Consider the following 57,671-nt stretch of genomic DNA (forward strand, 5'->3'; position numbering starts at 1 on the left):
TCGTGCGCAACCACGGCGGACGGGTGGAGCTGGAGAGCACGCCGGGGCAGGGCACCCGCGTCACCGTGCTGTGGCCGGTGGCCCGCGCTGTCCCAGAGGAACGAAATGCCGAGCGACTTGCCGTCTGACGCGCGCATCCTCGTGGTGGACGACCACGTGGAGATGGGGCGCATGCTCCAGGAGCCCCTGGCCGACGCGGGCTGGACGGTGGACCTGGCCACGGGCGGGCAGGAGGCGCTGACGCTCATCCGCTCGCGCGTGTACGACGCGGTGTTGACCGACCTGCGCATGGAGAAGGTGGACGGCCTGGACGTGCTGGACGCCGCCCGCGCGGTGGACCCGGAGCTGCCCGTGCTCTTGATGACGGCCTTCGGCGGCGTGGAGAGCGCGGTGGAGGCGATGCGCCGGGGCGCGTACCACTACTTCACCAAGCCCTTCCGCCTGGACGAGGTGCGGCTGTACCTGGGCCGTGCGCTGGAGGACCGCCGGCTGCGCGCGGAGCACCGGGCGCTGAAGCAGGCGTCGCAGGAGCGCTCCGGCCTGGGCGCGCTGGTGGGCAAGAGCGCGCCCATGCGAGGGCTGTACGAGCTCATCGACCGGGTGGCGCACGCGGCGGCCCCGGTGCTGCTCCGGGGCGAGAGCGGCAGCGGCAAGGAGCTGGTGGCCCGCGCGCTCCACGTCGAGGGCCCGCGCGCGTCCAACCCCTTCGTCGCCGTCAACTGCACCGCGCTGCCGGGGCCGCTGCTGGAGAGCGAGCTGTTCGGCCACGTGAAGGGCGCCTTCACCGGGGCCACGTCCGTGCGGCGCGGCCTGTTCGTGGAGGCGCACGGCGGCACGCTGTTCCTGGACGAGATTGGCGACATGCCCACGGAGCTCCAGGCGCGGCTCTTGCGCGTGCTGGAGGACGGCGAGGTGCGCGCGGTGGGCTCGGATGCCAGCCGCACCGTGGATGTGCGCGTCATCGCCGCCACGCACCAGGACCTGGAGGCGCGCGTGCGGGAGGGGCGCTTCCGCGCCGACCTCTTCTACCGGCTCAACGTCGTCACGCTGCGGGTGCCTTCGCTGAAGGAGCGCCGGGAGGACATCCCACAGCTCGTGGAGCACTTCACCGCCCGTTCCCGCGCGCGCAACCCGCGCTCCCGCGTGACGTCGCTGGCACCGGAGGTGGTGGCCGCGCTGGGCGCCATGCCCTGGCCGGGCAACGTGCGCGAGTTGGAGAACCTGGTGGAGCGGCTGGTGGTGCTCGTCCCCCGGGAGACGGTGACGCTGGAGGACCTGCGGCCCCACGCGCCAGTGTCGGAGCCGGCGGCGCCGCTCGCCCAGGCTCAAGAGGGCGTGTGGACCCTGCGCAAGCTGGAGGGAGAGTACATCCACTGGATGGTCCAGCACTGCGGTGGGAACAAGACCCGCGCCGCGGAGCTGCTGGGCATCGATGTGTCCACCATCCACCGCCGCGAACGGGAGCGCTGAGCGGACATCCAGGCGGCCGCACGAACGTCCGTGGGAAGGCCTCCGCCGGGTTGCCGCGGGGGCAGGGGGAGACCATGGAATGGGTATGCCCACGCCTCGCCCCGCCGGGACCGAAGTGTCGTGGAAGCTGCTCTTCCTCGCCTTCGCCGCCGTCGTGGGCAGCTTCTTCGCGGCCACTCTGATCGTCCAGCGATCGTCCGTGGTCATCAGCGATCTCTCCAAGGAGATCATCCACAACTCGGCGCCGAGCATCGAGCACCTCGCGCTCGTCCGCAGGGCCGTGCTGGAGGCCGAGCTGGTCCTCGCCCGGTTCATCAACGAGCCGACGCACCGGGGGGCGCTGGACCGGGAGCTGGAGACGGCCTTGTCGGAGGCCAGGGCGGGCATTGACGAGTACCTGGGCCTGACGCCCCTCCCAGGCGAGCAGGCCGTGAGGCAAGACGTGCAGGAGTCGTGGTCGCGCTTCGAAGCCGCGGTCACGAAGGCCCGCGCGGACGCAGCCTCCCTGCCGGAGGGGACGGAGGGGGCGCTGTTCGAACAGGACGTCGAGCCCCCGGGCCGGCACCTCCTCGAGAACATCACGCGCTCCATCGAATGGAACGCGGTCCGGGGACGGGAGCTGGCGGAGCGCATCCGTGAAGCGCGCCGCGAGGCCGTGTGGCTGAGCGCGAGCCTCCACGCGGTGTGCGGCATCCTGGCCGGGGTCGTGGGGTGGTTGCTCTATCGCGAGCTGCAAGGACGCCGCGCGCTCGCGGACGCGCACACGAAGTTCGTCGAAGCGCGAGCGGAGGAGCTGGAGCAGTTCGCGGGCCGCGTCGCGCACGACATCCGCAACCCGCTGTCCTCGGCCCGGATGGCCGCGGAGCTCGGCTTGCGCAAGGCCCCGGAGGAGTCCTCTCGCGCGCCCTTCAGACGCATCATCCGGAGCCTCTCGCGGGCGGATGCCATCACCGGAGCGCTCCTGGATTTCGCCCGCTCCGGAGCCCGGCCGGATCCCGGTGCCCGGGCCGAACCCCGGGCCATCATCACCGACCTGCTGGGCGGCTTCGCGGCGGAGACGGAGCAGGCCGGCATCGAGCTGCGTCACGAGCCCGTTCCGCCGGTCCTGGTGGCTTGCAGCACCGGCGTCTACCTGAGCCTGCTCGGCAACCTGATCCGCAACGCCATCAAGTACATGGGCGACGCGACGACCCGGCGGGTCACCCTCCGCGTGGAGGACGCGGGGGCCTTCATTCGCACCAGCGTCAGCGACACGGGGCCGGGCATCACGCCGGAGCTCCTGCCCTCCCTGTTCGAGCCCTACTTTCGCGTCAAGGGGAGCAGCGCCATCGCCGAAGGGCTCGGGCTGGGGCTCGCGACCGTCAAGAAGCTGGTGGAGGGGCACGGGGGGCGGGTGGGTGTCACGTCCACGCGCGGGAAGGGGAGCACGTTCTGGTTCGAGCTGCCGCATGCGGGCGCTTCCTCCTGGGACGTCCCCCCGCCGCCATACGACGTCCAGGCCCCAGCCCCCTGAGCCAGGCCCGCGTGGCAATGCGCCACGGGGGGCTGGCGGATTGCCACGGTCCACGGGTGATCACTCGGCGGCCCCGGGGGACGGTGGTTCCGGCATGTAGCTTGCTGTGACGTGGGACCGTGGTGTCCCTGCGCACAACCCGGGCCTTGCTGCTCGGTGCGGATGAGTCCCTGGCCTCGCTGCTGGCGGACGTGCTGGGCGACCTGGGCATCGCGCTGTTCCTGGACGCGGGGGACGCGGCCCGGCCGGACCTGGTGCTGGCGCACGTGGAGCGCGGGGAGGCCATCCTCCCGGTGCTGACGCATGCGCGGGACTGCGCCGCCACCGCGCCCGTCGTCGTCCTCCTGCCCTTCGCGGACGAGCGCCTGGTGTCCCACGCCCTGTGTCAGGGGGCCCGGGCATGTTTCGCGCTGGGCCGCCCGCTCGATGAGCTTCGCGCCCTCCTGCGCTCGCACTTTCCTCTGTTGGAGACCACCCATGGGTGAACCGATGGCCGTCGTCACCGTGCTGCGCCCCGTTGTCCCCCTGCGTGAAGTGGAGCGCCGCCCGGTGGCCGCGCCGGAGCCGGTGTCGGATGTGGGGGAGACCTCCCTCTTCCAGGCCGGTCAGGTCCGCGTCACCGCCGAGCGGCTCGTCGTGGGCGGCCAGAGCTGGGCGCTGCGCGACGTGCTCCAGGTGGAGACGGCGCGACGCACCCCGAAGGTGTGGCCCTACCTGCTCGCGGTGGGGCTGGCCGGCGCGCTGGGGCTGCCGCTCTTGTCCTGGCTGTCCGTCAGCGTGTCGGCCCTGAAGGGCGCGTACGAGGCGGGGCTCGTCGTCACCGCCCTGGGCCTCTTCGCGTCCATGGCCGCGCTGCTCGTGGTGGAGGACACCCACTACCTGGTGCTGGGGCTGCCGGGCGGCTCGCGCCGCGTCTTCGGCAGCCACGACGCCCAGCTCATCGCGCGGCTTGCGGGGACGGTGCGGGCCGCGTGTCAGCGGCCGTGAGCTGCTCGCGCACCTGAGAGACGATCTCGAAGGAGCGCAGCCTCGCCGCGTGGTCGTAGATCTGCGCGGTCACCATCAGCTCGTCGGCCCCGGTCTGCTCCAGGAGCGACTGGAGGCCTTCGCGCACGCTGTCCGGCGAGCCCACCACGGTGCACGCCAGCATGTGTTCGATCTCCGCCAGATCCATCTCGTTGAGCTGACCATCCAGGCTGTCCACCGGCGGCAGGAGCGGGCCCGGCCGGCCCCGGCGCAGGTTGAGGAAGGCCTGGAGCAGCGACGTGAAGAGGCGCTGGCCCTCCTTGTCCGTGTCCGCGGCGAAGACGTTCACGCCAATCATCGCGTACGGCTTCTGGAGCACGTCCGACGGCCGGAACTGCGTGCGGTACAGGTGCAGCGCGCTCATCATCTGCGCGGGCGCGAAGTGCGACGCGAACGCGAAGGGCAGCCCCAGGGCCGCGGCCAGCTGCGCGCTGAAGGTGCTGGAGCCCAGCAGCCACAGCGGCACGTGCAGGCCCGCGCCCGGCACCGCGCGCACGACCTGCGTCGGCGTGGCCTCCTTGAAGTAGTTCTGCAGCTCCACCACGTCCTGCGGGAAGCTGTCCGCGCCGCCCAGTCCCCGGCGCAGGGCGGCGGAGGTGCGCTGATCCGTCCCCGGCGCGCGGCCCAGGCCCAGGTCGATGCGGCCGGGGTAGAGCGTCTCCAGCGTGCCGAACTGCTCCGCGATGATGAGCGGCGCGTGGTTGGGCAGCATGACGCCGCCCGCGCCCACGCGAATCGTCTTCGTGCCCCCCGCCACGTACCCGATGACCACCGACGTGGCCGCGCTGGCGATGCCCGTCATGTTGTGGTGCTCGGCCAGCCAGAAGCGCTTGTAGCCCAGGGCCTCCGCGTGGCGGGCCAGGTCCAGGCTGTTGCGGAGGGCCAGGCTGGCATCACCCCCGGAGATGACGGGGGACAGGTCGAGGACGGAGAAGGGGATCATCGGGGGGACCCTCGCGCCACGGGGGGCGGAAAAGCCCTTCGATAGCCAGGGCCCTCGGGGTTTTCACGCCATTGAGACCCCCCAGGCCCTCCAGCCTCCCAGTCGGAGGCCATCCCACCCATCAGCCCGGCTTTCAGTCGTGCGGGGGGGCGGCCTTGCGCTCCGCCTTCGCCCGGACCAGCGCGGCGTGCGCCCGGTCCAGGGTGCCGTGAGGATCCTCCTCGCCCCGGACCGTCACGGCGATGGACACGCACGCGGGCTGGCCGGGGACGTCGTGGAGCTGCTGGCGCGCGGCCTCCGCGCTCACGGCGTCCGCTCCGGGCAGCGCGAGCAGGAGGGTGTCCCCCGTCCAGCGCACCACGAAGCCCGGGGGAGGACAGAGGCCCTCCGCGTGCCGGGCCAGCTCGCGCAGCGCCACGTCCCCGGCGTCGTAGCCGCGCGTGCGGTTGACGGTGCCCAGGTCCACCAGGTCCACCAGGAGCAGGCTGAGGGGCAGGCCCTCCCGGCGGCAGCGGCCAATCTCCTTGGCCAGCCGCTCCTCGCCCAGGCGCCGGGTGTCCAGCCCCGTGAGCGCGTCCTGCCGTAACAGCCGTTCGCGTGTGCCCTTCAGGTCCGCGCCGATGCCCAGGTCCATCAGCGACAGGAGCTGCGCGATGCCCCCGGGCACCAGGAAGGGCCGCGCCACCCAGCGCACCACGCGCGGACGGGGCCGCTCCAGCGACAGCGTCAGGTGCAGCCCGCGCGAGCTCTCCGCCGCCAGGTCCAGTTGCCGCAGCGTGCCGCCGGGGTCCGCGGTCAGGCTGGCGATGTGCTGGCACAGCGAATCGAAGGCCATGCCCGAAAGCCGCTCCTCCGGCAGCCCCAGCAGCTCCGCCAGGGCCGTGTTGGCGGCGAAGGGCTTGCGGCCCGGCGCCACCACCAGCACGGGCACCTCCAGGGCGCTCATCGCCTCGCGCACCAGCGCCAGCGCCGCCGCCTCGGTGAGCACCGGCTCCGCCGCCCCCTGGGGACGCGGGAGGGCGGAGCGGGCCCGTCCCTGCGCCGCGGTGTGCTCCAGGTTCTCCGCCACGCGGCCCGCCAGCTCCCGGAGCGCCGCGAGGTCCTCCGGGCCCAGCATCAGCGGGCGCGTGTCGATGACGCACAGTGAGCCCAGCACCTCTCCCGTGGAGGTGATGAGCGGCGCGCCCGCGTAGCTGCCGACGATGCCGTCGCGCACCAGCGGGTTGTCGCGGAACACCGGGTGGCGCGTGGCGTCCGGCACCACCAGGGCCTCGCGGCCCTGCACCACGTGGTGGCAGAAGGCCCAGTCGCGCGGCGTGCCCCGGTCCTTCGCGAGCGCCGCGGGCAGCCCCACGTGCGCCTTGAACCACTGCTTCTCCCCCAGCACCAGCGTCAGCAGCGCGACGGGCACGCCAAAGGCCTGCGCCACCTCCGCCACCAGGTCCTGGAGCTCCTTGTCGGGAAGGGTTGGATCCACCAGCTTCAGATCGTCGATGCGCGCGAGCCGCCGCTTCTCCTCGTCCGCGTCGACCTCCAGCTGGCCATGGCCCGCGAGCTGACCCGCGAGCGCGCGCCGTAGGCCGTCGCGCATCGCCTCCGGCCCCGCGCGCCGGCTGAGCAGCGCGTGGATGCCCAGCGCGTCCTTGAGCTGCCAGGCGCGCACGCGCAGCTCGTCGAACGCCGTCACCACCATCACCGCCGTGTGACGCGCATCCGAGCGGCCCCGCAGCCACGCCAGCAGCGCGAACCCGTCCAGCCGGGGCAGCGCCAGGTCCGTCACCAGCAGCGTGGGCGAGCCGCGCAGGCGCACCAGCTCCTGGGCCTCCGCGCCATCGCGCGCCACCACGCCCTCCAGCCCTTCTTGTTGCGCGAGCGCGAGCAGGCTCGCGGCACGGTGGCGATCCGGTTCGGCGATGAGGGCGTAGCGGGGCATGTCGTTCCGCTCATGCTGCCACGCGCGTCGCCGTTGCGTACCCGGCCCTTTGTCCAGGCCAGGGCCGCTCGTCCATGGGCCGACGGTGCGAGTCACCCTCGTGGATTTCCACGAGCGCCCGCGTCAGGACCGGGGACCACCCGGCAGCGAACGGGACGCCCCTGGGTCCGCCGCGCCCGGGGGCGCTTCTGCATCGCGCGCTTCGGACGGCGAAGGGGCCGTCTCCCGGGGGAACCGGCCGAACAGTCGCTTGAGGGCGCCGCTCTGCCGCTGGAGGTCCTCGGTGCGCGCCACGGCCTCCGCCAGCGTCACCAGCGCCACGCCCACGACGGCGGGCAGGAGCGGCACCACCCAGCCCGGGTCCGCCAGGAGCCAGCCCACGAACACCGTGTGCGCGACGATGAGCAGCGCGGCCTGGGCCACCACCGCGCCCAGGCTCCTCGCGCGGCCCCTGCGCCACAGGAGCAGGCCCAGCACCAGCGCCGTCTCCACCAGGCCCAGGAGCTCCGCCGGCCACGTGGCCCGCAGCACCCGGCCGGTGCGCAGGTTGTCCATCGCGAAGGCGTGGATCTCCACGCCCGGCACCGCGAGCTGGCCGGGCAGGGTGCTCTGGCCGTGCAGCCCCGTGGCGGTGACGCCCACGAACACCGTCTTCTCCCGGAGCGCCAGGTCCAGCCCCACCGAGGACGGCCCCGCGGCCAGCACGTCCGCCAGGCTCAAGCGCGGCAGCCAGTCCGGCGCGGGCAGCCGCATCAGGGGCGCGCCGTCGTCGGTGGACGCCACGCGCAACAGCGCCTCCGAGCGCTCCGGCCACAGGCGCAGCGCCGTCGCCAGCGCGAGCGAGGGCCACGCCTTGCCGCCCACCCGCATGGCATAGGGATAGCGCCGGATGACACCGTCCGGGTCCGGCAGCACGTTCAGCGTCCCGCTGCTCCAGGCCGCCAGCCGCAGCGGGGCCAGGTTCGTGGACAGGCCCTTCGCACCCAGCCGCAGCCGGTCCGCGTCCAGGGGCACCGGCGTCAGCGGATCTCCCTGCACGGGCACGCCGCCGGTGTCCTCCTCCAGCGCCATGCTGCCCAGGATGACGGTGCCCACCCCGGAGAAGGCCTCCGTGAGCCGCGCGTCTCCGTCCTGCGCGTACAGCCGCGCCTCCAGGTCGCGGGCCAGCGAGGCGCCCGCGGGCGTGTCCGCGAGCCCCGTGGTGCGCAGGCGCTCCAGCACGTCCTCGCCCAGCTCCAGCGCGTCGCGGGGCTCCGGCGCGTCGAAGAGGACGTCCACCACCACCGCGTTGGGACGGGAGGCCGCCAGCGCCTGGAAGGCCTTCGCCCAGGTGGCGCGCGACAGCGGCCAGCGCTCGCCCAGCGCCGCGAGCGCGCGGTCATCCACCTCCACCAGCACCAGGTCCGCGGTGGGAGGCAGCGACGGCAAGAGCCGGCTCACCGCGAAGTCATACAGGGCCCGCTCACCCGGGCCCGGCGCGCCGCCCGTCACCGCCGTGCCCACCGCGAGCAGCAGGCCCACGCCCACGCCCAGCCATCGCGGCAGGGCGGGGGAGGACAGCCACGTGGACCTGGGACCGCGAGCAGGCAGCGTCATCTCATCCGGCGATGTCGAAGCTGAAGATCTTCGACGGGTAGCCTACGAAGCCGTCGGCATCCACCGCCAGCACCCGCCAGAACCACTTGCCCGCGCCCGGCGCCGCCGCGTCCACCGTGGGGTTGGCCGACTCCTGGACCTTCACGTCGCCCGCGAAGTCCGCCGTCGTCCCCAGCTCCACCCGGTACACCTTCGCGCCCGGCACTGCCTTCCAGACGAGCGAGGGCGCCTTCGGGTATGTGCCACCCCGGGGCCGCTCCAGCACCGGCGCCGCCAGGAGCGCGCGGGGCGCTTCCGGGGCCTGTCCCGCCCGGACCCGAGAACCGAAGCCCGCGTCCACGTCCACGGAGCCTGCCTCCGCGCCCAGGGCCACCTTGCCCTCCAGCGTCTCCAGGCGGCTGGTGCCGTCCTCCTGCTGGGACACGCGGAAGCGCGTGCCGCGCACGCCCGCCACCGCGCCGCGCGTGCGCACCTCGAAGGTGGAGCCCGTGCCGCCCGGCGCCGCCTGCGTCTCCACCGTGCCCTTCACCAGGTCCAACAGCACCTTGCGCTGGCGCTCGGCGGTGAGCTCCAGCGTGCCCAGGCGCACGGCGCTCCGGGGGGACAGGAACAGGCTGCTGCCGTCCGCCAGCGCCAGCTCCGCCCGGCCGGTGTCGTCCGTCGCCACGAGCTCGCCCGCGTACAGCGAATCCCCCGCGAGGCGCGCCGTGGGCTGGCCCCCGCCGGTGCTCACCGTCACCTGTCCGCTGGCCGTGCGCAGCCGGGCCACCGCGACCTGCATGGGGCGCTCCACGTACGCAAGCTGGAGGCGGCCCGGGGTGTTGGCGTCGGCGGGAGGCGCCACGAAGGACACGCGCGTGCGGGGGATGCCGGCGTTCACCAGCACCTCCGCCGCGGCCTTCGCCACCGCCAGGCCCTGGCCGTCCAGCCGCTCCGCGTCCGGCAGCTTCGCGGCCACGGTGAGGCTGCGGATGGCGGGGCGCGCCTTCACGGCCTCCGCCACCTCGCGCAGGCAGGCCTCCGTCTTGGGCCCCTTCGCCTCCAGGGGCTGGCCCGTCGTGAGCCGCCCGTTGTCGAACGTCAGCCCGCCGCAAGCACTGTCCGCCTCCGCCGCGAACCCCGCGACAGGCGAGGCCGACAGCAGCAGCGACAGCATCAGGGGGGCGCCCGCCTTCCTCACGGCGACACTCCTTCCGCCTGGCCGGCGGTCTTCAGGACGTTGAACTCCACGCGACGGTTGTTCTCCCGGCCCTTCGCCGTGTCGTTGGTGTCCACCGGCTTCGTCTCACCATAGCCCACCGGCTCCAGGCGCTTCGCGTCGATGCCCGCCTTCTTCAGCCAGGCGACCACGGTGTTCGCGCGCCGCTGCGACAGGTCCAGGTTCTTCGCGTCATCGCCCTGGCTGTCCGTGTGTCCCTCCACCCGCACCAACTCCAGCTCCGGATGGGCACGCAGGATGGAGGCCACCTGCGCCAGCAGCGGGAACGACTTGTCCAGGATGACGTCCTTGCCGGTGGCGAAATACACCTTGTCCAGGATGACGATGCGCGAACCCTCCAGGCGCACCTTCGACGCGCCCTTGTCCGGGCACCCGTCCTCGTCCTTCACCCCGTTGATGACCTCCGCCTCCAGCGGGCACTGGTCCGCCGTGTCGGGGATGCCGTCCCTGTCGTTGTCCGGATCCGGGCAGCCGTCCTCGTCCTCGAAGCCGTCCTTGTCCTCGGCGGCCGTGGGGCAGCGGTCCTCCGCGTCCGGGATGCCGTCGCCGTCCGAGTCCGCGGGAGCGGGCGGCAGGGCGAGCGCGGCCGGGGGCGAGGCGCCTTCCGAGTCCGGCCGCGACTCCGGCTTCGCTTCGGGCACCGTGTCCGGGCAGCCGTCGTCGTCGCGGTAGCCGTTCACCGTCTCCGGCTCGGTGGGGCAGGTGTCATTCACGTCGGGGATGCCGTCGTTGTCGTCATCCGGATCCAGGCAGCCGTCGTCGTCCTGGAAGCCGTCGAAGTCCTCGGGGCCCAGCGCGCAGGCGGGGGCCCGCGCGGCGGCGACCGGGGCCGGAGCACCGCCCGGCGTATAGGCCAGCCCCGCGAGCACGCGGAAGGCGGGCGTGCCATAGCCGCGCGTGAGGCCCGGTCCGGCGCCCACGTGCGCGGCGAAGCCCTGGGCGAAGCGGTACTTCACCGCGCCCAGCAGCTCCAGGGGGAACTCCTCCTTGTCGGACTCCGACAAGCCCACCGCGCCCGCGATCGTGGCCTGCGCGGACAGCGCCTGGGTGATGGGCACCTCCGCGCCCACGCCGAACGCGAGCTCGTTGCCCACGCGCAGGTTGCGCAGGTCCTGCGCCTTGCGGAGGTTCACGCCCACGTTGGCGAGCAGCCGCAGCGACGGCGTGGCCCACTCACCGGCCACGCGCGGCTGGAAGGTGAGCCCCTCCGCGCCCAGGAAGTGGTCCCCACCGCCAGTGGGCAGGGTGAAGGGCGCGACCACCGCCAGGGTCAGCGCGCCCTTGTTCAAGAGCGCCAGCTTGGGCACCACGCGCAGGTCACCCAGGCCCGCCGTGCCCACGCCGTCCACGAACTGCTCCGACACTGCTCCCGCGGGCTGCGACCCGGTGACCGTCAGCGGCAGCACCAGGCCCACCTCCAACCGGTCGAAGAGGGACACCGCGCCCATCAGGTCGAGCGACACCTGCCGCTCCACGATGCGGTAGACGAACGTGTCCTCGCGCGGGTCGTAGAAGTTGAGCGGCTGGTGCGCGTAGTTGAGGGACGCGCCCACGTTCCACGTCAGGTGCGGCGCGACGCGGGCGCTGTTGAGCCCGAGCACGTCGTACGCGCCCGGCCCCGGCTTGTACTGCTGCACGTCGATGGCCTGCGACACCGAGGCCTGGGCCTGGGCATTCGACGCGACGCCCAGCGACAGGCCCGCCGCCACCGTCACCGCCAGCCCCCGGCCCGTCGCACCGAACCGGCGGCGACGGCCGAGGAACGGCACGGACAGCAGCCCCAGCGCCAGCGGGAGCAGGCCCCCGGCACCGCCCGTCGAGCAGCCGCGGCCCAGCACCTGGAAGTCATCGTCGGCGTCGAGCGGATTGGTGCCGCCCTTCACCTCGATGCCGTCGGACACGCCACCGCCGTCGGTATCCGCCTTGTTGGGGTCGGACTCATTGGCGTCGCGGATGCCGTTGGCATTGGTGTCCTCCTCGCCGTCCGACAGCCCGTCGCCATCCGTGTCACTGGCCAACGGGTGGGTGGGGTTCTGCCCGTGCACCTCGATGCCATCCAGCAGGCCATCGCTGTCCGTGTCGGCCTTGCGCCGGTCGGTCTCCGTGTCCTGGGTGATGCCGTCGTGGTTCACGTCTTCCTCACCATCCGTCAGGCCGTCGTTGTCGCTGTCGGTGTCGAGCGCGTCGATCTTCCCGTCGCCATCGGTGTCGACCAGACCATCGATGCCGTCCGGAAGGCCGTCGCCGTCGCTGTCCGGGTTGAAGGGGTCGAGGCCCAGCTCCAGCTCGGTGGCGTTGTCCACGCCGTCACCATCCGCGTCCACGTCGTCGGCGGCATTGAGCGGATTGGTCTCACCCGGGTCCACCTTGCCGTTGTGGTTCTTGTCCTCGAAGCCATCCCAGACGCCGCCGTTGTCGGTGTCGACGTTGAGCGGGTCGGTGGTGGTGGCGGGGTCGGCATCCGCGACGAAGAGGGCCGGGTCGGTGCCGGTGCCCTGGGGCGCGGTGAGGCCCAGCTCCACGCCGTCGGAGAGGCCGTCGGAATCGGAGTCTGCGAGGGTCGGGTCGGTCTCCGTGTCCTGGGTGATGCCGTCGTGGTTGGCGTCTTCGTTGCCATCGAGCACGCCGTCGTCATCGGAGTCGTCATCCAGCGGATCGGTGCGGCCGGAGTGGACCTCGACGCCGTCGGAGAGTCCGTCGCCATCGGTGTCTGCGTTGCGCGGGTCGGTGCCGTACTGGGCCTCTTCCGCGTCGGAGAGGCCGTCATTGTCGGCGTCGTGGGTCGCGGTCCAGGACCAGGTGGCGGGCGATTCATCCACGTTGCCCGCCGCGTCCGTGGCGCGCACGGCGAGGGTATGGGCACCCGCCGTCACGGTGAAGATGGTGGGGTCGGCGCAGGACGAGAACGGGCCGTCATCCAGGCTGCACGCGTAGGTGACGCCCGTCTCGTTGGAGTCCAGGTCGAACGTGGCCGGGTTCGGCGCGTTGTCCGCGACCGGGCCCGAGCGGATGAAGGTGTCCGGCGCGGTGGTGTCCACGGTCCACGTGAAGGTGGCGGGCGTGGGGTCCACGTTGCCGGCCGCGTCCACCGCGCGCACCTGCACGGTGTACGTGCCGTCCGCCAGGTCCGTCCGCGCCTGGGGGCTGGTGCACGGAACGAAGGTCCCCGTGTCGAAGCGGCACTCGAAGGTCGCGGTGGAGTCGTTTGACGTGAACTCGAAGGACGCATCGCGGTTCGACGTGACGGCCGGCACGGACGCGGTGAGGGACGTGTCCGGCGCCACAAGGTCCACGCTGAAGGCGGCGCTCGTGGACGGGCTGACGTTGCCGGCCGCGTCCACGGCGATGACGCTGACGGTGTGCGCGCCGGTGTCCAGCACCGGGCCCGTGGTGAAGGTCCACGCGCCAGTGTCGGAGGCCACGGCCGCGCCCACGAAGACGCCGTCCACCGTCACGCGCACGGTGGCGCCGGCCTCAGCGGTGCCGGCGTAGGACACCGCGCCCGTGTTGAAGAGCGCGCCGTTCGCGGGCGAGGTGATGGCCGGAGCCTCGGGGAGGCTCAGGTCCACCGTCCACGTGTACTCGGCCGGCGTCGGGTCGGCGTTGCCCGCCGCGTCCACGGCGCGCACGGCGAGGGTGTGCTCGCCCTCGGAGAGGTTATCGATGGTGAAGGGGGTGTCGCAGGCGTTGAACTCCAGGGAGTCCACGCTGCACTCGTAGGTGATGCCGCCGCCGGTGGAACTGAACTCGAACGTGGCGCTGGCGCTGTTCGAGGGCTGGGCGGGGCCCGACTCGATGGTGGTGTCCGGCGCGTCGGTGTCGATGATGAAGCTGAGCGACACGGGCTCGGTGGTGTTGCCCGCGGCGTCCGTGGCGGTGGCGCTCAGCGTGTGCGTGCCGTCCGCGAGCGTGGCCTGCACGGGGTAGCTCCACTGCCCCTGGCTGTTGACGAGGACAGGGCCCAGCGGCGCGCCGTTGTCGAGCACCAGGTACACGGTGCTGTTCGGCTCGGCGGTGCCGGTGATGACGGGCGAGGCGGAGGTGAGCACCTCGCCGCTCGTGGGCTGGAGGACGATGGGCGCGTCGGGAGGCGTGAGGTCCACGGCCCAGGTGTAGCTGGCGGGCGTGGGGTCCACGTTGCCGGCCGAGTCGACGGCGGCGACGGTGAACGTGTGCGAGCCCTCATCCAGGCCGGTCGCCGTGTACGGCGAGGCGCACGCCACGCTGGTCGTATCCAGGGTGCAGACGAAGCCGGCGACGTCCGCGTCCGTGCCACGGAAGGTGAACGTGGCGGACGGGCTGTTGCTCGCGACCGGGGGCTGCGAGGTGATGACGGTGTCGGACGACTCCGAGTCGACGATGAACGTCAGCTGGGACGCGTCACTGACATTGCCCGCCGAGTCCGTCGCGGTGGCGGTGACCGTGACAGGGCCCTGGGGCAGGTCGGTGGCGGGCGTGAAGCTCCAGTGACCGGTGCCATCCACGGTCAGCGGACCGTAGGAGGTACCGCCGATGACGAGCGTCACCTGCGAGCCGAGGTCGGCGGTGCCGGTGAGGGTCGGCAGCGCGGTGGTGACCGTCGCGTTCGGGGCCGGCGAGGTGAAGACCGGCGCGTCCGGCGCGGTGGTATCCACGCTGAAGGTGGAGGTGGCGACGGGGCTGTTGTTGCCCGCGCCATCCTGGGCGACGGCCGTGACGGTGTGGCCGCCGTCCGCGAGCGCGGGGCCGGGCGAGACGCTCCATTCACCGGAGTTGTTGGCGGTGACGGTGCCCAGCGGAGTGCCATCCACCGTCACCGTGACGCGGCTGCCGGGCTCGGCCGTGCCGCTGTAGGTGGTGGGGGCCGCGGGCAGCACCGAGCCATTCGCGGGCGTGGCGATGACCGGCGCGTCGGGCACGGTGGCGTCGACGGTGAAGGACACGGTGCGAGCGGGGCTGGTGTTGCCCACCGCGTCGCGGGCCGTGACGGAAATGGTGTGCGGGCCGTCCGTGAGCGTGGAGGACGTGCAGGACCAGGCGCCGTCGGAGTCGGCCGTCGTGGTGCAGAGCACGGTGGTGCCTTCGCGCACGGTCACGGTGCTGTTGGCCTCGGCCGTGCCCGTGATGACGGGCGTCGACGTGGCGACCTGCTGGCCGGACGTGGGTGCCGTGACGACCGGAATCGCCGGGGCGGTGGTGTCCACGCTGAAGGGAACGGCCGTGCTGGCAGGGCTCGTGTTGCCCGCCGCGTCCCGAGCGGTCGCGGTGATGGTGTGCGGGCCGTCGGAGAGCGTGGAGGACGTGCAGGACCAGGCGCCGGAGGCGTTGGTCGTCGCGGTGCAGAGGATCGTGGTGCCCTCGCGAACCGTGACGGTGCTGTTGGCCTCCGCCGTTCCGCTGAGCACCGGCGTCTGCGTGGCCACCGCCTGGTTGGCCGTGGGCGCCGTGATGGCCGGCGCGACGGGATCGATGGAGTCGACCGTGAAGGGAACGGACGTGCTCGCAGGACCCGTGTTGCCAGCCGCATCCCGCGCCATGGCGGAAATGGTGTGCGGGCCTTCCGCGAGCGTCGACGAGGTGCACGACCACGCGCCGGAGGCATTGGCCGTCGCGGTGCAGAGGATGGTGGTGCCCTCACGCACGGTCACGGTGCTGTTGGCTTCCGCCGTGCCGGAGAGGACCGGCGTCTGGGTCGCCACGACCTGACCGGACGTGGGCGACGCGATGACGGGCGCCACCGGAGCGATGGAGTCCACGGAGAAGGGAACGGCCGTGCTCGCCGGGCCGGTGTTGCCAGCGGCATCGCGCGCGGTGGCGGTGATGCTGTGCGAGCCTTCCGAGAGCGTGGCGGACGTGCACGACCACGCGCCGGACGCATTGGCAGTGGTGGTGCAGAGAATCGTCGTGCCCTCGCGCACGGTGACGGTGCTGTTCGCTTCCGCCGTGCCACTGAGGACCGGCGTCTGCGTCGTCACGGTCTGACCCGACGTGGGCGCTGTGACGACCGGAGCGACCGGAGCCACCGTGTCCACGGTGAACGGCACGGCCGTGCTGGCCGGACCGGTGTTGCCCGCCGCATCCCGCGCCGTGGCGGTGATGGTGTGCGCCCCCTGCGCTAGCGTGGAGGACGTGCAGGACCAGGCGCCGGAGGCGTTGGTCGTCGCGGTGCAGAGGATCGTCGTGCCCTCGCGAACGGTGACGGTGCTGTTGGCCTCCGCCGTACCGGAGAGGACCGGCGTCTGCGTACCCACCGACTGGTTGGCCGTGGGCGACGCGATGACCGGAGCCACGGGAGCGACCGTGTCCACGGTGAAGGGAACGGCGGTGCTGGCCGGGCCGGTGTTGCCCGCCGCGTCGCGCGCGGTGGCGGTAACGGTGTGCGAGCCCTCCGAGAGCGTGGAGGAAGTGCAGGACCAGACACCAGACGCATTGGTGGTCGCGGTGCAAAGGACAGTGGTGCCCTCACGAACCGTGACGGTGCTGTTCGCCTCGGCGGTGCCGGAGAGAACCGGCGTCTGCGTGGTCAGCGTCTGCCCGGAGGTCGGAGCCGTGACGATCGGCGCCGCCGGGGCAGTGGCATCCACGGAGAAGGGAACGGCGGTGCTGGCCGGGCCGGTGTTGCCTGCCGCATCGCGCGCTGTGGCGGTGATGGTGTGCGAGCCGTCCGCGAGCGTCGACGAGGTGCAGGACCACGCGCCGGAGGCATTGGCCGTCGTGGTGCAGAGGATGGTGGTGCCCTCGCGAACAGTGACGGTGCTGTTTGCTTCGGCGGTACCGGAGAGGACCGGCGTCCGGGTCGCGACGAGCTGATTGGCCGTGGGCGCTGCGATGACCGGCGCCACTGGAGCCACGGTGTCCACCGAGAAGGGGACACTGGTGCTGGCCGGGCTCACGTTGCCCGCCGCGTCCTGCGCGGTCGCGGCAATCGTGTGAGAGCCCTGCGCGAGCGTCGACGAGGTGCAGGACCACGCGCCGGACGCATTGGCCGCAGCGGTGCAGAGCACCGTGGTGCCCTCGCGAACGGTGACGGTGCTGTTGGCCTCGGCGGTGCCGGAGAGGACGGGCGTCTGCGTGGCCACCGTCTGGCCCGCAGTCGGAGCGGCGATGATCGGAGCCACCGGCGCGGTGCTGTCCACCGTGAAGAGAACGGCGGTGCTGGCCGGACCGGTGTTGCCCGCCGCATCGCGCGCCGTGGCGGTGACGGTGTGCGCACCGTCGGTCAGCGTGGAGGACGTGCAGGACCAGGCGCCGGAGGCATTCGCGGTGGCGGTGCAAAGGACGGTGGTGCCCTCGCGAACCGTCACGGTGCTGTTGGCCTCCGCCGTACCGGAGAGGACCGGCGTCTTCGTGGCGACCAACTGATTCGCCGTGGGCGCAGTGATGGCGGGCGCCGCCGGAGCGGTCGTGTCCACGGAGAAGGGAACGGCCGTGCTGGCCGGGCCGGTGTTGCCTGCCGCGTCCTGAGCCGTGGCCGTGATGCTGTGCGGGCCTTCCGCGAGCGTGGAGGAAGTGCAGGACCACGCACCGGAGGCGTTGGTCGTCGTGGTGCACAGGACGGTGGTGCCCTCGCGCACCGTCACGGTGCTGTTGGCCTCCGCCGTACCGGAGAGCGTCGGCGTCTTCGATGCGACCAGTTGATTGGCGGTGGGCGCCGTGATGACCGGAGCGGCCGGGGCCACGGAGTCGACGGTGAAGGGGACCGAGGTGCTGGCCGGGCCAGTGTTGCCCGCGGCATCCCGCGCCGTGGCGGTGACGCTGTGCGCACCTTCCGAGAGCGTGGAGGACGTGCACGACCAGACGCCAGACGCATTGGCCGTCGCGGTGCAGAGCACGGTGGTGCCCTCACGAACGGTCACGGTGCTGTTGGCCTCGGCGGTACCGGAGAGGACCGGCGTCGACGTGGCCACCGTCTGGTTGGCCGTGGGCGCCGTCACGACCGGAGCGGCCGGAGCCACGGAGTCCACCGAGAAGGGGACGGCCGTGCTCGCCGGGCCGGTGTTGCCCGCCGCATCGCGCGCCGTGGCGGTGATGGTGTGAGCCCCTTCCGCGAGCGTGGAGGACGTGCAGGACCACGCGCCCGAGGAGTTGGCCGTCGTGGTGCAGAGGATCGTGGTGCCCTCGCGCACGGTGACGGTGCTGTTGGCTTCCGCTGTGCCGCTGAGCACCGGGGTCTTCGTCGTCACGGCCTGGTTGGCCGTGGGCGCGGTGACGACCGGCGCGGCCGGAGCCACGGTGTCCACGCTGAAGGTGGTCGTGCTAGCGGGGCCCGTGTTGCCCGCCGCGTCGGTGGCGGTGACGGTCGCCGTTTGGGTCCCCTGGGGCAGCGTCGTCGTCGACACGCACGACCAGGCGCCGGAGGCATTGGCCGTCGCGGTGCAGACCGTGACGCCACCCACCACCACGGACACCATGCTCCCGGCCTCCGCGAAGCCGCTGAAGGTGGGCGTCGTGCTGCTCACCGCCGCGCCATTCGCGGGCGCGACGATGACCGGCGCCGTCGGAGCCGTCACGTCCACCACGAACGTGCGCCCGGCGGACGCGGGACCGGTGTTGCCCACGGCGTCCCGCGCCGTCGCTGTCACGGTGTGCGAGCCGGACCCCAACGTCACGCTGGACGCGCAGCTCCAGGCGCCCGTCACGGCGTTGGCCGTCGTGGTGCAGAGGACCGTCGTGCCCTCGCGCACCGTGACGGTGCTGCCGGCCTCCGCCGTGCCGGTGAACGTCGGCGTCGCCGTGTTGAGCTGCGCATTCTGGGCGGGCGTGGAGATGACCGGAGCCACCGGCGCCGTCGTGTCCACGTTGAACCCCACGGACGTCGTGGGGCTGAGGTTGCCGTTGGCATCCGCCGCCTGCGCGGTCACCGTGTGCGCGCCGTCCGGGAGCTGCACGGCCGAGGTGCAGCTCCAGTTGCCGGACGCGTTCGCCGTCGCCGTGCACAGCACCGTCGTGCCCTCGCGCACCGTGACGGTGCTGCCGGCCTCCGCGGTACCGCTGAAGGTGGGCGTGCGCGTCGCGAGCGTGGAGCCCACGGTGGGCGCCGTCACCGCGGGCGCGGCCGGCCCACCCACCGGCGTCGTCGTGGGGCCGGTCCCCACCGGCGGCGAGGACGGGAACGTCGTCTCCGGCGCTCCCTGCTGCCCGGTGCTGCGCACGATGGCCTGGTTGTCGATGCTCCCCGAGGCCCCCACGTTGATGGTCACCCGGAACACGACGGTCGTGCTCTCGTTGATGTTGATGACGCCGCCCTGCGTGGCGTTGGCGCCCGTGCCCAGGCGCACCGTGAGCCGGCGGTTCGCCGGGTCGTAGTCGCCCTGGTCGTCACCCGTCGCGTCCGTCTTCGCGCCCGCGTTGGCGCCCGTGGTCACCCGCAGCGAGCCCGGCACGTAGGTGACGTTCGAGGGCAGGTTGTCCGTGAGCACCGTGAGGATGCCGGAGTCATCACCCGTGTTCGTCGTCTGCACCGTGTACTCCAGCACGTCGCCGCCGCGCAGGCTGCCGTCCGGACGCGGGGACACCGCCGCCACGCTCTTCACCGTCTGGATGAAGTCCGGCTTCTGCGTGGAGATGGACGTGATGAACGCGCCCAGCAGGTAGACGTCCTGCGTGGAGCTGGCGGACACCGTCGCGGACGTCTGGCCCGCGGAGATTCGCGACGTGATGTCCACGACGTCCATGTCCAGGCCCTCGATGGTGCCGGGCGTGCCGGTGAAGCGAGGCAGGTCCCCTTCGTTGCTCTGCGCCACGCCCAGCCTGCTGCGCGTGCCATTGAAGAAGTTGTTCGCCGGGTTCTGCGCGTCGGACAGGGCCGCGCCGTTGAAGTTCAACGCGTCGCCCGTGATCGAGGCCTCACCCTCGTAGGCGATGACGCCCAGCTTCGCGCTGTAGCCGGAGGCCGGCACCAGGAAGCCGGACAGGGTGGCCGTCGCGGGAGCCCCGCTGGCCACTGGATCCAGGCCGTCGAAGAGCGTGAGGTTGCGCAGGGGCTCGCTGGCCAGCCGGTAGAAGACGACCATCGACCAGCCGGAGTAGGGGAGGGTGTCGTTGACGTTGCGGAAGTCCAGCGCGTCCGCGCCGGCGAGCAGGTACGTGCCCGGGCCGCGCTGCTGCACCAGCGCCGTCACGTCCGCCGTGGACTGGTAGGCGTAGTTGCTGCCGGCTGCGTAGCCCTTGCTGGAGTCCGCGGTGATGGGCGTGGCGAACGCCCCCGCGCCCACCCGCGACAGCGTCACGGACGTCCCCGGCTGCATGGTGCCCGTACGGCTCTGGACCGAGCGCACCGCGCCCCAGTACAGCCGCGCATACGTCACCACCGCCCCCGCGGGCAGCGTCAGCACCGCCTGGCTCCTCGAGTCCGCCGGCGTCACCGACGTGTCCGCGAACGCCGTGAGGCCGTCGGTGGTCCAGTGCACGTCGGACGCCTGATCACTGGTGTTGCTGCCGCAGGCCCCCACCGTCCCGGTCAACGGCGCCGGGGTACCGGGGCGGCACTCCTGGGACAACGTGTTGCCGAACAGGATGAAGTCGCCCCGTTGATCCACCTGGTAGCGCAGCGCCGGAGCGGCGGAGGCCATCTGGGGAAGGAGTGCCAGGAGCACCAGGCACGACAACATCCAGACACGCGAGAGGGGGGCGGCGACCCGGTCGGAGCGGAGGGGGAGGTCGTTGGAAGTGGGGTCCATGGAGGTCCGTCGGTGCGGCGGCGGAGAGGGGGGCGGGGGTGTACGGGAACCCGCTCCCGCCGTGTGTCCAGGCGCTTGCGCGGGCAGGTTCATGTGCCGGGGGAGCACCGAGCCGGGGAGCGTCAGGCGTGCTGTCGCGTCATCGGCGTCGGGCGGGGGCGTAGGCACGGGCCAGCGCAAAAGCAAGGCCAGGGCCAGCCCTCGTGGAAGCGGCGCCGCTGAATTCTTTCGCGCAGTTGGAATAAGTGACGCGCCCGCACGGAGCGCGTTGTCCAGCTTGCGGATCCACTTTCCAGAATCCGGATCCGCTCCCACGCGAGTCTCGATGCGTCACTCCGGGCCGCGCGAGCGGATGCGAAGGACTCGCACTGCGGCGACGCCGCGAAGGCACCCGGACGCGGAGTGGATTGATGTAGAGGATCTGTGCTGGCGCTCGCGCGTCTTGCTAGCGCGGAGCTTCAAGCAATTGCGACACGTGCTCCGCCAGGTCCGGCAGCGGCTGGGGCTTGCTCAGCACCAGGTCCACGCCCAGTGCCTGCGCGCGCGTCCCCAGCTCCGGCGTCGCGAACGCCGTCAGCAGCACCATGCGCGTGGCGGGGGAGGACTCACGCAGCCGCTCCGCGATGATGAGCCCTTCCTCGGACTGCGTTCCGCTCAGGCGCAGGTCGCTGATGACCAGGTCGTACCGGCCGCGCTTCACGCGCTCCAGGGCCTCGTCCAGGTCCGTGGCCGAGTCGACCTCGTACCCGGCGCTGGAGAAGAAGCGGCCCAGGACCCAGCACAGGACCGTTTCATCATCGACGATCAGCAGGTTCCGGGGCACACGAGGAGGCATGAGCAAGGGAGGGGCCAGGGTCCCCGGGAATAAAGCGGTGAAGTCTTTACAGCCACTTGGCCCGGCGGAAACACGTCCGCCGCGCGCGTTTGTCCAGGTTGCGGATCCATTTTCCGGAATCCGGACTGAAACAGACAAGGGCGGCAGCCCGGTTTTTCAGCGCATGGGGATGGGCTGGGGCTGGTCCTCGTTGGCCGCCGCAGGGATGAGCGCGGACAGGTGGAGGATGAGCACCGGCATCAGTTGCGGCTTGGGCAGCAGCTTGGTGATGCCGCTGGTCCACGCCGAGTGCCGGACCTCGTCCAGTGGCAGCGCCGTCATCAGCAGGATGGGGACGCGCGAGTCGTGCAGGCGCAGGTCGCGAGCGAAGCGCAGACCTTCCTCCATGCCGGGCCGGCCGAAAGGATGGTCGATGAGGACCGCGTCGAACAGGTTCGTGTCCAGCAGGCCTCGCGCCTGGGAATCCGTGCGAGCGGTGAGGACGGTGAAGCCCGCGGCCGTCAGGTGACGCGCCGTTGCCCCACGAACCGGGGGCTTCGAATCGAGGAGGAGGATTTTACCGTGCATGCACAACAACAGTGCAGCGGTTGTGCCACGCGGGGTGTCATCCACCCATTCCAATCATTGCAAGGGATTGGAAGAGCAGGGGCGTGCGCGGACGGAACTGTTTTCCAGTTCCTGGACCGGTCTCCGGATTCTGGAATCAATAGGACGAACGTCCCGGTGGGAGCCGAACGATGCCCGAGCCCGTGAAGGATGAATCGCTGCAGCTCCTGCTCGCGCGCGCTGACGACCGCCGGCCCGTGCTGGAGGAGGGCCTGCCAGCGGACACCACCCGGGATGCACCCAGGCCCGCGCCGCTTCCTCGCCGCGCCGAGGGCATGACGCTGGAGCGCCCCGACGCGAACCCGAATGATCTGCCCGCGCAGCGCTGGGGTGTCATCGCGCCCCTGGGCACGACGGGCGACGCCATGCTCCGCGCCATCGAGCCGCTCATCCAGCACCGCGAGCAGGAGCAGGGCGCTCCCGTGATGCGCTACCGCGTGCCTCCGGGCATGGACGCGAGCGCGGCGGTGCGCTGGAAGGAGACGGTGCACCGGGCCGAGGACGTCCCCGAGGAGGACCGTCCCAGGTACCTGCTGCTGCTCGGGGACCTGCCCGACGTGTCCATCGAGTTGCAGCACGTGCTCGCGCATGGCGCGTTCGTGGGACGGCTTCACGTGGGGCTGACCGACGGTCAGCCGGACCTCGCGGGCTACACATCCTACGCAGAGAAGGTGATCGCGGCGGAGAAGCGGGGCGCGCCTCCGGAGTCCCCCGACATGCTCCTGTACACGGCGCGGGATGGGACGACGGCCACGACCTCGGGACACCAACTGCTGGTGGAGCCATGCCGGCAGGTGATGGAGACGCGTTGGAGGCAGAAGCGGCCCGCGTTGAAGGTCCACGAGATTCCCTATGACTACGCGGACGCGGAGGGGCTCCTGGAGGCCGCGGCCGGTGCGCGCTCGGCCGTGATGCTCACGGTGGCGCATGGGTTGGGGCGGCCCTCGAAGGGCTGGGCTTCTCCCGAGGAGCAGCGGGCCATGCAGGGCGCGCTGACGCTGGGCGGAGGTCCACCGCTCACGGGCGCACTGCTGCGGGACACGCCCTTCTTGCCCGGAGGCATGTGGTTCAGCGTGGCGTGCTTCGGCGCCGCGACCCCGCCGGACAGCGCGTTCCACGCATGGCTCGCGCAGATCGCCGCGGCGGGCGGGTTCGCGGGCCGCCCGGACTCCGTGCTGCACAGCCTGCCCAGGGCAGGGGAGCGCCCCTTCGTGGCGGCGCTGCCTCAAGCCCTGCTGGCGAACCCGCGCGGCCCGCTGGGCATCATCGGCCACAGCGACCTGGCGTGGACGCTCGGGTTCCTGGACTCGGAGGACATGACGCGCAGCCGCGCCTCTCGCATCCTCTCCGCGCTTCAGATCCTGTCCAACGGCAGCCGCGCGGGCGTCGCCATGGACGCGCTGATGAGCGCGTACCGGAGCGTCAACGACGCGCTGCTGGCGGGCTACCGGGCGCGGCAGGACGCGCAGGTGTATGGCGTTCCGGATCCGGTCGACCCGAAGCGGCAGGGTCATCAGTGGATGCAGCGCAATGACTTGCGCGGCTATGTGCTGCTCGGAGACCCCGCCGCAAGGCTCTCAGGGCAGCAGCTTTAGCGTCGGTGGCGGCGTCACGAGCGGATCCCGTCCCTGGACCCGCTCACATTCCGCATAGCCACCGCGCGCCTGCTCCTCGCTTTCGTCCAGGTAGCTGCGACGGACGTCCGGAGGAAGGCAGTCCTTGTTGATGGCCCGAAGCCGCCGCTGGAGCTCCGAAACATCCAGGGGCCAGAGCTGTGCCTGGCCATCGGTGCACACCGTCAGCACCTGGTGCCCGTCCGGACTGAACTCGGCGGAGGCGACTTCCGACTCACAGCTCTGGATGACCAGGGGCATGCCCGTTCCATTCGCCCTCCACACCCGCGCGGACTTGTCCTCCGAAGCCGTCACCACCCATTGACCATCCGGGCTGAAGCGGGCGGAGGCGACGCGGTCCAGGTGTCCCTTGAGCACGATGGGAGTGCCTGTCCCATCCGCCCTCCACACCCGCGCGGTCTTGTCCTGGGACGCCGTCACCACCCACTGGCCATCCGGGCTGAAGCTCGCGGTGTAGACGTCACCCCCATGTCCCTTGAGCACGACGGGAGTTCCCGTCCCGTCCGCCTTCCACACCCGTGCCGTCCTGTCCTGGGCCGCCGTCACCACCCACTGGCCGTCGGGGCTGAACTCGGCGGAGGCCACGTCACCCCCATGCCCCAGGAGCACCACGGGCGTGCCCGTGCCATCCGCCCTCAGCACCTTCGGGGTTCGGCCCGACGCGGTCACGACCCACTGACCGTCGCGGCTGAACCGGGCGGCGCGCGCTTCGTCGTACCCCAGCACCCGCGGTGTCCCGCTCCCGTCCGCCTTCCATATGCGGGGCGCGGTGCCGAACCAGAACGTCGTCAACACCCACTGACCATCCGGACTGAACTCCGCTGATCCAATGGGCCTGGGCGGCTCACCGTTCATCACCACCGGAGCACCTGTCCCATCCGCCCGCCACACCCGCGTACTTCCGTCCTTGGCGGCCATCACCACGTGGAGTCCATCCGGGCTGAACGCGGCCGACGAGACGGAGCTCGTGCCTCCATCGAGCACCACGGGGGCTCCCGTCCCGTCAGCGGGCCAGATGCGGGCCGCTGCGTCGCTGCCCGCCGTGACGACCCACTGTCCATCCGGGCTGAACTGAGCGGACCAGACCCCCTCTCCTGGCCTCTGGAACACCACCGGAAGCTCCGGCTCGCCCGCCTTCCAGACCCGGAGGGTTCCATCCCTGGACGTGGTGAGGATCCGCTGCCCGTCCGGACTGAATCGCGCGTCCGAGAGCCAGTCCTGGTGCCCCTTGAGCACCCGGGGAGGGGCCATTCCATCCGCCCGCCACACCCGGGCGGTCCTGTCGAAGGACGCGGTCACCACCCACTGGCCATCCGGGCTGAAGCCGGCGGAGGAGATGGGGTCCTCATGCCCTCCGAGCACGACGGGCAGGCCCGTTCCGTCCGCCTTCCAGAGCCGCGCGGTCTTGTCCTCGGACGCCGTCACCACCCACAGGCCATCCGGGCTGAACTCGGCGGAGTACACGCTCCCCTCATGTCCCTTGAGGACCACGGGCGAGCCCTTCCCATCCGCCTTCCAGATCCGCGCGGTCTTGTCCTCGGACGCCGTCACCACCCACAGGCCATCCGGGCTGAACTCGGCGGAGGAGACGGGCTTCGTGTGCCCCTTGAGCACCACGGGTGAGCCCTTCCCATCCGCCCTCCACACCCGCGCCGTCCCGTCGAACGACGTGCTCACCACGCGCCGCCCCTCCGGGCTGAAGCGCGCGGACAAAACGGAGGCCTCGTGCCCGGCCAGCATCACGGGCTTGCCCGTTCCATCCGCCCGCCGCACCTGCACGCTCATGTCCGCCGAAGCCGTCACCAGCCACTGGCCGTCCGGACTGAACCTCGCGGAGTGGACGGTGTCCTCGTACCCCTGGAGCACCACGGGCGTGCCCGTTCCATCCGCCCGCCACACCCGGACGGTGGCGTCCTGGGAGGCAGTGACGATCCATTGCCCATCCGGGCTGAAGTCGATGGAGCCGACCCGGCCCGCATGGCCCGTCAACACCACGGGGGTGCCTCTGCCGTCCACGCGCCATACCCACGCGGTTCCCTCCCGGGAGGCCGCCGCCACGTGCTGGCCGTCCGGGCTGAAGGCCGCGACGTGCAGTGGACTCGTTCCCTGGAAGGTCACCTCCGGGATGGGCTCCTTCAGGAAGTCATGGGCCAGCTGCGTCCACCACCGCGCCTGCTCGGGTTCAGGCACTTCGAGCAGCAGCTTCGTGGCCATCGCGGTGTAGCCGCGGCCTTGCAGGTCGCGAGCCCCCGTCATCAACGCCAATCCCCGCGCGTCTCGCGCCTGCTTGTCGGCTTCCTGCTTCGCGAGCTCCGCGTCCTTCTTCGCCCCTTCCGCCTGGGTTCGCTCCGTCAAGGCCCAGATGAGCAGCAGGGTCATCAGCACCGCCACGCCCGCGGCCGCCGAGGCCAGGATGAGGAGCTTGCGCCGCGCGGCCGCTTCACGCCGGTGGCGTCGCTGCTCTGACTCACGCTCGATGCGCTGCTGCTTGAGCTCGAACACCTTGCGCGCGAGCCAGTCGTGTCCCAGCTCGAAGTACCGGCTGCCCTGGTGCTGCTCCGCGTGCAGCACCGCCGCCGCTTCCAGGTGCGTCAGCACCTCGTCCGCGTGCTCGGGTGGCAGCTCGGCGCGGGCCTCCTGTTCCGTCAGCAGGGTCCGGCTGCCGTCGCTCGCGATGAGGTGTTGCTCCAGCAACCGGCGCGCCGCCCGCTTCTTGTCGGAGCCGAGCGTGTCCAGCGTCGCCTCCAGGTAGCGGTGCACCATCGGCTCCGCGGCGACAGGCTCCACGGCCTGGCCTCGCGCCCGCTCGTCCCACAGGGCACGGCAGACGATCTGCGCGAACGCGGCCTGCACCTCGGCGTCATCGTCCTGCTCGCTCTGGCCCGCCATGCGCACCTGCCGCATCAGCGTGCGCACCTCCTGCTCGGACCAGGGCTGCGAGGGCAGGCCCTTCTCGGTGGCCAGCCGGCACGACACCTTCACCATCTCGCCCACGGTGAGCGGCCCCAGCCGGAAGCCCTGCTCCAGCAGCTCGCGCCGGCCCCGTACGCGGTCGCGGAAGCGCCCCAGGTAGTCCTCGCGCATCGCCAGCACGAGCTGCAGCCCGCGCACCGGCTTGCGTGCCAGCGCGTCCAGCCCCTTCAACAGCGCGCCGGTCGCCTCCACGTCGCGCCCCGGAAGGAAGAGCTGCTCCAACTGATCCAGGTAGATCAGCACCGGCCGGTCCGAGCGCTGCGATGCGAGCTCCAGCGCCGCGTCCAGCGCCTCCACCGTCCCCGCCTGCTCCGGCGGAGGCCCCAGCTCCAGCTCCGTGTGCATCGTGCGCACGAGCCGCGCCAGCGGAGCCTCCCCCGCGAGCCACCCATCGATGCGCACCGTGCGGAACTCGTGCGCCTCCTCCAGCAGCGGAATCACGCCGGCCTGCATCACCGACGACTTCCCCGCGCCCGAAGGCCCGAAGAGCGTGAGGCACGGGTGCGCGAGGATGCGGTTCACCAGCCGCTGGGTCACCGTCTCGCGGCCGAAGAAGCGCTCACGGTCCGCCGCGCGGTAGGGCTGCGGCCCGAGGAAGGGATTCACCAGGCCGTTCATCGCGAACCTCCCGGCGTCCCCGTGCCCAGCGTCTCGGCCACCGCGCCTGCTTCCGCCTGCACCACCTGGATGCCCGCGCCCGCGGGAAGGCCCCGGCCAGACTTCCACGACTCCGCCTCATGCACCCCGGGCTCCAGCAGCACCAGGCTCTTGCGTGGCAGCGGACGTCGTCCGAACAGCCGAGACAGCAACATGCGGTGGTGCCATGCGAGCAATGACAATCCCACGAGCAGCGCGGGCCGGCTGTCCAGCGTCCCCAGGATGGCGTCCGCCAGGTCCGGCGGCAGGACGGACTCCAGGTCGCGCACGCCGTGCAGGTAGTCGTCCTCCGTGAGCAGCGGTGTTTCGAAGACGCGGTCGGGCAGATAGCCCCGGTACAACCGCACGAGCGCCACGTCGCGCGATGGGTCGAAGTCCAGGGGCAGCGCGTCGAGCGGCTCCCAGCCCTGTCCCGGCAATCGCCGTCGGATCAGCGCGGAGCCCTCGTCGGGCGACGACGGCTGGATGACATACAGCGGCAGCTCCGGCCGGTGCAGCGCGAGCGCCTGCTCCAGCACGGGCATGCGCAAGAGCGTGATGTGCACGCCGGGCCTCAGCCTCCGCGCCAGCGCCTCCACCAGCGGCAGCGTGGGCGCCGCGTCCCGGAACACCTCCTGGAAGTGCGAGTCCAGTGTCTTGGGCCCGAAGCGCAGCGTGAACCGCTGCGCCAACGCGCTCATCGGCAGTGCTTCCGGAACGGCCCAGGGCGTGCCCCGCATCCGGCCATGCAGCAGCTCCCGCAGGTCCTCGTCCGTGGTGCCCCCGTGGTCGCCCAGCACCAACGAGAAGGGACGCGAGACCAGGTCCAGGAGCCCGCGCAGCGACGGGTCCTCGCCGCGCACCGGCTCGGTCCGCACGGGGGCTCGGGGCGTGGTGTTCGCCCGGGCGGGCCGGAAGGAGAAGAGGGTGGTGTCACTGCCCCGCAGGTACAGCACGGGGGAGAAGGCCTCGGCGCTCTCGCCGAACTCCGTCAGCACCGTGCTGCGCGCGTCGTGGAGGCAGCGGGCCACGTCGCCCCGGTGCCGCGTGTCCCCCACCAACGAGCGGTAGAAGGCCCGCGAGCACGCGCGCGCCACGTCTGTCTTCACCGGCCACAGGTGCGCCACCACCGCGTCCGCGCCGCCCTGCGCGAGCAGCTCCGCCGCGCTCGTCAGCGCCCCCGGCTGAGCGCCCTGACAGGCTTCGAGCACCACCAATCGCAGGTCACCCCGGAAGGCTCCCGTCAGCTCCTTCGCGAGCAGCTCCACGGAGAGCCCCGCGGACGCACCGTCCGCATCCGTGAGTTGCAGGACCGGGGCGCCCCGCGAGTCCACGCCGCCATGACCGATGAAGTGCAGGATGTGCGGCGCGGGCTCCGAGCGGAGCCTGTCGATGACGTAGTCGCGCCGCGAGCGGGGCCCCACGAGCGGCTCCATCCACTCCAGCGCCCCGGAGTCGATGGCCGGCTGGAGCATGGCGCGCAAACGGGCCGGTGCCTCTTCGTCCAGCGGGGAGACGACGAGCAGCCGCACGGCCCCGGTGACCTCGCGAGGAAGCCAGGGCTTCGTGGACTGCACTCCGCGCACGATGCACAGCTCCGGCGAGATGCCGAGGAAGTCGAGCGGCCCGGACGGTCCGCAGAGCGCCTCCCAGGGAAGCGCCTGGAGCTCGCGGTCCCGAGGCAAGAGCCGCAGCAGCAGCGGCTTCTGGCTCCCGGTGTTGCGCGACACACCGCGCAGCTCGAGCAGCACCTCCTGGAGTCCCTCGCGGAAGAGCGCGGAGTGCAGCGCCCGCGCCTGCTCGGGAGACTCCAGCGGCACCCCGCGCACGGCCGCGTCCCGCACCCACTCACCGAAGCGGCGGAGGGCCTCGCGCGAGTGCGCGGGGCCCAACCTGTGCGGCGCGGGCTGCTGGCCGCCGCTGCCCCGCGCCGTGGCGCTGACCTCATCGCCAGCCAGCGCGAGGTCGACCTCCAGCCAGTATCCGGGCGCCGCCGTTCCGCTCGTACTCATGAGCGCCCAAGCCTACCCCGTCCTCATGTCACCCGGAGCAGGCGGCCGTCTCAATAGAACGTGCGTCCGAGCAGCGAGGCCTCGGTGACAGCCGTCTCGCCATACACGGAGATGTACCAGGTCCCCTGGCTCGGGTAGTACAGGGAGCAATACTCCAGGTTGCTGTCCGTGGCGCCGGAGCGGCAGTCGTACTTCGTCAGCGTGGGCGCTCCGCTGTAGCGCACGTAGAGCGTGCCATTGCCGGTGCCCTTCGCGAGCGTCACGGTGAACGCGGGAATGCCCGAAGGCAGGCTCAGGGAGTAGTGCTTCCAGCCGCCCTGGGTGGCATTCACGTGCTGAAGCGTCGCCCGCGGCGCGGTGTTCAGCCGCGGGGTCATGTAGTCGATGAACCCCTTGAGGTAATCAGCCCGCTCGAAGATGTTCGGCGCCGAGCAGCCCAGGTTGTAGCTGGCGATACCCACCAGCTTCTTCCCGGAGGGGCCGTCCACCACCAGCGGGCCTCCCACGTCTCCCGTGCAGAAGGCGTTGCCCTGCGCCGAGCCATCCGCGCCCAACTGGTCGGTGGTGAGGGGTTGCCCCAGCGCCAGCGAGGCATCCGCGTTGGACATCAGCGGCACACTCATCTTCTGCAATGCGTCTGGGATTGCACCGCCCGGGGTCGTCTGCCCCCAGCCCGCGAGCGTGGCGATGACACCCGGGGCGGTGTAGCCAGCGGAGACATCCGCCGCCGTCGCCACCGGCAGGGCCGCCACCGTGGTGCCATTGAGCGTCAGCGGGGTCATCAACCGCAGGAGCGCCGCGTCCTTGCCCTGCGCCGCATCCCACGAGCCAGGGAAGGAAATGATGTCCAGCAGCGTGCTCACCTGTCCCGTGCTGTTCATCGACGACAGGCTGGTGCCGCCCGCCACGACACGCAGGGTGCTGGGATGTGGAGGCATCACGGTGCCGGTCCCCAGCACGCACTGGCGCGAGGTGAGGATCCAATGGGTGTTGATGATGGTGCCGCCACACAGGTGGTTCCCGGCCATGTCCTGGAGGGACACCATCCAGGGGAACTCACCGGCGGCGGCGGGCGTGGCCCCCAGGAGAGGCCGAGCAGTCTCCGCCACGGCGGGCGGAGCGCTATCGGCTTCGGGGCCACAGCCAGCGCCCAGGGACAGGAAGCCCAGCGCGACGGTGGCACGCAGGGCAGGGGACCACGGGAAGGACGAGCGGGGAGCGATCATGCGGCCACTCTAGAGTTCGTCCTTCGGATGCGAGCAGGCTTGTTTCACGACCTGAACTGGAAGTGTGGCTGTCATGGACGCGAAGGCACATCGCTGGCTCATCAATGAGTTGGACAAGTGGCGGGTCCCCATCGACCTGGAAGCGCTCCGCAAGGGCGGCCCCAAGGTGTTCGACGCGCTGGTGGAGATCCTCGAACAGGGTCGGCTCTCCGCACGGCAGCGAGCGAACGCGCTCCGGGCGCTGAGCGAGCTGAGCATGCTCCGGAGCGCCTTCCTGGAGCGGAGCACGGTCCTGGCGCGGCTCGCGAAGAGCCTCGTCGTCGGCGACGAGCAGGAGCTGCGCGAGGCGGCGGCGCGGGTGCTGGTGCGCCAGTTCTCGATGCAGGAGTACCACGCGGACCTGCGGCTGCTGTTGAGCGCCGAGGAGCTGAAGTCGCTGCTGGAGCGCGCCGAGGCGTTGGGGTTGAGCGACGAGGTCCGCGATGGCGTCTGGCATTGCTTCCATCGCGAAACCGCGCGCTGGCGCTTCCACATCCGGTCCGCAGGGAAAGCGGATGGGACGAGCCTCGAGGAGATCCGCCGGGCGGCCTTCGAGCCCGTGTTCGCGTCATTCCGTTCGCTCCTGGGCGATGAGATCTACGAGCTCGCGCAGGCGAAGCAGGACGCAGTCCAGGCCGACATGCTTCGGGGGCTCATCGCTCCGGACTCGGGCTGGGACGTGTTCGTGGCCGTGGTCGAGAGGCACGTGGTCGGCTTCGTCGCGGTGAAGGTCGATCCGGAGACGTTCATCGGTGAGATCGGCCTGAACGCGGTCCACCCCGAACACGCCGGACACGGGATCGGGACGAGGCTCTACGAATTCGCGCTCGGCCACATGAAGCGCGAGGGCGCCAGGGTCGCCACCGTGGCGACCGGGGGGGATGCGAGCCACGCAGCGGCGCGGCGCGCCTTCGAGAAGGCCGGCTTCCATGCCGCCATCCCCAGTGTGTGGCTCTGTCGTCTGCTGTAGCCCGACCTCCACGGGGCTGGCGCCGGATATATCAGTCTGATATATCCGGGTGGAGGAGGCAGTCATGGCGAGGGAGAGCACCTGTCGGTTCGCCATCCTGGGGATGCTGTGCCGGGAGCCGATGAGTGGGTACGACCTGCGAAGCGCCATCGAGCGGACGGTGGGGCACTTCTGGCAGGAGAGCTACGGCAACCTGTACCCGACGCTGGAGCGGATGGCGGAGGAGCGGCTCGTCGAGCTCGAACCCGAGGAGCGCTCACCGGGCGGGCGGGTCCGGAAGGTGTACCGGGTGACGTCAGCGGGGCGGGCGGCGCTCGCGGAATGGCTGCGGCGGCCGGTGCTCCCCCACGTGGAGCGCAACGAGCTGTTGCTCAAGCTCTTCTTCGGGGCGCAGGTGGGGCCCGCGGACTCCCTGGCGCAGGTGGAGCGCAGCCGCGCCGAGGCGGAGGGGCTGTTGGCGGCGCTGCGCCTCATCGACGAGGAGGTCAGCCCTGCCCGGAAGGACGACCCGGAGTTCGCCTACCAGCACCTGTCGATTCGCGCGGGGTTGCTCGGGCTGGAAGCGCACCTGCGCTGGTGTGACGAGGCACGCGAGGCGCTTGAGCGGCTGAAGCCGGCGACGGGTTCGACGAAGAAGGGCGGAGGGCGATGAGCGCTCCCGCGGACGAAGGAGCGGGGCGTCTGCCCACGCTCATGCCGTGGCTCGCCCTGGTCGCCGGGGCCGCGCTGGTGCTGTTGCTCAACACGGAGTGGGCGGTGCTGCCCGGCTGGTTGATGGGCGCCCTGTTCCTCTTCTTCTCCCGGCGGCAGCGTCCCACGGTGGGCTTCGTGGCGCTGCTGGTGGCCAACACCGTCGCCGCTGGCGTGGCGAACCTGGGGGTGTTCCCGGGTTCCGCCGCGAGCGCCTTCGGCATGGCCCTGGGAGGCGCGCTGGTCGTCGCGGGGCTGTACCTGGCGGACCGGCTCATCGTGGGGCCGCGCGGCTCCTTCGCGGGGACGCTCTTCCTGCCGGCGGCGACGACGGGGCTGGAGCTCTTCAGCAGCATGGGCAACCCGTTCGGCACGTGGGGCGTGCTGGCCTACACCCAGGCCAAGGTGCCGGTGCTGGTGCAGTGGGTGTCGGTGACGGGGTTGTGGGGCCTGACGTTCGTCCTGGTGTGGTTCGCCACCGTGGCCAACTGGGCGTTCGAGCACCGGGACACGGGGCGCCGCGTCCTGCCCGGGGTGGCGGTGTACGCGGCGGTCATGGCCGCCATCCTCGGCTTCGGAGCGCTGCGGCTCGCGGGGGCGGGGAGCGTGGGCAGGCCCGTCCAGGTGGCGGGCATCACGGTGGCGGGGAAACTGGCCACGGGCCGCGAGGCGGGGCTGTCCCGGCTCATGAAGGGCGAGGTCTTCGCCGATGAGGACTGGCGCGCCTTCGCCGGGGCCTCGCGCGTGGTGAACGAGGAGCTGCTGCGCCTGTCGGAGCAGGAGGCCGCGAAGGGAGCGAAGCTCCTCCTCTGGTCCGAGGGCAACGCGGTGGTGCTGGCCGGAGAGCTGGAGGCGCTCATCGCGCGGGGGAGCACGCTGGCGCGCGAGCGGAGCGTCTGGCTCGGCATGTCGGTGGCGAGCCTCACGCCCGAGGCGGAGCGGATGCTGCGCAACGAGCTCATCCTGGTGGGACCGGATGGCGCGGTGGCGTGGCGCTATGTGAAGTCCCGGCCGGTGCCGGGATGGGAGGCGGAGCACTCCATTCCGGGCAGCGCGGAGCCGGCGGTGAGCCAGGTCCCCGGCGTGGGCGTCCTGGGCGGCGCCATCTGCTTCGACGGAGACTTCCCGGCGGTGTTCGCCAGCGCCTCGGAGCGAGGGCTCGAACTGCTCCTGCTGCCATCGAGCGATTGGAAGGGCATCAGCCCGCTGCACACGAGGCAGGCGGTGTTCCGCGCGGTGGAGCAGGGCTTCAGCATGGTGCGGCAGGTGAACCAGGGGCTCTCCGTGGCGGTGGATGGCTACGGGCGCGTGTATGGCGAGCTGGATCACTTCACGACGGAGGAGCGCGTGCTGCGCGCGGAGCTGCCAGTGGGCCGGGTGCCCACGCTCTACGCACACATCGGTGACTCGGTGGGGCTGCTCTCCGGTCTGGTCGCGCTGGGCTGGGTGCTCCAGGCCTCCATCCGAGGGCTCGTCGCGCGGCGGCCGAATCTCATCTCAACGTGGTTGAACTCTCAGAAAGGATGAATTCACGGTTATTTCTGCATTGTTTTCCTCCTCGTCTGCTCATTCAAACCAAGCCGGACAGTCCGGCCCAATGCCTATCCACCCTGTCCACTCAACGTCTCACACCGATCCCATGAACCGTACCTTCCTTGCCGCAACGCTCGCGCTGCTCCCCCTGATGTTCGCCTGCCAGCCGGAAATCGACGCCCAGAGCCCGGAGGCGTCCAGCGCGCTGGAGCAGAAGAGCGGCACTCCCGTCGACACCCGCAGCGACGCGCTGGCCGGGACGCCCTTCGTCACCCTGGAGGCGATCGAAACCGCGCGGTATGAAGACACCTATTATGTCCACGTGGAGACGGCCTACTACGCCACCTTCTGGGCCGACCGCGCTCGCAGCATTCCGGTCAATCTGAGCTCAGCCATCCAGCTGAACTACCGCTCCACGTTCTACAACTACAAGTACAATCAATCGATGGTCTCCAACCTCAGCACCACGCTGCAGGCTGGCGGTCACAGCTATTACATCGGGAGTGGCATCTATGAGTGCGACTACGATGCGAATGGCAACATCGATCACCGCTGCGATGAGACCTATCTGACCCTCCGGACTGGCGTCGGGTATGACACGAGCTGGTAAGCGCTGACGTAGCCAGCGTTTGACTTCACGGTCACGCGCGGCGAGGCGGGCCATCCAATGACCGCCTCGTCCCGCGTGCGAAGTGGTTGCGCGAAAAGCACGACCGTTCTATGAAGGGGGCATGCGCAAGGGCGAGCTCACCCATCAGACCATCCTGGAGACGGCCGTCCGGCTGGCGAGCCGGGTGGGGCTGCAGGGGCTGAGCATCGGAGGGCTGGCGGAGGAGCTGAACCTCTCCAAGAGCGGCCTGTTCGCGCACTTCAAGTCCAAGACGGAGCTGCAGGTGCAGGTCCTGGAGGCGGCCACCGTCGTCTTCACGGAGCGCGTCATCCGCCCGGCGCTGGGCAGGGCTCGCGGCGAGCCCCGGGTGCGGGCGCTCTTCGACGGCTGGCTCACGTGGGACCGGGACAAGCTGCTCGAGGGCGGCTGCATCTTCGTGGCGGCGGCGGCGGAGCTGGACGACGCGCCCGGCCCCGCGAGGGACACGCTGGTCCAGGGGCAGCGGGACTGGCTGGACTGTCTGGCCCAGGCCGCCCGCATCGCCGTGGCGGAAGGGCACTTCCGCGAGGCGCTGGACGTGGAGCAGTTCGCCCATGATCAGTACGCGGTGATGCTGGGCTTCCACCACGCGAAGCGGTTGATGCGGGACCCCCAGGCCGAGGCGCGAGCCCGCCGGGCCTTCGACGCGCTCGTCACCGCCGCGCGCACCCCCACTTCCTGACCTTGTCGTTGCCGTGTCCTTCGAGGAGGACCTCATCATGGCTGAAAATAGCACGAACGTTCGGACGAAGATGGCGCTGTGGGGTGTGCGGGCGGCGGCGCGGAGTCTGGAGGCGGTGGCGCCCGGGCTGGCGGCGGCGTGGTCGGAGCGGCTGTTCCTGACGCCCCAGCGGCCGCGGCGCTCGCGCACGGCGGAGGCGGTGCTGGCGCGGGGCCAGCCCCGGGTGTTGAAGGTGGAGGGCGAGGAGGTGGCGGTGTGGAGCTGGGGCGAGGGCCCTCGGGTGCTGCTCGTGCACGGGTGGAGCGGTTACGGCGGGCAGCTCACGGCCTTCGTGCAGCCGCTGGTGGACGCGGGTTTCTCGGTGGTGACGTACGACGCGCCGGGGCACGGGGCGTCCTCCGGGCGCACCAGCTCGCTGCCGGAGCTGGCGGGAATGGTGGCGGCGGTGGGGCAGGCGACGGGCGGGCCCTACGCGGTGGTGGCGCACTCGTTCGGCGCGGCGGCCACGGCGGTGGCGCTGCGGGACGGGATGAAGGTGGAGCGCGCGGTCTTCATCTCGCCGCCCGCGGATCCGCTGGCGGGCATCCGGGGCTTCGCGCACACGATGGGCCTGTCGGAGGCCCTGTGGCGGCGGATGGCGGCGCGAATCGAGGCGCGCTTCGACATGCGGCTGGCGGACCTGGCGCTGCCTGCGTTCGCGCCAGCGTTGGACGTGCCGCTGCGCATCTTCCACGACGTGGGAGACCGCGAGGTGCCGCTGGCGGCAGGCGAAGCGGTGGCGCGCGCGTGGCCGGGCGCGAAGCTCACGCGCACGGAAGGACTGGGGCACTTCCGCATCCTCTATGCGCCGGAGGTGCTCGTGCCCGCGGTGGACTTCCTGGCGGAAGGACGGCCGAGCAATGCGTGGCCCGGGCCGGAGCTGCTGGCATCCGCGCGAGGGATGAGCCTTCGTGCGAGCGAGGTCAGCCCTCCGCGAAGGTGAGCGACCCTGGCGGTCGCATGGACCTCCTGGCGATGCATGTCCGCCAGGAGGTCGCCTGCCGTGCGGCTCAGCGGCAGGGGTTCAGCGAGGGCCTTGGCGTCAAGGCATGTCCTTGGGGCTCCCGCTACAAGCGGCCGTCACACACGCCATATGGGACGCACCAGTGATAGCCCTGGTCGTAGCAATTGTTTCCGCAGTAGCCGCAGTTGTAGGGGTCCGTATACACGTCCGTGCAAACCCCGTCGCACATGGTGAGCCCGGAGCCGCAGGTGATCTGGACGCACGCTCCGTTGCTGCACGTCTGTCCACTGCCACAGGTCGTGACGTTGACGGTGACGGTGCCGGAACAGCCGCTACCGCTGCAGAGGCCACTGGTGGTCTTCTGCACGGTGTTGCCGTTGCAGGAGTAGGTGTCCACGGGGGAGCACGTCGTGACGTTGACGGTGCTGCTGCCAGAGCAGCCGCTGCCGCTGCACAGGCCGCTGGTGGTTCTCCGGACGGTATTGCCGCTGCAGGAGTAGCTGTCCACGGGAGAGCACGTCGTGACGTTGACGGTGCTGGTGCCAGAGCAGCCGCTGCCGCTGCAGAGGCCACTGGTGGTCTTCTGCACGGTGTTGCCGTTGCAGGAGTAGCTGTCCGTGGGGGAGCAGGTCGTGACGGTGGTGGTGCTGCTGCCAGAACAGCCGCTACCGCTGCAGAGGCCGCTGGTGGTCTTCCGGACGGTGTTGCCGCTGCACGAGTAGCTGTCCGTGGGGGAGCAGGTCGTGACGGTGGTGGTGCTGCTGCCCGAGCAGCCGCTGCCGCTGCACAGGCCGCTGGTGGTCTTCCGGACGGTGTTGCCACTGCAAGAGTAGCTGTCCGTGGGTGAGCAGGTCGCGACAGTGGTGGTGGTGCTGCCAGAGCAGCCGCCGCCGCTGCAGAAGCCGCTGGTGGTCTTCCGGACGTTGTTGCCGCTGCAGGAGTAGCTGTCCGAAGAGGAGCACGTCTGGATGAGCTGCTCGCTGGACGTGCAGGCGCCATTGCTGCATCCACCGTAGACGGTCTGGTAGGCGCCATTGCCGCTGCAGTAGGCACCACTGGTGCCGGTCTGACAGGTTTGGACGAGGGTGTCGGTGGAGTTACAGGCGCCGCCGCTGCAAGTTCCGGTGCCGGTGCTCCTCCGGACGTCGTTTCCGCTGCAGTAGGTGGTGCTCGCGGTGGAGCAGCTCATGGCTGTGCCGCCGCACGTGCCGGCGCTGTTGCACACGTCTCCCGTCGTGCATGCGTTGCCGTCACTGCAGGCGCTGCCGGCGGGCTTCAGGGGGTTGGAGCAGGTGCCGTTGGCCGGATTGCAGGTGCCGGCGGTGTGGCACTGATCTGAGGCGGTGCAGACGACCGGGCTGGAGCCGGTGCACGTGCCGCTCTGGCAGGTGTCGCTCTGGGTGCAGGCGTTGCCGTCGTTGCAGGCGGCGCCGTTGGTCTTGGGCGTGTAGACGCAGGTGCCGTTGGAGTCCGTGCCGATCGGGTTGTAGCACTGGGTGTCGGGCGGCGTGTTGCACACCGTCCCGGCGCACGTTCCTGCGCTGTTGCAGACGTCGCCACGGGTGGTGGAATTGCCATCATTGCAGGCGGTGCCAGCGGCCTTGGGCGTGTAGACGCAGGTGCCGTTGGAGTCCGTGCCTGTCGGGTTGTAGCACTGGGTGTTGGGCGGGGTGCTGCAAGCCGTCCCGCCGCACGTCCCGGTGCTGCTGCAAACGTCTCCGGCGGTGCTGGCGTTGCCGTCATTGCAGGTGCTGCCGGCGGGCTTCAGGGGGTTGGAGCAGGTGCCATTGCTCGGATTGCAGGTGCCGGCGGTGTGGCACTGGTCCGAGGCGGTGCAGACGACCGGGCTGGAGCCGGAGCAGGTGCCACTCTGGCAGGTGTCGCTCTGGGTGCAGGCGTTGCTGTCGTTGCAGGCGGTGCCATTGGCCTTGGGCGTATAGACGCAGGTGCCATTGGAGTCCGTGCCGATCGGGTTGTAGCACTGGGTGTCGGGCGGGGTGTTGCACACCGTCCCGGCACATGTCCCGGCGCTGTTGCAGACATCGCCGCGAGTGGTGGAATTGCCATCGTTGCAGGCGGTGCCATTGGCCTTGGGCGTGTAGACGCAGGTGCCGTTGGAGTCCGTGCCTGTCGGGTTGTAGCACTGGGTGTTGGGCGGGGTGTTGCAGGCCGTTCCGGCGCACGTCCCGGTGCTGTTGCAGACGTCGCCGAGGGTGTTGGCATTGCCGTCGTTGCAAGGAGTGCCCGCGGCCTTGGGAGCATAGCTGCACGTCCCGCCATTGCAGGTGCCCGCCGCCTGGTAGCACTGGCCGGGAGGAGTGGTGCAGCTCACCGGCGTGCCCGCGCATCCACCAGCCCCGTTGCACGTCTCACTCAGCGTGCACGCATCGCCGTCATCGCACTGGGTCCCCGCCGCCTTGTAGGCATAGGAGCAGGAGCCGTCGGAGCAGGTGCCCGCGCTCTGGTAGCACTGTCCGGGAGGCGCCTCGCAGGCGATGGCAGTGCCGGAGCAGGTGCCCGTGCTGCTACAGACATCATTCCCCGTGCAGGCATTGCCGTCGTTACAGCTGACGCCCGCCGGAAGAAGCGGGTAGGTACAGGTGCCGCCGTTGGAGCAGACGCCCGCCGAGGAGTGACACTGGCTCGGAGCGGTGTTGCAGACGACCGTCTCACAGGTGCCGAGAAGCTCCGCGGTGTTGAGCTTCACGGTCTGGCCCGAGACAACGCTCTCCCCGCCCATCACGAGGACCTTGGAGGTGGCGCTCAACAGGACCGCGGCGTGGAGCCGGCGGGGAGCGCGCAGCGAGACACTGGCGGACCAGGTATTCGTCGCCGGGTCGTAGAGCTCCGTCGTGTCCAGCGGAGAAGACGTCTCGCCGCCTGCGACGAGCACCATGCCGGAGGGCATCAGCGTCGCGGTGTGGAGCGTCCGGGGCGTGGCCATCTGCGCGGTGGTCCAGGTGTTCGTCGCCGGGTCATAGACTTCGGACGTATTGAGGGGGCCCGTTTCATTCCTGCCGCCCGCGACGAGCACCTTGCCGGAGGGCAGCAGCGTCGCCGTGTGGTCATAGCGGTGCGTGGCCATGGGGGCGACGGGGGTCCAGCCCGATTGGGGATTGCTCGGGTCGTACACCTCCGCCGTTGCGAAGATGCGCCAGCCCCGTCCACCGACGACGAGGAGCTTTCCGGAGGGCAGCAGCGTCGCGGTGTGCCGCCTGCGCTCGTCGTTCAGCGAAGAGGGAAGAACGGACCAGCCCCCTGCCGGGTCATACACATCCACCCGGGCGAAAGAGCCACTGTTGTCGCCGCCACCCACGACGAGCACCTTGCCGGAGGGCAGCCGCGTCGCCGTGCTGTAGGCGCGAGCCATGGAGGTGGCGCCCGCCTGCGTCCAGAGGCCTGTCTGCGGCGAATACAGCAGCGCTGACGTGGTGTAACCCGACCCGGCTTGAACCTCCCCGCCGACGACGAGCACCTCACCCGAGGACAGCAGGGTGGCGGTGTGCCCCTCGCGTCCAAAGGGCATGGTCCCCGTGGAGAGCCACGTGCCCGAGGCCGGGTCATAGAGCTCCGCGGAGGCCTGGAATTCATTGGCCCAGCCGCCCACGACGAGCACCTTGCCGGAATCGAGCACGGTGGCCGTGGGGAGCCTGCGGGCCAGGCTCATCGAGCCTGTTTCCTGCCATCCCGTGGTGAGGGTCGCCCGAGACTTCGCGGTAGCGGCCGGAGCGGGGCTCGCGGGCTTTGAGTTGCAACTCAAACTACCCAGCGCGAGCGCGCTGAGCAGGAGAAGGGAGAGTCTGGCTTTGTGCATGAGGCGCGTCTTAAAGCCTGGAAAGCGTCCAATAGGCAACAGTGTCCACGCTTTTTGACGCTCCCGCGCTCTGGCCGCCCTGCTTCCACGGATTGGGGAAGCAGGGCGGGTGACCCCGACAGGAATTGCGCCTGTCCTCACGTCATGATGCAGAGCGAGGCCCTACAAACAATTGGTTGACGTGTAACAGCAGCTTCCCTCCATGCAGATATTGTACTTGGGGCCAGTACACGCATTCCCACAGGAGCCACAGTTGTTGGAGTCGTAATCGAGAACCGTGCACGTGGTGCCGCACAGCGTCCAACCCGGATACGAGGGGAGTGAGCAGTCCTGCGTCTCCGTGGTCGTGGTCGCCCCGCACGTCCCGCTTGCGCAACTGTAGCTGTAGGTCGTCACCGTCCTTTCTTGGAACCCCTGCCCGCAGGGGGTGGCGCGGGTGCACGCGCCCCACGCGCCGTAGCTTGTCGGCTGGCACGGTTGAGGACCGGGAGGCGTCCGCGTACACGTCTGTGATTCCGCGCTGTTGGAGATTGGCGTGCACTGTCCTGTCGCGCAGTCGTAGGTGTATTGCGTCACCTGGCGAGACTGCGTGCCTGTCGCGTCACATGCATCGCTGAACCCAGTACAGGCACTCCAGCCCCCATAGCTCGGGGGGCAGGGCCGAGGACCGGGAGGCGTCCGCGTACACGTCTGCGTCTCCGTGTCGCTGCTCGCGACGTCGCACGAACCACTGCCGCACTCGTAATCCGTCACGGTCCTCGACTGGGACCCCGACGCGTCGCAGAAGTCGCTGAAGCCTCCGCAGCTTCCCCATCCCCCGGTACTCGTACCGCAAGACACTCCGTCCCTGTTACGGGTACACGTCTGCGACTCCGTGCCGGTGGAGGAACGGCACGTCCCGCTGGAGCAGCTATACGAGGTCACCGAGCGTGACTGCGTCCCTGTTTCGTCGCAGGTGCCGCTGTAGCCACTGCAAGTGCCCCAGCCTCCGTAGCTGGGGGTGCCGCAGTTGTTGCCGTCCGTGTTGCGCGTGCAGGACTGTGTCTCGGTGCTCGTGGACGACACGCACTGCCCGGTCGCGCAGCTGTAGCTGGAGGTCGTTACCGTCCGCGACTGCGTCCCCGTCTGCGCGCAGGCATCGCTGAAGCTGCACGCGCCCCACGCCCCGTAGCTGGGCGCCGCGCAGCTCGTGTTGGGCGCCGCTCGCGTACATGCCTGCGTCTCCGTGTTGGTGCTCGACGCGTTGCATGTCCCGGTGCCACACGTCGACGCCGTCACCGTCCTCGACTGCGTCCCCGTCGTGTCGCAGAAGTCATCAAAGCCCCCGCAGCTTCCCCAACCCCCGTAGCTCGTGCCGCAAGCCGTGCCACCCGTGCTGCGCGTGCACGCCTGGGACTCCGTGCCGGTGGAGGAGCCGCACGTCCCAGTGCTGGTGCAGGCATACGCCGTCACCGTGCGCGACTGGCTCCCCGTCTCATCGCACGTGTCACTGAATCCATCGCAGCTCCCCCAATTTCCATTCGTGGAGGCAGCGCACGTGCTGCCCACGGCCTTGTTGCTCCAACCGCTCGTCGTGACGCCCGGGTTGCACTCCTGGCATGCCACGCTCGGGTTGGTGGCTCCCGCCGCGTAGTACGTCCCTCCAATCCAGCACCCGCTCAGACACTGGCCCGCCGGGCTGCATACCTGTCCGGCGCCGCATGCCGTCCCAGCCGCCTTCACCGGGTAGGTGCAGGCCCCATTGGCGTACGTGCCCGGGGAGTCATGGCAAGCGCTCGGCGGCGTCGTGCATGCCGGGACTCCCGCGCATGCCCCCGCTCCATTGCACACGTCGTTGATGGTGCCCGCGTTGCCATCATTGCAGGTGGCACCCGCGGCCTTCGGCGCATAGGTGCATGCCCCACCGTTGCAGGTGCCCGCCGCCTGGTAGCACTGGCCGGGAGGAGTGGTGCAGCTCACCGGCGTGCCCGCGCATCCGCCAGCCCCATTGCACGTCTCGCTCAGCGTGCACGCATCGCCGTCATCGCACTGGGTCCCGGCGGCCTTGTAGGCATAGGAGCAGGAGCCGTCGGAGCAGGAGCCCGCGCTCTGATAGCACTGCCCGGGAGGAGCCTCGCAGGCGACGGCGGTGCCGGAGCAGGTGCCCGTGCTGCTACAGACGTCGTTCCCCGTGCAGGCATTGCCGTCGTTACAGCTGACGCCCGCCGGGAGAAGCGGGTAGGTACAGGTGCCGCCGTTGGAGCAGACGCCCGCCGAGGAGTGACACTGGCTCGGGGCGGTGTTGCAGGTGACCGTCTCGCAGGTGCCGAGCAGCTCCGCGGTGTTGAGCCGCGCGGTCTGGCCCGAGACCACATGCTCACCCCCCAGCACGAGGACCTTGGAGGTGGCGTTCAGCAGGACCGCCGCGTGGTACCTGCGCGGAGTCCGCAGGGTGATGCTGGCGGACCAGGTGTTCGTCGCCGGGTCGTAGAGCTCCGTCGTGTCCAGCGGAGAAGACGTCTCGCCGCCCGCGACGAGCACCATGCCAGAGGGCATCAGCGTCGCGGTGTGGAGCGTCCGGGGCGTGGCCATCTGCGCGACGGTCCAGGTGTTCGTCGCCGGGTCATAGACTTCGGACGTATTGAGGGGGCCCGTTTCATTCCTGCCGCCCGCGACGAGCACCTTGCCGGAGGGCAGCAGCGTCGCCGTGTGGTCATAGCGGTGCGTGGCCATGGGGGCGACGGGGGTCCAGCCCGATTGGGGATTGCTCGGGTCGTACACCTCCGCCGTTGCGAAGATGCGCCAGCCCCGTCCACCGACGACGAGGAGCTTGCCGGAGGGCAGCAGCGTCGCGGTGTGGCGCCTGCGCTCGTCGTTCAGCGAGGAGGGCAGAACGGACCAGCCCGCTGCCGGGTCATACACATCCACCCGGGCGAAAGAGCCACTGTTGTCGCCGCCACCCACGACGAGCACCTTGCCGGAGGGCAGCCGCGTCGCCGTGCTGTAGGCGCGAGCCATGGAGGTGGCGCCCGCCTGAGTCCAGAGGCCCGTCTGCGGCGAATACAGCAGCGCCGACGTGGTGTAACCCGACCCGGCTTGAATCTCCCCGCCCACGACGAGCACCTCACCCGAGGGCAGCAGGGTGGCGGTGTGTCCCTCGCGTCCAAAGGGCATGGCTCCCGTGGAGAGCCACGTGCCGGAGCCCGGGTCATAGAGCTCCGCGGAGGCCTGGAATTCGTTGGCCCAGCCGCCCACGACGAGCACCTTGCCGGAGTCGAGCACGGTGGCCGTGGGGAGCCTGCGGGCCAGGCCCATCGAGCCTGTCTCCTGCCATCCCGTGGTGAGGGCCGCCCGGGACTTCGCGGTGGCGGCCGGCGCGGGACTCGCGGGCTTTGAGTTGCAACTCAAACTACCCAGCGCGAGCGCGCTGAACAGGAGAAGGGAGAGTCTGGCTTTGTGCATGAGACGCTTTAGAGCCTGGAATGTGTCGAACAAGCAACGGGCCTCTGCTTTTGACGCACAAGGCAAGCACCGGTGAGAGGGTGCTGAACCAGAGGGAGTAATTGCGACCCCACCTCGAAGGCCCAACGACAGGCATGAGCCTCGAGCAATCCCCGCACGGGATGGCCGCGGTTGTAAACGCGACAAGTCAGTTTTTCTGTGAATGCATGAGCAATGATGATTCAAAAGGGACCCAGTCGCTGCGCTTCCGTTCCGGCACGGCTCTTGTTCCTGGAGTCCCCCTCGCGATGATCGATGCAGTCCTCGTGGACGCGTCGACATCGTTGATGTCGGCGGCACCGCTGCCCAGGTCGCTCATCGCGGTCCGCGAGAACGCCTAGCAGCGAGCGCTGGGCCCCGGGCACAGCTCCTCGGCGAGCGCCGTCAGCACGCGGGCGCCGGTGCGGTCCGTGAAGCGCTCCCGGGCGAAGCGCAGGGCCTCGGTGGCCAGCCGTTGCCGCTCCTCGGGGGCGTCCAGGATGGAGCGCAGGGTGCGCCGCCATTCCTCCACGTCTCCCATCTCCACGAACCAGCCATTCTCTCCGTGGCGGATGTAGTCCTCGGTCCCGATGCACCGCGTTGCCACTACGGGAACTCCCAGCGCCATGGCCTGAATCAAGGTCATCTGGCCGCTCGCCGTCTCCCGGTTGTTCACGGGGATGGCCACCAGCTCCGCCTCCGCGATGATCCGCAGGTAGTCCTGCTGGGGGATGCTGGTGAGGACCTTGACGTTCGAAGGCATGGGCCCGGGCGGGAGCGCATGGGGGTGCGCGACGATGACGAGCTGCATGGACAGCCCTTCCATGGCCCGCAGGAGGGTGCCGTAGTCGCGGCCCGACGAGCCCAGCGCGGCGATGTAGCGCGGTGCCAGCCCGAAGTCCGCGCGCGCCCCTCGGAACTCCTCCGCCTTCAGCTCCGCGCCGGTCAGGTGCGTGAACTGGAAGCGGGACTTGGGCAGGGCGAAGACGCGCGCATACACCGAGCGCTCGTGCCGCGTGTAGACGAGGCACCGGTCAATGCCCCGGTACGCGAGCCGCGACAACCACTTGCGGAGCCCCCGGTACTCATGGCCGCAGTTGAAGTACCAGACGACGTGCGGAGTGCGCACGAAGGTCAGCAGGTTCACGAGCCCCACGGTGAAGGCCACCTGGGGGAAGGCCGTGACGATGAGCTGCGGTGGATGCCGGGCCAACTGGCGCCGGGCCTTCAGCGCCAGGCGGAAGAGCTGCCACCACTTCTTCCCGGGCGTGCGCTTCTGGGTCGAGTCGACACGTTCCTCCAGGCCCACGTAGGAGCACTCGAAGCGCTCTGGCGGGAGGAACTCGCCCAGCCACCGCCGGTCCTCGCGCAGAAACCAGGCAACGAAGAGGACCCGCACCTTCGCCGGGTGCTTCGTGCCGTCGTGGAAATGATTCATACGGGCGGGGAGAGCACGAACCGCGCCGCCGCCGCGAGCACGCAGCCGGGCCGCGAGCGTGTCCCGGCTGTCTCAAGTTGAGATGAAAAGGCGTCTCGAAAGCAGAAGCGCAGGCACCGGGCGGCGGCTTCCAGGGCGGCATGGTGCTTGCCTGGGCCATCCGCAAGCCCATGACGCCTTGTGATCTCTGTGGTGGTACCGACTCCCAGTTGCTGGGTATCAGTTACAACGTCGCGCAGCGCGCGGATGGCCATCCGTACGAGCTGCGGCAGTGCCGGGATTGCGATTGCATCTTCACCGACACGAGCCGGGTGAGCGCCACCACGGACTACTACACGGACGACTATTACAGCTTCCGTTCCTATGACACCCGGCCAGACCGGCACGGGCAGGCGCGCGCCGAGCGGCCCGAGAAGGTCCTCGACGTCGGGTGTGGCTCCGGCGAGTGGCTCTTCCACCAGCAGCTCCAGGGACACGAGGCGTGGGGGCTGGACGCGGATGCGCGAGCGGTGGAGGCGGCCAGGGCCCACGGCCTGCGCGCCGTGCGGGAGTTCCATGAGCTGCCGGATGGCTACTTCGACCGGGTCCGGCTCTCCCACGTGCTGGAGCACGCGCCGTCTCCCACCCAGATGATGCGGGAGGTGTGCCGCAAGCTCGCGCCCGGCGGCAGGATGGAACTGCTCGTGCCCAACGCGGACGGGGCGAAGTTTCGCGAACTCATGCCGGTGAGTCGCGTCACCGACGTCCCTCGCCACCTGTATTTCTTCTCGGAGGCCACGATGCGGCGGCTGCTCCAGAAGACAGGCTTCGACATCGAGTCCATCACCCCCGTCAACGTGGACTGGACCGTCAACCTCCGGGAGCTGGTCGGAGACACCCGGCGTCTGCTGATGCACCGGGACAAGGCGGGGGAGCCGCTCCCTCGGACCCTGGCGCTGCTGGGAAGGATCGTGAAGGTCCACCTGAGCCCCACCGCGAGGACGGGGCAGCGCAAGGACTGGCTCTGCGCTTTCGCACGTCCGGCTCGGGCTTGAGGGGAAGGAGACGCCAATGAATTCCGAGGGAGCGAAGAGACTCCTCCGCGGCGTGGTGCCCGAGGGCCTGTACCGGTGGCTGTCCCAGCACCCACGGCGGATCTCCAGGGGATGGGTGCGTTGGGGCAGCCTGGGCCGCACGACGCCCATCAGCGCGCACTGGGGGCACGATCGCGGACAGCCCGTTGATCGCTACTACATCGAGCGTTTCCTCGCGAAGCACGCGGCGGACATCCAGGGCCGCGTCCTGGAGGTCGGCGACGCCCGGTATACACGGCAGTTCGGCGCCAGCCGCGTCACCCGGTCCGACATCCTCCACGCGCTCCCTGGGAACCCGGCCGCCACCTTCGTGGGCGACATCGCCCAGGTCCCCGGCATCCCGGATGACGCGTTCACCTGCATCGTCTTCACCCAGGTGCTGCAATACGTCTTCGACGTCCGGGCCGCCGTGCGTCAGATGCACCGCATCCTCGAACCGGGCGGCGTCGCGCTCGTGACGGTCCCCGGCATCATCAAGGTCGACCGGGGCGCCATGGAGCGCTGGCCGGACTGCTGGCGGTTCACCTCCCAGTCCGTCCACCGGCTCTTCGAGGAGTCCTTCGGCACCGGCAACGTGCGGGTGGAGTCCTTCGGGAACGTTCGCGCCGCCGTCGCGGCCCTGCATGGCCTGGCCCGGGAGGACCTGCGGGCCGCGGACCTGGATCTTCATGATCCGCACTACGAGGTCGCCATCGGCGTGCGCGCCGTGAAGTCACGCTGAAGCGGCATGCATGCTGCACCAGGGGGCGCGATGACGCACGCGCGGTCGCCCCTGAGGATGATGGTGGATCTGCTCTCGACGTGCGCCCGGCATGTCACGCAGATCGCGGCGGGGCTGGTGACGGTCGCGCTCGTGGTTCGCATGCTGGGCCCGGAGAGCCTCGGAGCCTGGACCGTCCTGGGCACCACGGGCTTCCTGCTCGGGTTGTCGGACCTGGGCCTCGGCGTCGTCGTGCAGCGCACGGCGGCCCGGCCGGATGACGACGCCACCCGTCAGATCCTCCGCCTCACGGTCCTGGTGGTGACCGTCGTCTGTCCTTGCCTGGGCGCGGGTGCCTACGCGTTCCTCCTCCATCTCCCATCCGCGACCGAGGCGCTCCGCGCGGACGTCGCCCGCGCCGCGCTTCCGATGCTCGCCGCCGGGTGGGTGGGCTCGCTCTCTTCTCCCTTCCGCTCGTTCCTGCTGATGCGCGGGGCCTTCACCGCGCTCGCCTGGGCTCGAGCCCTCGCGGCCGCCTTCCAGGTCGGGCTGACCGTGGCGCTCCTGAGCACCTCGCGCTCGTTGTTCGGTCCGGCGATGGCGGTGCTGGTGGGGGCCGCCACGGAGCTCCTGATCCTCGCGGTGGCCTCCAGGCGCGTGGACCCGCGGGTGGATTTCCGGCCGGGCTGGCCCGCGGACAAGGCCCGGGTGCGCGACGCCTTCCGGGAGGGAGCGGGGGCCCTGGCCATGAACATCGGGGTCGCCGCCGCCGTGCGCGCGGACGTCTTCATCCTGACCACCGCTGCCTCGCTGAGCATGGTGGGCGCGTACCAGGTGGCCTCCCGGGCCGTGGAGCAGATCCTCTCCACCGGGAAGCTGCTGAGCGGATGGCTGCTCCACCGGCTGGGGAACCCCGAGCACCGCGCGGATGCGCTGCGGCTGGGGACCGCCGCGATGGGCGCGCTGGTGTCGAGCGGCGTCATCGCGCTGGCCTTCGACGGCACCGCGCTGTTGGAGGCCTGGGTGGGGGGACTCGCGCATGAGCGGGTCACCGCGCTCGCGGTGGGCCTGCTGGGGATGGCGGCCATCATCGCGGCCTCCGAGGAGGCCGCGTCCGTGACCCTGACCGTGAGCGGCGCGACGCCGTGGGACGTGGCCAACCCCGTGATGCTCGGCCACGCGCTGAACGTCGCCGTGTCCGTCCTCGGAGTGGGGTACGCCGGTGTCTGGGCGGTGGCCGGGGGCACGGTCTTCGGGAACGCGCTCATCGCGGTGATGGTGTGGCGCAAGCTCGGCGCACTGCTCCAGTGGCGCTTCCAGGACGTGCTCCGGGCGCTGGCGCCAACGGGAGCCGCGGTGTTCGTGGCCCTCGCCGTGGGCTGGGGCCTCGCGCCGCTCGCCGCGCGGGGCCCGGTGGCGAGCGCGCTCACCTGTTCGCTGGTCACGCTGCTGGGAACCGGCACGGCGCTCCTGCTCTGGTGGCGGGGGAAGGCCTCCCCCGCGCTCAGCGCCGCCGCTGCATGAGGATGCGGAGCATGAAGAGCAGGTTGCCGAAGAGGTAGCGGCGGGCCATCCGCCGGGGCTCCTGCAGGAGGCGGTAGAGCCACTCCAGGCCCATCTCTCGCCAGGCGATGGGCGCGCGCGGCATCCGGCCCGAGTAGAAGTCGAACAGCCCGCCCACGGTGAGGACGACGGCGTGCGCGGCCCCGGAGAGGTACTCACGCGCCCACAGCTCCTGCAGCGGGCTGCCCATTCCCACCAGCACCAGGCAGCGCCCCAGCCGGGAGATGGAGTCCGCCAGGGCGCGGGACTCGGCTTCGGGGAGGAAGCCGTGCGAGACGATGGGCAGCGCGAGGCCGGGATGGGCCTCCCGCAGCTTCTCCGCGCAGGCGTCCGCCACGCCGGGCGCGGACCCCACCAGCACCAGGGGCCACCCGCGTGCCCGCGACTCCCTGCACAGCACCGGGAGCAGGTCCGTGCCGTTGAGGTTGTGGCGCATGGCCACCCCGAGCACCGCCGCGCCCAACCGGATGCCGATGCCGTCCGGCAGGACGAGGTCCGCCTCGGCCAGCACCTCGGAGAGCGCCTTGTCGCGGGCCGCCAGGTTCAGCGCGTGCGGGTGCACGAAGGGCACCAGCTTCGCCCGGCCACCTTCCGCGGGCGTGAAGATCCGCTCCACCGCTTCCTCGATGGTGAGGTTGTCCACGTGCGCGGAGACGATCCACGGGCGCATCCTGGGCTCGGCGCCTCCTGGCGGCGCCAGGGCGCGGGCCACCGACGCGCGCAGCATCACGCCGAAGTCCCTCGCGGGCGTGCGGACCGCGAGGTAGCGCGCCTCATCCGCGGGGAGGTCTCCGTAGGGCACGCCCATCAGCCAGCGCGCTTCCACCGGCGAGAGGTAGCCGCGCGGCAGCGCCTCGTTGAAGCGCGCGCCGACCAGCGGGGCCCGCCCGCGCAGGACATCGCGCAGCAGGGCACGGGGCAGGGGCGTCTTCATCGCGCGCCTCCCACGGAGCGGCACAGGGCCAGCAGGTCATCACACGCGCGGTCCCAGCTGCGCTGCCGGGCGTACCCGGGGCCCTCGCGACGCACGCGCGCGGCCAGCGGCTCGTCACCCACCACCCGCGTCAGCGCCGCCGCCATGTCCTGCTCGTCGAGCGGATCGCACAGCACTCCCAATTCGCCCACCACTTCCGGCAGCGCGCCCGCCCGGGCCGCCAGCACGGGCTTGCCCGCGGCGAGGGCCTCCAACGCGGGCAGGCCGAAGCCCTCGCACAGCCCCACCGCGATGACGGCCCGCGCCCCCGCCACCAGCGTCGGGATGGCGTCGTCCTCCACGTAGCCTGGCACCCTCACGCGCTCCTGGAGGCCCAGGCGCTGGATCTCCTCCCGGATGAGCCCCCCGGCGCCCCAGTCCGCGCCGGCCAGCACCAGGGAGTGACTGTGACGCACCGTGGACGCGGCGAAGGCCCGCAGGAGCCGCAGGTGGTTCTTCCCCGGGTGCTCCAGCCGTGACAGGTACAGCAGGTACGGCGCGGTCAGGCCCAGACGCTCGCGCGCCGCGCTGGAGCGGCCGTCATCCCCGGGCGCGAAGCGGTCCGCGTCCACGCCGTTGGGAATGACGTGGATCCGCTCGGGCGCACAGGAGAGGAAGCTCGCCATGTCCTTGCGCGTGGCATGACTGACGGCGGTGAGCGCCGCGAAGGACCTCAACGCCTTGGGCAGCAGCCACCGCACGTACGCGGTGCGAAGCCGGTCGTACTTGTCCGGCACGGTGAACTGGGCAAGGTCGTGCACCACTCCCACGGTGGGCAGGCACGGGCGCAGCGCCACGCGGCGGTTGGCGGCGGGAAGCAGCAGCACGTCCGCGCCGGCCGCGCGCGCGTGTGCACCGGAGCGGGCGAGGTACCACGACGCACCCACCGCCGGCCGGTCGACCACATCCAGGATGGCGGCGCGGTCCGCTTCTCCCAGTTCACTCGCATAGGCCGCGAAGTCCCTGGCCGTGCCGAGCGCCACCAGGCGGCCTCCCGTCTTCGCCAGCCCGCGCGCCAGGCGCGGCACCACGGCGCGCACGTACGTGCCGATGCCCGAGCGTCCCCAGTCCGTCCCCCCCAACGCGACGGCCAGCCTCATGACACCGCCTCCCCGGGCCGGGACGTCCGCACCACCCGTGCGGGCGCTCCCACCGCCACGGACGCCGCCGGAAGGCTCCCGCGCACCACGCTGGCCGCGCCCACCAGGCATCCATCGCCCACCGAAGAGCCGGCGAGCACCGTCGCCCCATTGGCCAGCACCGCCCCCCGGCCGATGCGCGTGCCCGCTCCCCGCTGGACGGTGACGCCATGGAGGATGGTGCACCCGGGGCCAATCTCCACCCCGTCACCGATGACGATGTTGAAGGGGTGCGGCAGCCTCAGCCCGGGGCCGATGTCATCCGTCCAGACATCGATGTGGAAGCCCAGGCGCAGCACCGTGGACAGCCCCAGCGACGAGCCCAGGCCCCTGCGCAGCGAGGCGCTCAGCCGCAGCAGTCCCATGGCCCACAAGGACGGGTCCGCCAACGCCGACGCCGTGGGGAAGCGCGCGCCGCGGGCCCGCACGGCGTCCACGACGCGAGCCCCGTCCGAGCGCAGGAAGCGCAGCGGCTCCAGGAAGGCGCGCGCTGATTCTGTAAGCAAGAGCATGGGCTGCCGTCGCTTGCAATGCGGAAACCACTGCTCACGGACGCCTGGTATCGCCATGCACGGACTTGAGAGCGCTTTGCTGTCTCAGATTGAGATGTCTCGGATTGAGATGTCTCAGACTGAGAAAGTCGAGGTATTTCAGGTCCGAAGAATGTCAGGAATTGACGTGCGCCACGGGGACGTTGACGGAAATGGAGGGGCGGGCGACCCGGCGTGCAGGAATGGCGTGTGCAAACAGTCGTGTTGGATGTGCCGCTTGCGCATCGCCACGCATCAGGAGAGCCGCTACCGTGAACGCCGTGGATTTCAACCGGAAGTCCCCTGTGGTGATAATTGATAGGGATGACCTCGCCAGGCGCAGCCTGAGAGCATGGGTAGAGGACGCGGGCTACACGGCGCGTGAGTTCTCCATGGGCTGCGAGGCGCTGGAGGCGGACAGCGCGGACTGGATGGCGGTCTGCCTGGAGCTGGATCTCGACGACATGGCGGGCATGGACGTGCTCCGGCACCTGCGCGCGAGAGACGCCACACTCCCCGTCATTGTCCTCACGCGCAAACTGCTGCTCGACACCGCGGTGGAGGCCACCCGGCTGGGGGCCTTCGCCTTCCTCGACAAGTCCGTGGCCGCGGCCCGGCTCGAGTTGACGCTGCAGAACGCAGCGAAGGCCCGCCGCATGCGAGGGCTGGCGCCGCGGCGCACCAAGGAGGGCGGCGAGGGGCCCTTCATCAGCGGTCTCGTGGGGCGCAGCGCCCCCATCCGGGCGCTGGCGCGACAGCTCGATCGCATCCTCCAGTCCGAGGTGCCGGTGTGCATCCTGGGCGAGACGGGAACGGGGAAGGAGCTGGTGGCGCACGCCATCCACGAGCAGGGCCTGCGGGCCCGGGGGCCCTTCGTGGCCGTCAACTGCGCGGCCTTCTCCGAGTCACTCCTGGAGTCGGAGCTCTTCGGGCACGAGCGAGGCGCCTTCACGGGCGCGCTGTCCACGCACCGCGGCTGTTTCGAGCAGGCGCAGGGCGGGACCTTGTTCCTGGACGAAGTGGGGGAGATGAGCCCCGCCGTCCAGGTGCGCCTGCTGCGCATCCTGCAGGAGCGGGTCCTGCGCCGGGTGGGCAGCACCACGGAGGTGCGCGTGGACGTGCGCATCATCGCCGCCACCCACCGGGACCTGATGGCGGATGTGAAGGCAGGGCGCTTCCGCGAGGACCTGTACTACCGGCTCACCGTGTACCCGGTGCAGGTTCCTCCCCTGCGAGAGCGGGCCACGGACATCCTGTTGCTCGTCGACCACTTCCTGGAGAAGTTCGGCGGCTCGGCGCTCCGCTTGACGGACGAGGTGCGCGAGGCGCTCCTGGGCCACCGCTGGCCCGGCAACGTGCGCGAGCTGCAGAACGTCGTCCAGCGCGCGGTCCTGTCCTGTGACGGCACGCACATCGAGCTCGCGGACCTGCCACCGGAGCTGCGCGTCCTGGTGCTGCCGCCCATCCCCGCCGCGCCCACGTCCATGAGCGCCGTCTCCGCCGGCCCGGCCCTCAAGCCTGACGCGGTGGTGCCGCTGCGCGAACTGGAGCGCCGGGAGATCATCAAGGCCCTGACGGTGACGAACGGCAGCGTCACCCAGGCGGCCAAGCTGCTGGGTCTGGGCCGGGCCACGCTCTACCGCAGGCTCGCCGAGCTGCGCATCCCGTCCGAGCCCAGGCCCGAGGATCGGCTCCCCCAGGTCTCCAGCCGGCCGCACTCCTGAAGCGGCTGCCGTCATGGAATGAGCCCCAGCAGGCGCAGCATCCTCTGGGCGAGCAGCCACCGCTGCGCCAGCAACAAGGGGTCTCCCAGCGGGAGCAGGGGGCCGGTGCCATCCAGCGGAGCCAGCCCGTCCGGGGCGGCGATGGCGCCGCGAACCTCCAGGCCCTCGCCCACCACGGTCTCCGCCTCCACCACCGCGTTCACGATGGTCGCGCCGCGCTCGATGATGGAGCGCGGTCCGATGAGGGCGCCCGGCCCGATGCGCGCTCCGCTGGACACCAGCGCGCCGGGACCGATGAGCACCGGCGCGGACACCTCCGCGCCGGGCTGGAGCCGGGCGCCGCGCGCCACCCAGACGCCCGGCTCCCGCTCGGCCGCGTGGATGAGGAGGGAGGAGGTCCCCTCCGGTTGCGGCAGCCGCCCCAGCAACGCCTTGCACGCGAGCCGCAGCGCCGCGCCGGGTGTCTCGATGCGGGTGCCCCACCCGGGCAGGTCCTCCAGTTCGACAGGGCCGGTGATCGCGGTGAACAGGTGCACCTCGGCCGGCGTGAAGGGCTCCACGGCGGGCGGGGGCGCCAGGCGGCCCACGCGCACGCCCCGGTCCGGCGCCCGGCGGTAGAAGGCCGCCAGGTCCGCGTTGCCCAGGACGGCGTCCGGCAGCACGAGGAAGGGCGCCTCGGCGGGAAAGCCCGCCGAGTCCGCGATGACGCCCGGCTGGAGCAACGAGGGCGTGGGGACGAATACCACGTTCCGGGCCAGCGCCTCCTGCTGGCAGACGACGTGCCGCAGCGCCTCGTCCCGGGCGTCGGAGCCGATGTCGATGGCCACCTTCTCGAAGCCCGCTTCGCGCAGCCACTGCAACTGGCGGGTGACGAGCGGGTGCCCGGCCACGGACAGCAATCCCGCGCCGGGAGTGGCGGCGCTCCGCTGGATGACGGCGAACACGGCGGTGTCACTCCCGTTGCTAGTAGGCCCCTCGGCCGGTGAGTACCGCGGGAATCGTCCTGGCCAGGATGCGCAGCTCCTGCCGGGGCGTGACGCGGTCGATGTACTCGAGGTCCAGCGACACCTGCCGCTCGAAGGAGAGGTCGCTGCGGCCCTCCACCTGCCACAGGCACGTTAGGCCGGGCCGCACCTCCATCCGGCGCAGCTCGTGGGCGCGGTACTTCGCCACCTCACTCCCCAGCGCCGGGCGCGGGCCCACCAGCGTCATGTCTCCTCGCAGCACGTTCCACAGCTGGGGCAACTCGTCGATGCTGTACTTGCGCAGCACACGGCCCACCCGGGTGGTGCGCGGATCCAGGCGCAGCTTGAAGCGCACGCCGTCCACCGCGCCCGGCACCTGGGTGGCCAGCCGCGCCTTCTCCGCGTCCGCGCCCACGCGCATGGTGCGCAGCTTCAGCATCTGGAAGGGGCGCCCGTGCTGACCCACCCGCTCCTGGTGGAAGAGGACGGGGCCCCGGCTGTCGAGCTTGATGATGAGGGCCATCACCAGCAGCAGCGGAGAGACGAGCAGCAGCCCAACGCCCACCGCGAGGAGGTCGATGATCCGCCGCAGGACGGGGCCCAGCTCGACGGACAGCAGCGCCAGCGCACTGCTCGCGCGCCGCGCCCAGGCCCGCATGCGCGCCGCGCGGCCGCGCAGGGCGGGAGGCAGGGCATCCCAGTTCCGACGGAGGGCGGGCGGCTCGGTGATGAATGAGAGAGAGGTAGTCTTCATGTCCTTGCGGCTCCCGACGCGGCGCCCTGCGACGCTCCGGCCCCGGACCAGAAGCCCGACACCTCGCCCACGCGATCCGGAGCGGTAGCAAGGTCGGTGCCGAGCCCCACCACCACCAGCCCGATGCGTTGCTCGCTCCCGAGCAACCGCCGCGGCGCCACCACCTCGAGGAGCGAGTGCGCGCCCGACGCCACGAGCACGAGCACCCGGTCGCACTGGCGGGCCGCGCGGCGCAGCGCCATGGCGCGCTCCGCCTCCTCCCACAGCACCACCGGCGCATCCTGCTCCGGGACGTCATCCCGGGCCGGGACGCTCGCCGCCCCGAGCCGGGACGACAGCTCCCGCGCCAGCCCGGCCTGTGCCGCCGTCAGGGGCAACAACAGCGTGGTGCCCTTCGCCTCGGCCAGCGCGGCACGGAGGTCCGCGGCGAGCTCCTCCAGGCCCTCGGGGGTGGCGGGCCACGTGGTGGCGGCCACCACCGGGCCGTGGGCCCAGAAGGAGAGCTCGGCCGGCGTCCACAGCTTGAGGCCGCGCAACGCGGAGGCGGCGAGGGCCACCGTGGCCAGCAGCGCGAAGAGGGGCGGCAGGAGGAGGGCCACCAGGCGGCGGTAGGACTTCGAGGGGAGCAGCGGCGGGGTGGCGGGGGTGAGGACGCGCAGCTCCACCTCCGGTTGGCGCACCTCGCTCTCCACCACCTTCTGGCGCGTCCTGAGGTCCGCCAGGCGCGCCGCGGTGAGCTGGACCTGCGCGAGCAGCACGCTGGCCTGGCCCTCGATGGCGGACAGCCGGGCGATGCGGTCGCGCACCGAGGCCTCCACCTCGGCGTAGGAGCGCCACTTCTTCTGGGCCACCTCGCGCTGCGTGTCGACGTCGATCAGGCTGTTCTGGAGGAAGGTCCACGCGGGGTTGGTCCCCACCACGCGGTCGGAGATGGTGCCCTTGTCCGGCGAGGACTCCAGGGCCTGGACGGCGCTGGAGAGTCCCAGCACCTCCGGATGCCCCTCGGAGAGGCTGGCCTTGCGGGCGGTGAGCTCGGCGCGCAGCTCGGCCAGCTTGCGCTGCTCGTAGTGGCTCTCCGTCTCCGAAAGCACCACCTTGCCGGGCTGCTCGCGGACTGCTTGCTTGAGCAGGGCGGCCTTGGCTTCCGAGGACTCCGCTTCGATCCGGAAGCGGTTCATCTCGGTGCGCAGCCGCGCGGCCTCCTCGATGGCGGCCTGCCTGTCGAGCGTGAGGTCCGCGATGCCGGTCTCCCCTCGGAAGCGGTCATACCGAGCCCGGGCCTCCTCCAGCTGGGCCTGGACCTTGTCCACTTCCGAGGTGAGGGCCTGGAGCTGCTGCTCGGCCCGGGTCCGCTCCGAGTCCCGCCGGCTGTCGAGGAACACCTGCGTCATCATCTCCGCGAGCCGCGCGGCCTCCTCGGGGCTGTCCGCGATGGCGGAGAGGGTGAGGATGTTGGAGTCGCGGGCCACGGCGATGTCCAGCCGCCGCGCCAGTGCATCGAGCGTCATGGGCAGGCGCGCGCGCTTGCGCAGCTCCTCGAGGTTGTTGGGGAGCTTGAGGGTGTCCATCAACGTCTGGATCTCCCGTTCGGGAGACGTCACCGAGGAGACGCGCGCGGGTTCCCACAACAGGACGGTGCGCGCGGTGAACTCGCGGGGCACCACCGTCTTGGCCAGCGCGACGCTCAAGAGGGCGCCCGCCAGGAAGACTCCCGCGATGACGCGCCAGCGGCGTTGCAGCACCCGGGCGATGCGCAGGGGATCGATGGGATGGCCGGAGCGCCCGGTCTCCTGCCGCATGGGCGGCGCTGGAGCGCCAGGCTCCGCGCCTTCTTCTGGTGAGAACATCTCGGGCGTCTCCGTCAGCCTGCGGCCCTCAGGACCTCTGCGGCGTCCTCGTGGATTTCGAAGATCGCCTCGAGCCTCAGCGCCCGGAGGATGATCAGCGCGGAGGGTGCGGGGCTCAGCAGCACGAGGCGGACGTGCCCGGGCGCCCGCCGCGCCAACCGCACCAGGGTGTCCGCGGCGCGCGCGTCCAGCCGCGGGACGCGGCGCAGATCGATGAGCAAGGTGGTGACTCCCGTGGCGAAGGCCCGCTGGGCGTCCCCGAGGAGAAGAGGAGCACCGACGCCGGAGAGCTCGCTCTCCGTGGGCGTGAGGGTTCGAACCGCGGCGCTGGAGTGCTCCATGAGGACGGGCCCGGTGCACGGTGAATGCCAGCACTGCATCTGGCGTGCTTCTGGCAAGTGCGTTCCCGCATGACGCGCCTTCGCTTCCTCGCGATGGACGTGAGCGCGGCGTCCCTCCCGCAATGAGACAACACCATGTCCCGGAATGAGATGCGTCCATACGGAGACGGCGCCGAGGCGCGGGCGGGTGACCCCGTCCCGGCGCATCCCTCCGGTCAGCGCCGCGTCCTCGTCGTCTTCGTCGATGCGCTGGGCCCGTCCCAGTTGGAAGCCTTCGGAGGGCTGGGCGGCCTGCCCCACCGGGGGAGGCTCCGCGGCATCCTCGGCTATTCGTGCGGAGCGCTGCCGACGATCCTCACCGGGACGCCGCCGGAGCGGCATGGGCGGATGTGCCTCTTCTCCCACGCGGAGAATGACGGAGACGGGGTGCTGGCGCCCATGAAGTGGCTGGGGCTCCTGCCGCGGCTGGTGCACGAGCGGAGCAGGCTGCGGCGCGCGGCGGCGAAGGTGCTGCGCAGGACGGCGGGACTGACGGGATACGTGGACCTGTACCGGGTGCCGCCGGAGCTGTTCCGCTGGCTCGACCTGCCGGAGCGGGAGGACCTGTTCAACGCGGAGCGCATCGGCGGGGAGGAGACGTTCCTGTCGGAGGCGAGGCGCGCGGGCATGCGGGTGTTCGCGGCGCCGTGGCAGCTTCCGGAGGAGGAGCGCTGGGCTCATACCTGCGCGGTGCTGCGGGCACGCAAGCCGGACCTGGCGTTCGCGTACGCCACGGAGCTGGACGGAGCGCTGCACCGCACGGGCAACGACAGCCGGGAGGCGAGGGCGGCGGCGGGCCGCATCTCCGATCGGATCCAGCGGGCGGTGGAGGCCATGCGCGGCGGGGGCGGCGAGGTGACGACGGTGGTCGTGGGAGACCACGGGATGGCGGACATCCGCGACGTGGTGGATCCGCGCCGGCTGCTCCGGGAGTTGCGGGGAACGCGGCTGTTCGTGGACAGCACGATGATGCGCTTCTGGGGAGAGGACCGGGTGCTGGCGCGAGCGCGTGAGCGGGTGGCGGCGCATGGGCTGCGGGGGCGGTGGCTGGACGAAGGGGCGCTGAGGGAGCGGCGGGCGCCGGTGCGTGGCGCGCCGTATGGGAGGGCGCTCTTCGTCCTGGAGGAGGGCGCGCTGTTCGCACCCAGCTTCGTGGGAGGCGCGATGCGAGGCATGCACGGCTACGACGTGAACAGCCCCTCGGCGTACGCCGCCATCGCCTCGGACACGGCATTGCCCGGGGGCCACGGCGCGCTGGTGGATGTGGCCGGGTGGGTGCGCTCGATGCTCGGGCTGGTCGGGAGGACCCCATGGGCAGGGGCTTGAGGGTCGCGTGGATCAACCAGGGCGCCACGCCCTTCGGCGGCGCCGAGCGCTACGTGCGGGAGACCGCGCGGGAGCTGGGCGAGCGGGGCGTGGAGTCGCTGCTCTTCTACGACGTGAACGTCACGCCGGATCCGCATCCG

At 71.1% G+C, this 57,671-nt stretch carries 38 protein-coding genes (2 of these 38 running past the window's edge); 18 read left to right on the top strand and 20 right to left on the bottom strand.

The window, feature by feature from the left end; genetic code table 11:
- The 5 genes from ACX114_RS18250 to ACX114_RS18270 form a co-directional block, all read left to right on the top strand.
- Nucleotides 1-128: the 3' end of an ATP-binding protein gene (locus ACX114_RS18250; RefSeq protein WP_459299433.1), read on the top strand. Its footprint begins 2,005 nt before the window's first position; the window shows 128 of its 2,133 coding nt (coding positions 2,006-2,133); its start codon lies off the left edge, out of view; it ends in the stop codon at nt 126-128.
- Nucleotides 106-1,470, top strand: coding sequence for a sigma-54-dependent transcriptional regulator (locus ACX114_RS18255; RefSeq protein ID WP_459299435.1), 1,365 nt, complete (start codon nt 106-108; stop codon nt 1,468-1,470). Before ACX114_RS18250 ends, ACX114_RS18255 begins: the two co-directional genes overlap by 23 nt.
- Before the next feature lie 85 nt (nt 1,471-1,555).
- Nucleotides 1,556-2,983, top strand: a complete 1,428-nt coding sequence (locus tag ACX114_RS18260) for a sensor histidine kinase (RefSeq protein WP_459299437.1) — start codon at nt 1,556-1,558, stop codon at nt 2,981-2,983.
- A 122-nt stretch (nt 2,984-3,105) separates the two neighbouring features.
- Entirely contained in the window at nt 3,106-3,468 is a 363-nt protein-coding gene (locus tag ACX114_RS18265) for a DNA-binding response regulator (protein ID WP_459299439.1), read from the top strand.
- Nucleotides 3,461-3,970, top strand: coding sequence for a DUF6232 family protein (locus ACX114_RS18270; protein ID WP_459299441.1), 510 nt, complete (start codon nt 3,461-3,463; stop codon nt 3,968-3,970). The genes ACX114_RS18265 and ACX114_RS18270 overlap by 8 nt, the downstream gene beginning before the upstream one ends.
- On the opposite strand, the gene ACX114_RS18275 is transcribed toward ACX114_RS18270, so the two are convergent.
- From ACX114_RS18275 to ACX114_RS18305, 7 genes are all read right to left on the bottom strand, one after another.
- Nucleotides 3,921-4,952, bottom strand: coding sequence for an LLM class flavin-dependent oxidoreductase (locus ACX114_RS18275; RefSeq protein WP_459299443.1), 1,032 nt, complete (start codon nt 4,950-4,952; stop codon nt 3,921-3,923). The genes ACX114_RS18270 and ACX114_RS18275 overlap by 50 nt on opposite strands.
- Nucleotides 4,953-5,085: 133 nt before the next feature.
- Nucleotides 5,086-6,885: a diguanylate cyclase domain-containing protein gene (locus ACX114_RS18280; RefSeq protein ID WP_459299445.1), complete on the bottom strand. Its 1,800-nt coding sequence runs from the start codon at nt 6,883-6,885 to the stop codon at nt 5,086-5,088.
- Nucleotides 6,886-7,008: 123 nt separating this feature from the next.
- Nucleotides 7,009-8,481, bottom strand: coding sequence for a CHASE2 domain-containing protein (locus tag ACX114_RS18285; protein ID WP_459299447.1), 1,473 nt, complete (start codon nt 8,479-8,481; stop codon nt 7,009-7,011).
- 1 nt (nt 8,482) lies between these two features.
- Entirely contained in the window at nt 8,483-9,661 is a 1,179-nt protein-coding gene (locus ACX114_RS18290) for a FecR domain-containing protein (RefSeq protein ID WP_459299449.1), read from the bottom strand.
- On the bottom strand, nt 9,658-20,274 hold the full coding sequence (locus ACX114_RS18295) for an Ig-like domain-containing protein (protein WP_459299451.1): 10,617 nt from the start codon (nt 20,272-20,274) through the stop codon (nt 9,658-9,660). Before ACX114_RS18295 ends, ACX114_RS18290 begins: the two co-directional genes overlap by 4 nt.
- Nucleotides 20,275-20,803: 529 nt before the next feature.
- A complete protein-coding gene (locus tag ACX114_RS18300; RefSeq protein WP_459299453.1) occupies nt 20,804-21,193 on the bottom strand; it encodes a response regulator in 390 nt (129 codons plus the stop codon).
- Between the two features lie 156 nt (nt 21,194-21,349).
- On the bottom strand, nt 21,350-21,760 hold the full coding sequence (locus tag ACX114_RS18305; RefSeq protein WP_459299455.1) for a response regulator transcription factor: 411 nt from the start codon (nt 21,758-21,760) through the stop codon (nt 21,350-21,352).
- Between the two features lie 170 nt (nt 21,761-21,930).
- Between ACX114_RS18305 and ACX114_RS18310 the strand changes: the two genes are divergently transcribed.
- Nucleotides 21,931-23,394: a hypothetical protein gene (locus ACX114_RS18310; protein WP_459299457.1), complete on the top strand. Its 1,464-nt coding sequence runs from the start codon at nt 21,931-21,933 to the stop codon at nt 23,392-23,394.
- Here the strand turns inward: ACX114_RS18310 and ACX114_RS18315 are convergent.
- From ACX114_RS18315 to ACX114_RS18325, 3 genes are read right to left on the bottom strand one after another with little or no spacing between them, the layout of a single operon-like run.
- Entirely contained in the window at nt 23,377-27,024 is a 3,648-nt protein-coding gene (locus tag ACX114_RS18315; protein ID WP_459299459.1) for an nSTAND1 domain-containing NTPase, read from the bottom strand. The genes ACX114_RS18310 and ACX114_RS18315 overlap by 18 nt on opposite strands.
- Nucleotides 27,021-29,054 (bottom strand): CHAT domain-containing protein, encoded by a 2,034-nt coding sequence (locus ACX114_RS18320; protein ID WP_459299461.1) that lies wholly within the window; start codon nt 29,052-29,054, stop codon nt 27,021-27,023. Before ACX114_RS18320 ends, ACX114_RS18315 begins: the two co-directional genes overlap by 4 nt.
- Before the next feature lie 50 nt (nt 29,055-29,104).
- Nucleotides 29,105-30,280, bottom strand: coding sequence for a trypsin-like serine protease (locus ACX114_RS18325; RefSeq protein WP_459299463.1), 1,176 nt, complete (start codon nt 30,278-30,280; stop codon nt 29,105-29,107).
- A gap of 73 nt (nt 30,281-30,353) precedes the next feature.
- Between ACX114_RS18325 and ACX114_RS18330 the strand changes: the two genes are divergently transcribed.
- The 6 genes from ACX114_RS18330 (at nt 30,354) to ACX114_RS18355 (ending at nt 35,825) form a co-directional block, all read left to right on the top strand.
- Nucleotides 30,354-31,289 carry a GNAT family N-acetyltransferase gene (locus ACX114_RS18330; protein WP_459299465.1) on the top strand — a complete coding sequence of 312 codons (936 nt, stop codon included), beginning with the start codon at nt 30,354-30,356 and terminating at the stop codon, nt 31,287-31,289.
- Nucleotides 31,290-31,353: 64 nt separating this feature from the next.
- Nucleotides 31,354-31,941: a PadR family transcriptional regulator gene (locus ACX114_RS18335; RefSeq protein WP_459299467.1), complete on the top strand. Its 588-nt coding sequence runs from the start codon at nt 31,354-31,356 to the stop codon at nt 31,939-31,941.
- Nucleotides 31,938-33,506 (top strand): nitrilase-related carbon-nitrogen hydrolase, encoded by a 1,569-nt coding sequence (locus tag ACX114_RS18340; RefSeq protein WP_459299469.1) that lies wholly within the window; start codon nt 31,938-31,940, stop codon nt 33,504-33,506. Before ACX114_RS18335 ends, ACX114_RS18340 begins: the two co-directional genes overlap by 4 nt.
- A 112-nt stretch (nt 33,507-33,618) precedes the next feature.
- Complete coding sequence (locus ACX114_RS18345; RefSeq protein ID WP_459299471.1) at nt 33,619-34,122, top strand: hypothetical protein; 504 nt, start codon at nt 33,619-33,621, stop codon at nt 34,120-34,122.
- A 121-nt stretch (nt 34,123-34,243) separates the two neighbouring features.
- Nucleotides 34,244-34,843 carry a TetR/AcrR family transcriptional regulator gene (locus ACX114_RS18350; RefSeq protein WP_459299473.1) on the top strand — a complete coding sequence of 200 codons (600 nt, stop codon included), beginning with the start codon at nt 34,244-34,246 and terminating at the stop codon, nt 34,841-34,843.
- Nucleotides 34,844-34,880: 37 nt separating this feature from the next.
- A complete protein-coding gene (locus tag ACX114_RS18355) occupies nt 34,881-35,825 on the top strand; it encodes an alpha/beta hydrolase (protein ID WP_459299475.1) in 945 nt (314 codons plus the stop codon).
- Nucleotides 35,826-35,949: 124 nt separating this feature from the next.
- On the opposite strand, the gene ACX114_RS18360 is transcribed toward ACX114_RS18355, so the two are convergent.
- The 3 genes from ACX114_RS18360 to ACX114_RS18370 all read right to left on the bottom strand — a co-directional run bounded on the left by ACX114_RS18360 (nt 35,950) and on the right by ACX114_RS18370 (nt 44,557).
- Entirely contained in the window at nt 35,950-39,513 is a 3,564-nt protein-coding gene (locus ACX114_RS18360; protein ID WP_459299477.1) for a Kelch repeat-containing protein, read from the bottom strand.
- 309 nt (nt 39,514-39,822) lie between these two features.
- The gene (locus tag ACX114_RS18365; protein ID WP_459299479.1) at nt 39,823-42,954 is read right to left on the bottom strand and encodes a Kelch repeat-containing protein; all 3,132 of its coding nucleotides are present in this window, start codon (nt 42,952-42,954) and stop codon (nt 39,823-39,825) included.
- Between the two features lie 523 nt (nt 42,955-43,477).
- Nucleotides 43,478-44,557, bottom strand: coding sequence for a glycosyltransferase family 4 protein (locus ACX114_RS18370; RefSeq protein WP_459299481.1), 1,080 nt, complete (start codon nt 44,555-44,557; stop codon nt 43,478-43,480).
- Between the two features lie 140 nt (nt 44,558-44,697).
- Here ACX114_RS18370 and ACX114_RS18375 point away from each other — a divergent pair, with 140 nt between their 5' ends.
- The 3 genes from ACX114_RS18375 to ACX114_RS18385 are packed head-to-tail and all read left to right on the top strand — an operon-like array spanning nt 44,698 to nt 47,854.
- Nucleotides 44,698-45,591: a class I SAM-dependent methyltransferase gene (locus ACX114_RS18375; RefSeq protein WP_459299483.1), complete on the top strand. Its 894-nt coding sequence runs from the start codon at nt 44,698-44,700 to the stop codon at nt 45,589-45,591.
- 16 nt (nt 45,592-45,607) lie between these two features.
- Nucleotides 45,608-46,351, top strand: coding sequence for a methyltransferase domain-containing protein (locus ACX114_RS18380; RefSeq protein ID WP_459299485.1), 744 nt, complete (start codon nt 45,608-45,610; stop codon nt 46,349-46,351).
- Nucleotides 46,352-46,381: 30 nt separating this feature from the next.
- Entirely contained in the window at nt 46,382-47,854 is a 1,473-nt protein-coding gene (locus tag ACX114_RS18385) for a polysaccharide biosynthesis protein (protein WP_459299487.1), read from the top strand.
- On the opposite strand, the gene ACX114_RS18390 is transcribed toward ACX114_RS18385, so the two are convergent.
- The 3 genes from ACX114_RS18390 to ACX114_RS18400 are packed head-to-tail and all read right to left on the bottom strand — an operon-like array spanning nt 47,835 to nt 50,517.
- The gene (locus tag ACX114_RS18390) at nt 47,835-48,827 is read right to left on the bottom strand and encodes a WecB/TagA/CpsF family glycosyltransferase (RefSeq protein WP_459299489.1); all 993 of its coding nucleotides are present in this window, start codon (nt 48,825-48,827) and stop codon (nt 47,835-47,837) included. The genes ACX114_RS18385 and ACX114_RS18390 overlap by 20 nt on opposite strands.
- Nucleotides 48,824-49,966: a glycosyltransferase family 4 protein gene (locus ACX114_RS18395; protein ID WP_459299491.1), complete on the bottom strand. Its 1,143-nt coding sequence runs from the start codon at nt 49,964-49,966 to the stop codon at nt 48,824-48,826. The genes ACX114_RS18390 and ACX114_RS18395 overlap by 4 nt, the downstream gene beginning before the upstream one ends.
- On the bottom strand, nt 49,963-50,517 hold the full coding sequence (locus ACX114_RS18400) for an acyltransferase (RefSeq protein ID WP_459299493.1): 555 nt from the start codon (nt 50,515-50,517) through the stop codon (nt 49,963-49,965). Before ACX114_RS18400 ends, ACX114_RS18395 begins: the two co-directional genes overlap by 4 nt.
- A 326-nt stretch (nt 50,518-50,843) precedes the next feature.
- On the opposite strand from ACX114_RS18400, the gene ACX114_RS18405 reads away from it, so the two are divergent.
- On the top strand, nt 50,844-52,259 hold the full coding sequence (locus tag ACX114_RS18405) for a sigma-54-dependent transcriptional regulator (protein WP_459299495.1): 1,416 nt from the start codon (nt 50,844-50,846) through the stop codon (nt 52,257-52,259).
- An 11-nt stretch (nt 52,260-52,270) separates the two neighbouring features.
- Here ACX114_RS18405 and ACX114_RS18410 read toward each other — a convergent pair whose 3' ends face one another.
- The 4 genes from ACX114_RS18410 to ACX114_RS18425 are packed head-to-tail and all read right to left on the bottom strand — an operon-like array spanning nt 52,271 to nt 56,046.
- Nucleotides 52,271-53,203, bottom strand: coding sequence for a hypothetical protein (locus ACX114_RS18410; RefSeq protein WP_459299497.1), 933 nt, complete (start codon nt 53,201-53,203; stop codon nt 52,271-52,273).
- Nucleotides 53,204-53,222: 19 nt separating this feature from the next.
- Nucleotides 53,223-53,978: a sugar transferase gene (locus ACX114_RS18415; protein ID WP_459299499.1), complete on the bottom strand. Its 756-nt coding sequence runs from the start codon at nt 53,976-53,978 to the stop codon at nt 53,223-53,225.
- Nucleotides 53,975-55,825, bottom strand: a complete 1,851-nt coding sequence (locus ACX114_RS18420; protein ID WP_459299501.1) for a GumC family protein — start codon at nt 55,823-55,825, stop codon at nt 53,975-53,977. Before ACX114_RS18420 ends, ACX114_RS18415 begins: the two co-directional genes overlap by 4 nt.
- Nucleotides 55,826-55,839: 14 nt before the next feature.
- Entirely contained in the window at nt 55,840-56,046 is a 207-nt protein-coding gene (locus ACX114_RS18425) for an STAS domain-containing protein (RefSeq protein ID WP_459299503.1), read from the bottom strand.
- A gap of 255 nt (nt 56,047-56,301) precedes the next feature.
- On the opposite strand from ACX114_RS18425, the gene ACX114_RS18430 reads away from it, so the two are divergent.
- Nucleotides 56,302-57,531, top strand: a complete 1,230-nt coding sequence (locus tag ACX114_RS18430) for an alkaline phosphatase family protein (RefSeq protein WP_459299505.1) — start codon at nt 56,302-56,304, stop codon at nt 57,529-57,531.
- Nucleotides 57,516-57,671: the 5' portion of a glycosyltransferase family 4 protein gene (locus tag ACX114_RS18435; protein ID WP_459299507.1), read on the top strand. It continues 1,029 nt past the right edge of the window; only the first 156 of its 1,185 coding nucleotides appear in the window; its start codon is at nt 57,516-57,518; its stop codon lies beyond the right edge, outside the window. Before ACX114_RS18430 ends, ACX114_RS18435 begins: the two co-directional genes overlap by 16 nt.

The organism is Corallococcus sp. M7, from assembly GCF_054512695.1.

What these genes read in the sequence shown, in the direction of transcription:
- ACX114_RS18270 (WP_459299441.1), top strand. Translation starts at nt 3,461, where the DNA reads ATGGGTGAACCGATGGCCGTCGTCACCGTGCTGCGCCCCGTTGTCCCC.
- ACX114_RS18385 (WP_459299487.1), top strand. Translation starts at nt 46,382, where the DNA reads ATGACGCACGCGCGGTCGCCCCTGAGGATGATGGTGGATCTGCTCTCG.
- ACX114_RS18330 (WP_459299465.1), top strand. Translation starts at nt 30,354, where the DNA reads ATGGACGCGAAGGCACATCGCTGGCTCATCAATGAGTTGGACAAGTGG.
- ACX114_RS18390 (WP_459299489.1), bottom strand. Translation starts at nt 48,827, where the DNA reads ATGAAGACGCCCCTGCCCCGTGCCCTGCTGCGCGATGTCCTGCGCGGG.
- ACX114_RS18285 (WP_459299447.1), bottom strand. Translation starts at nt 8,481, where the DNA reads ATGACGCTGCCTGCTCGCGGTCCCAGGTCCACGTGGCTGTCCTCCCCC.
- ACX114_RS18335 (WP_459299467.1), top strand. Translation starts at nt 31,354, where the DNA reads ATGGCGAGGGAGAGCACCTGTCGGTTCGCCATCCTGGGGATGCTGTGC.
- ACX114_RS18395 (WP_459299491.1), bottom strand. Translation starts at nt 49,966, where the DNA reads ATGAGGCTGGCCGTCGCGTTGGGGGGGACGGACTGGGGACGCTCGGGC.
- ACX114_RS18255 (WP_459299435.1), top strand. Translation starts at nt 106, where the DNA reads ATGCCGAGCGACTTGCCGTCTGACGCGCGCATCCTCGTGGTGGACGAC.
- ACX114_RS18275 (WP_459299443.1), bottom strand. Translation starts at nt 4,952, where the DNA reads ATGATCCCCTTCTCCGTCCTCGACCTGTCCCCCGTCATCTCCGGGGGT.
- ACX114_RS18365 (WP_459299479.1), bottom strand. Translation starts at nt 42,954, where the DNA reads ATGGGCCTGGCCCGCAGGCTCCCCACGGCCACCGTGCTCGACTCCGGC.
- ACX114_RS18345 (WP_459299471.1), top strand. Translation starts at nt 33,619, where the DNA reads ATGAACCGTACCTTCCTTGCCGCAACGCTCGCGCTGCTCCCCCTGATG.
- ACX114_RS18370 (WP_459299481.1), bottom strand. Translation starts at nt 44,557, where the DNA reads ATGAATCATTTCCACGACGGCACGAAGCACCCGGCGAAGGTGCGGGTC.
- ACX114_RS18430 (WP_459299505.1), top strand. Translation starts at nt 56,302, where the DNA reads ATGTCCCGGAATGAGATGCGTCCATACGGAGACGGCGCCGAGGCGCGG.
- ACX114_RS18415 (WP_459299499.1), bottom strand. Translation starts at nt 53,978, where the DNA reads ATGAAGACTACCTCTCTCTCATTCATCACCGAGCCGCCCGCCCTCCGT.
- ACX114_RS18375 (WP_459299483.1), top strand. Translation starts at nt 44,698, where the DNA reads ATGGTGCTTGCCTGGGCCATCCGCAAGCCCATGACGCCTTGTGATCTC.
- ACX114_RS18360 (WP_459299477.1), bottom strand. Translation starts at nt 39,513, where the DNA reads ATGAGCCTGGCCCGCAGGCTCCCCACGGCCACCGTGCTCGATTCCGGC.
- ACX114_RS18325 (WP_459299463.1), bottom strand. Translation starts at nt 30,280, where the DNA reads ATGATCGCTCCCCGCTCGTCCTTCCCGTGGTCCCCTGCCCTGCGTGCC.
- ACX114_RS18355 (WP_459299475.1), top strand. Translation starts at nt 34,881, where the DNA reads ATGGCTGAAAATAGCACGAACGTTCGGACGAAGATGGCGCTGTGGGGT.
- ACX114_RS18320 (WP_459299461.1), bottom strand. Translation starts at nt 29,054, where the DNA reads ATGAGTACGAGCGGAACGGCGGCGCCCGGATACTGGCTGGAGGTCGAC.
- ACX114_RS18305 (WP_459299455.1), bottom strand. Translation starts at nt 21,760, where the DNA reads ATGCACGGTAAAATCCTCCTCCTCGATTCGAAGCCCCCGGTTCGTGGG.
- ACX114_RS18340 (WP_459299469.1), top strand. Translation starts at nt 31,938, where the DNA reads ATGAGCGCTCCCGCGGACGAAGGAGCGGGGCGTCTGCCCACGCTCATG.
- ACX114_RS18380 (WP_459299485.1), top strand. Translation starts at nt 45,608, where the DNA reads ATGAATTCCGAGGGAGCGAAGAGACTCCTCCGCGGCGTGGTGCCCGAG.
- ACX114_RS18280 (WP_459299445.1), bottom strand. Translation starts at nt 6,885, where the DNA reads ATGCCCCGCTACGCCCTCATCGCCGAACCGGATCGCCACCGTGCCGCG.
- ACX114_RS18260 (WP_459299437.1), top strand. Translation starts at nt 1,556, where the DNA reads ATGCCCACGCCTCGCCCCGCCGGGACCGAAGTGTCGTGGAAGCTGCTC.
- ACX114_RS18315 (WP_459299459.1), bottom strand. Translation starts at nt 27,024, where the DNA reads ATGAACGGCCTGGTGAATCCCTTCCTCGGGCCGCAGCCCTACCGCGCG.
- ACX114_RS18310 (WP_459299457.1), top strand. Translation starts at nt 21,931, where the DNA reads ATGCCCGAGCCCGTGAAGGATGAATCGCTGCAGCTCCTGCTCGCGCGC.
- ACX114_RS18420 (WP_459299501.1), bottom strand. Translation starts at nt 55,825, where the DNA reads ATGTTCTCACCAGAAGAAGGCGCGGAGCCTGGCGCTCCAGCGCCGCCC.
- ACX114_RS18400 (WP_459299493.1), bottom strand. Translation starts at nt 50,517, where the DNA reads ATGCTCTTGCTTACAGAATCAGCGCGCGCCTTCCTGGAGCCGCTGCGC.
- ACX114_RS18300 (WP_459299453.1), bottom strand. Translation starts at nt 21,193, where the DNA reads ATGCCTCCTCGTGTGCCCCGGAACCTGCTGATCGTCGATGATGAAACG.
- ACX114_RS18350 (WP_459299473.1), top strand. Translation starts at nt 34,244, where the DNA reads ATGCGCAAGGGCGAGCTCACCCATCAGACCATCCTGGAGACGGCCGTC.